The sequence below is a fragment of the Streptomyces sp. NPDC001380 genome (assembly GCF_042895785.1).
Lineage (GTDB): Bacteria > Actinomycetota > Actinomycetes > Streptomycetales > Streptomycetaceae > Peterkaempfera.
On sequence record NZ_JBIAWP010000001.1, the window covers coordinates 391,785 to 448,744 of the forward strand.

The window sequence follows — 56,960 nt, forward strand, 5'->3', positions numbered from 1 at the left end:
TCCCCGTTGCGCAGCGGGCGCACCGCGTTGCCCTCGGTGGCCGCGATACCGATGAGCCGCTCCAGCCGGCGGCGCAGCAGCTGCTTCCGGTCGGCGGCCGGGCCGGGGCCGGGCACGCCGGGTGCGGGGCGGGCGGGCAGCGGCAGGGTCACGGGGTCACCTCGCGTGCGTCTGGCCGGGCCGTGGGGCGGCCCGGGCGTTGTCGCAACCCGTCTGCCCCGACACGCCGGATCGCATGCCTGCCCCGTTCCCGGCCGCCCGGCCCCGTTCCCGGCCGCCCGCCGGGTCCGGGGCCCGGCGGGCGGAGGCGGCCCGGGGGCTCAGGCGCTCCGGGGGGCGGCGGCGAAGGACAGGGCGTCGCCCTCGACCTCGACGCGGACGTGGTCCCCGGAGGTGAGCCGTCCGTCCAGGAGCAGCCGGGAGAGGTGGTTGTCGACCTCGCGCTGGATGGTGCGGCGCAGCGGCCGGGCGCCGTACTCGGGCTGGTGGCCGCGGCGGGCGAGCCAGTCGACGGCGGCCGGGGAGAAGTCGACGGTGACGTCCTGGGCGCGCAGCCGGCGGCGGGTCTCCTCCAGCAGCAGGTCGGTGATCTGCCGCAGCTGGTCGTCGGCGAGGCGGCGGAAGATGACGATCTCGTCGATGCGGTTGAGGAACTCGGGCCGGAAGTGGTCGCGCAGCGGCCGCAGGACCCGCTCGCGGCGCGCCTCCTCGTCGGTCCCGGCCTCGGCGCTGCCGAAGCCGAGCACCGAGCCGCGTCCGCCGAGGGCCTCGGAGCCGAGGTTGCTCGTCATGACGATGACGGTGTTCTTGAAGTCCACCGTGCGGCCCTGGGAGTCGGTGAGCCGCCCGTCGTCGAGGACCTGGAGGAGCACGTTGAAGACGTCGGGGTGGGCCTTCTCCACCTCGTCGAGGAGGAGCAGCGAGTACGGGTGGCGGCGCACGGCCTCGGTGAGCTGCCCGGCCTCCTCGTGGCCGACGTAGCCGGGGGGCGCGCCGACCAGGCGGCTGACGGTGTGCTTCTCCTGGAACTCGCTCATGTCGAGCCGGATCATGCGGTCCTCGCTGCCGAACAGCGCCTCGGCGAGCGCCCGGGCCAGCTCGGTCTTGCCGACGCCGGTGGGGCCGAGGAAGAGGAAGCTGCCGATCGGCCGGCCGGGGTCGGCGAGGCCGGCCCGGGAGCGCAGCACCGCCTCCGAGACGGCGGTGACGGCCTCGTCCTGCCCGATGACCCGCTTGTGGAGGTGGGCCTCCAGGCCGAGCAGGCGGTCCTTCTCCTCCTGGGTGAGGCTGCTGACGGGGATGCCGGTGCGCCGGGAGACGATGTCGGCGACGTCCTCGGCGGTGACCTTGGCGACGCGGTCGTGGACCTGGCTGTCGCAGGGCCGGTCACGGACGTCCGCGATGCGGCGCTGGAGGTCGGCGATCCGGTCGCGCAGCTCGGTGGCGCGCTCGTACTGCTCGTCGGCGACGGCCTGGTCCTTGTCCCGGGTGAGCTGCTCGGCCTCGCGCTCCATGGCCCGCACGTCGGTGGTCTTGGTGACGCAGCGCAGCCGGACGCGGGCGCCCGCCTGGTCCATGAGGTCGATGGCCTTGTCGGGCAGGAACCGGTCGGTCATGTACCGGTCGGAGAGCTCGACGGCGGCCAGCAGTGCCTCCTTGGTGTACCGGACCTGGTGGTGGGCCTCGTAGCGGTCGCACAGGCCGCGCAGGATCTGCAGGGCGTCCTCGGGGCTGGGCTCGGGGACGAGGACGGGCTGGAAGCGGCGGGCGAGGGCCGCGTCCTTCTCGATGTAGCGACGGTACTCCTCCAGCGTGGTGGCGCCGATGACGTGGAGCTCGCCGCGGGCCAGGGCGGGCTTGAGCATGTTGCCGGCGTCCATGCCGCCGCCCTCGGCGCCGCTGCCGGCGCCGACGACGGTGTGCAGCTCGTCGATGAAGACGACGAGCTCGTCGGAGTGGGCGCGGATCTCGTCGATGACTCCGGTGAGCCGCTCCTCGAAGTCGCCTCGGAAGCGGGTGCCGGCGACCATGCCGGGGATGTCGAGCTGGACGACGCGCCGCCCGAGCAGGGTGCCGGGGACGTCGCCGTCGGCGATGCGCTGGGCGAGCCCCTCCACGATGGCGGTCTTGCCGACGCCCGCGTCGCCGATGAGCACCGGGTTGTTCTTGCCGCGGCGGGAGAGCACCTCGACGGTCTGCTCGATCTCCTGGTCGCGGCCGATCACGGGGTCGATGCGGTCCTCGCGGGCGAGCTCGGTGAGGTCGCGGCCGAACTTGTCGAGGTTGGGCGTGCCGTGCCGGTCGGGGGCGCGGTGGTCGGCGCCGGAGGGGGCGGGCGGGCGCGGCTGCCCTCCGCCCGGGGAGACGGCTCCCGGGTCGAAGTGGGCGGCGCTGAGGATGTGGCCGGCGGCGGAGTCGCTGTTGGCGGCGAGGGCGGCCAGCACGTGCTCGGGGCCGATGTAGGAGGCGCCGGTGGCGCGGGCCAGCTCGTGGGCGTCCAGCAGGGCCCGCTTGACGGCGGGGGTGACGGCCAGCGAGGTCAGCGGGGGCCGTTCGGCGTCCTGGACGACCGGCTCGCCGGCCTGCTGGTCGATCTGCGCGGCCAGCGCGTCGGGGTCGGCGCCCGCCTGGCTGAGCATGTTGCGGGTCGGTTCGACGGTGAGGGCGGCGCGCAGCAGGTGCTCGGTGTCGAGGTCGGTGCTGCCGTGCTCGGCCGCGTACTCGGCGGCGCCGGCGACCAGGTTGCGGGTGGGCTCGCTCATCAGGCGGCCGATGTCGATCCGCCGGGGGCCCGGCTGCGGCGCGCCGGGGCCGGCGCCGAAGAAGCGTGCGAGGAACTCGGTGAACGGGTCCGGGCCGTAGCCCTCCGGACCCATGAACCCGCTGCTCATAGCCGTCCGTTCCGGCGTCCCGGCGGACCGGGACACGCTGTGCTGGTAGGCGTGCTCGTACCTGGGCGCGGGTGCCCGACCCGGGTGTGGATACACCTGTGTCGGCCCCTTGAGGACCCTTTGTGGTGAAACTACCCGATATGCCGGTGGGGCGCCGTTCCGGACGGGGCGGGACGGGGCGGGAGGGGCTGGTGGGGCGGGGGTGCGGGGCGGGGCCCGGGGCGGCCGGGCGCGGCGGCGTCCGGGTGACGGGCGGCCGCCGGACCGCGTGGAGTGCGGCCGGGCGCGGGGGCGGGCTGCGAGGGTGGTCGGCGGCCTCCGGAGCGGGTCCGGCGGCCGGCGCGCGGGAGGCGGCGGTGGAGACGTGGACCGGGGCGCCCGGGCACGCCGGTACGGGCGGCCGGGCGGGGGCGGACGGCCGCGCGGGGGTCGGCGGGTGCGACGGGCCGGGCGGCCGCACGGCCGTGGACGGCGTCGTGGCGCGGCTGCGGGAGCTGGACGCGCTGCTGCCCGCCCGTGACGGCGTGGCGGTCTTCAACCGCGTGTACCTGGCGGTCACCGAGGAGGTGCGCGACCGCCTGGCCGGACCGTGCTTCGGCGACCCGGCGGCGGTGGCGGAGCTGGACGCGGTCTTCGCCGCCCGCTACCTGGCGGCGGTCGCCGACGACCTCGCCGGGCGGCTGCCCCCGGCCTGCTGGCGGCCGCTGTTCGCGCTGCGGGCGCACCCCGGCCTCCACCCGGTGCAGTTCGCGCTCGCCGGGATCGCCGCCCACATCGGGCACGACCTGCCGCTGGCCGTGGTGGAGACCTGCCGTCGCCGCGGCTGCTCACCGCAGGACGTGGCCGCCGACTACGACCGGGTGGACGGCGTCCTCGCCGGGCTGGAGGAGCGGGTCCGGGAGATGCTGCTGCCGGGCCCGGACCTGCTCGACGCCACCGGCCCGCTGGCCCACCTGGCGGGCGCCTGGGGCGTCGGCCGGGCCCGCGACGCGGCCTGGGCGGGCGCGCGGGCGCTGTGGGCGGTGCGCGCCCTGCCTCCGGCGTACGCGGCGCTGGCCGCCGGCCTGGACGAGGCGGTCGGCCGGGTCGGCGGGCGGCTGCTGGTGCCGCTGGGCGCCGCGGTGCCCGGCCGCTGAGGGCCGGGCGCCGCGGCGCGGACGGGTCAGGCCCAGCTGGAGTGCAGCGGCTTGCCCTCGGCGTAGCCGGCGGCGCTCTGGATGCCCACGATGGCCTTCTCGTGGAACTCCTCCAGCGAGGCGGCGCCCGCGTAGGTGCAGGAGGAGCGGACGCCCGCGACGATCGAGTCGATCAGGTCCTCGACGCCGGGGCGCGCCGGGTCGACGAACATCCGCGAGGTGGAGATGCCCTCCTCGAAGAGCGCCTTGCGGGCCCGGTCGTAGGCGGACTCCTCCGCGGTGCGGTTGCGCACGGCGCGGGCGGAGGCCATGCCGAAGCTCTCCTTGTACTGGCGGCCGTCGGCGGCGGTCTGCATGTCGCCGGGCGACTCGTGGGTGCCCGCGAACCAGGAGCCGATCATGACGTTGGAGGCGCCGGCGGCCAGCGCCATGGCGACGTCGCGGGGGTGCCGCACGCCGCCGTCGGCCCAGACGTGCCTCCCGAGGCGGCGGGCCTCGGCGGCGCACTCCAGCACGGCGGAGAACTGCGGCCGGCCGACGCCGGTCATCATGCGGGTGGTGCACATGGCGCCCGGTCCGACGCCGACCTTGAGGATGTCGGCGCCCGCCTCGACCAGGTCGCGCACGCCCGCCGCGGAGACGACGTTGCCCGCGACGACGGGGACCTGCGGGTCCAGGCCGCGGACGGCGCGCAGCGCGCTGATCATCGACTCCTGGTGGCCGTGGGCGGTGTCGACCACCAGGACGTCGGCGCCCGCCTCCAGCAGCGCCTTGGCCCGGCCGGCGACGTCGCCGTTGATGCCGACGGTGGCGGCGATCCGCAGGCGGCCGGCCGCGTCCACGGCGGGCGTGTAGAGGGTGGCGCGCAGGGCGTTCCTGCGGGTGAGGACGCCGACCAGGCGGCCGTCGGCGCCGACCACGGGGGCCAGCTTGCGGTGGGCGTCGTTGAGCCGCTCGAAGGCGGCGCGCGGGTCGACGTCCTCCTCCAGCAGCAGCAGGTCGCGGGACATGACCTCGGAGAGCTGGGTGAAGCGGTCCACGCCCTGGCAGTCGACGTCGGCGACCACGCCGACCGGTCGGCCGTCCTGGACGACGACGAGGGCGCCGTGGGAGCGCTTGGGCAGCAGCGACAGCGCCTCGGCGACGGTGGCGGTCGGCGGGAGGGTGAGCGCGGTGTCGTGCACGAGGTGGCGGGCCTTGACCCACGAGACGACCTCGGAGACGACCTCGATCGGGATGTCCTGCGGGATGGCGACGAGGCCGCCGCGGCGGGCGACGGTCTCGGCCATCCGGCGGCCGGCGACCGCGGTCATGTTGGCGACGACCAGCGGGATGGTGGTGCCGGTGCCGTCGTGGCTGGAGAGGTCCACGCCCTGCCGGGATCCCACCGCGGAGCGGCTGGGGACCATGAACACGTCGTCGTACGTGAGGTCGTAGGCCGGCTTGATGTCGTTCAGGAAGCGCATGGAAACGGGGCTCTCCGGCTGGAAGGGGATACAGCTGGGGCGCGGTCGGGCCTGCGGCCGGGCGCACTCGGGCGCCCCGCACCCGAACGTCCATCATCCGGTACCGCACCGGACGGCGCCAATCCCCGTGCGATGTCCGGAGGAAGCACACAAGCGGCCGCCCGTGCGCCGGGCGGCCGCTCGTACGATCCTCCAAACGGCGGCGGCCGCCCTACGGCCGCCGCCGTCCGACCGCCGCCGTCCGGCCGGGGCCGGGGCGGCGGCCCGGGCGCGTCAGTGGCGGCAGGCCTCCGACGCCTGCTTGCGCAGGCCGCGGACGGCCTCGGCCGGGTCGGCCGCGCCGTAGACGGCGGACCCCGCCACGAAGACGTCCGCGCCGGCCTCCGCGCACCGCTCGATGGTGGCGGCCGAGACGCCGCCGTCGACCTGGAGCCACATCTGCAGGCCGTGCCGGTCGATGAGCTGCCGGGTGCGGCGGATCTTGGGCAGCATGACGTCCAGGAACGCCTGCCCGCCGAAGCCCGGCTCCACGGTCATGATCAGGATCATGTCGAGCTCGGGCAGCAGGTCCTCGTAGGGCTCGATCGGGGTCGCGGGCCGCAGGGCCATGGAGGCCCGGGCGCCCTTGGCGCGGATCTCGCGGGCGAGCCGCACGGGCGCGGAGGCGGCCTCCACGTGGAAGGTCACCGAGCCCGCTCCGGCCTCGACGTACTGGGGGGCCCAGCGGTCGGGGTCCTCGATCATGAGGTGGCAGTCGAGGGGCGTGTCCGTCGCCTTGCGCAGGGACTCCACCACCGGGACGCCCAGGGTGAGGTTGGGCACGAAGTGGTTGTCCATGACGTCGACGTGGAGCCAGTCGGCGCCGCGCACCGCCTCGGCCTCGTCGGCGAGGCGGGCGAAGTCGGCGGAGAGGATGCTCGGATTGATCTGCACGGCCATGGGTTCAGTATGTCGCGGCGGGCGGCGGCCGAGGAGGCCGCCCGGGTGCGGGGGGCGGCGGGCCGGGATGACGCGCCGTCAGCGCGCCTGCCGCGGCGGGAGGGTGCGGCGCGCCGGGAGGGGGCGGCCGGGGCGCGGCCGGGCCCGTACGGCGGAGCCGGCGCGGCGTCCTCTTGCGCGGAGCGGACGCGGGGGCGTTGGCTGGGCCCCATGGAGTACACGCAGCTGGGACGCACAGGACTCACGGTCAGCCGCATCGTGCTGGGGACGATGAACTTCGGACCGGAGACGGACGAACCCACCAGTCACGCGATCATGGACGCCGCCCTCGACGCGGGCCTGAACTTCTTCGACACGGCCAACGTCTACGGGTGGGGCGAGAACAAGGGCCGCACCGAGGAGATCATCGGCTCCTGGTTCGCCAAGGGCGGCGACCGCCGGGACCGCACGGTCCTGGCGACGAAGGTCTACGGGAACATGGGCCCGGACGGGGAGGGGTGGCCCAACCACGACCGCCTGTCGGCGCTGAACATCCGCCGCGCCGTGGAGGCGTCGCTGAAGCGGCTCGGCACGGACCACATCGATGTCTACCAGTTCCACCACGTCGACCGCCGGACCCCGTTCGAGGAGATCTGGCAGGCGGTCGACGTGCTGATCCGGCAGGGCAAGATCCTGTACGCCGGGTCGTCGAACTTCCCCGGCTACAAGATCGCGCAGGCCAACGAGACCGCCGCCCGGCAGGGCATGGTCGGGCTGGTCTCCGAGCAGTGCCTCTACAACCTCGCCGAGCGCCGCGCCGAGATGGAGGTGATCCCGGCCGCCCAGGAGTACGGCCTCGGGGTGATCCCGTGGTCGCCGCTGCACGGCGGACTGCTCGGCGGCGTGATCAGGAAGCAGGCCGAGGGCGGGCGGCGGGCGAGCAGCCGCACCGTCGACGCCCTCGCCGACACCGCCATGCGCGACCGGGTCCAGGCCTACGAGGACCTGCTGGACAAGCACGGGCTGGAGCCGGGCGAGACGGCGCTCGCCTGGCTGCTCACCCGGCCCGGCGTGACCGGGCCGATCGTCGGGCCGCGCACGCCGGAACAGCTCCGGGGCGCGCTGCGCGCGGTGGAGCTGGAGCTGGACGACGAGCTGCTGGCCGCACTGGACGAGGTCTTCCCCGGTCCGGGGCCGTCGCCCGAGGCGTTCGCCTGGTGAGGCCCGCCGGGTGACCGCGGCCCCCGGTCCTCCCCGCGGTGCGGGGAGGACCGGGGGCCGCGGGGCCGGACCGGGTCAGGACAGCCCGACCGACTTCAGCCACTCGGTGGCGACGTCCATCGGGTCCTTCTTCTCCGTCTGGACCTTCGTGTCCAGGGAGAGCAGGGTGGCGGTGTCGAGCTTCGCCGAGACCGCGTCGAGCGCGGCCGCGCCCTCCTTCGGCAGGTCGGCGGAGCGGACCAGCGGCACCACGTTCTGGAAGCCGAAGAGGTTCTTCGGGTCCTTCAGGGTGACGAACTTCTCCTTGGCGATGGTGGGGTCGGTGGTGAACAGGTCGGCGACCTGCACGTCGTCGTTCTTCAGCGCCGCCTCGGAGAGCTGGCCGCCCGCGTCGAGCGCCTTGAAGGACTTGAAGTTCAGCCCGTAGACGGACTTCAGGCCCTTGAGGCCCTGCTGGCGGGTCTGGAACTCCGGGGAGCCGCCGATCACGAGGCCCGGGGCGGCCTTCGCCAGGTCGCCGATGGAGGAGTCGCCGGTCAGCCCGAGCTTCGCGGCGGTCTTCGCGTTGAGGACCAGGGCGTCCTTGTCCTCGGCGGCCGCGTGCCGCAGCAGCTCGAGCCCGGGGGCGAGCTTCGCGGCGGCGGCGGAGTCGGTCGCGTCCGCCGACGTCGGCGCGGCCTTGGCGTCGAGGTAGGCGAGGAGCGCGCCGTTGTACTCGGGCAGCACGGTGAGCGTGCCGTTCTTGACGAAGCCGTAGGTGGTCTCCCGGCTGCCGATGTTGGGCCGGTAGGAGACCTTCAGGCCCTTGGCCTTCAGGGCCTCGCCGTAGATGTCGGCGAGCAGGATGCTCTCGGCGAAGTTGTTGGATCCGACGACGATCTGGCCGGACGCCGCCTTGCCGGGCCCCAGCGGGTTGTCGCCCCCGCCCGAGGAGCCGCAGCCCGCGAGCAGCGCGGCGGTGGCGGTGGCGGTGGCGATGACGGCGGTCGCGCGGAGGCGGCCCTGGATTCTGCTGTCGGTCACGGTGTCCTTTTCCGGGTGCGTTCGGTGGTCCCCGAGCTCTGTCTCGGGTCGATCCTGCGGGGTGGTGCCGGTGCGGCGACAGGTCCTGCCGCCGCTTGTCACGAAGTCTTGACATGCCGTCCGGACGGACCGGGCGGACGGTCCGCCCGGCGCCGGGCCCGGTGGGGCGCGGTCAGCTCCTGCGCACCCCCGGTGAGACGGCGAACCTGGCGGCCAGTCGGAACAGGCCGAGGGTGGCGAGGGCGAGCGCCGCCACGAGGACGGCGCCGCCCACGACCTTCGTGTAGTCCCGCTGGTACAGGCCGTCGATGATGTACCGGCCCAGTCCGCCGAAGCTGACGTAGGCGGCGATGGTGGCGGTGGAGACGATCTGGACGGCCGCCGACCGCAGGCCGCTGAGGATGAGCGGCAGCGCGACCGGGAACTCGACCTGGAACAGGACCCGCGCGGGGCCCATGCCCATCCCGCGTGCGGCGTCCACGGGCGCACGGTCCACGCTGCGGACCGCCTCGTAGGTGGTGACCAGGATCGGCGGGACGGCCAGCACGACGAGCGGGATCATCACGGGCGCCAGGCCGAGGCCCATGACCGTGAAGAGCAGCACCAGCAGGCCGAAGCTGGGCAGCGCGCGCCCGGCGGTGGCCAGCATGGCCAGCGCGTTGCCGCCGCGCCCGGTGTGCCCGGTGACCAGGCCGACCGGGAGGGCGACGGCCGCGGCGAGCAGGAGGGCCAGCAGCGAGTACTCCAGGTGCTCCGCCAGGCGCTGCGGGATGCCGTCGTAGCCGTGCCACTGGCCGCTGCGGCCGAAGAAGTCGGTGACGAAGTGGAGGAGGTTCACCGGGCCTCCTCCACGGCCGGGGCGGCGGGCACGGCCGCGGGCCGCGGCGCCGCCGTCCGCCTGCGGCGGTCCGGCGACCAGGGGGTGAGCAGGCGGCGGCAGAGCACCAGGAGGGCGTCGGCGGCGACGGCCAGCAGCGCGGTGGTGGCCACCGAGGTGACCGCGAGCTCCGGGCGGTGGTAGGACATCGCGTCCGCGAGCAGGTTGCCGAGCGCGCCCTGGTTGCCGATGAGGGCGCCGATGCTGACCAGGCTGATGCTGGAGACGGTGGCGACCCGGAGGCCGGCGAAGACCGCGGGCACGGCGATCGGCAGCTCGACCTGGAGGTAGCGGCGGATCGGGCCGAAGCCCATCGCGGTGGCGGCGGCGTGGGTCTCCTCCGGCACCGAGCGGACGCCGTCGACGATCGCGGGCACCAGGACCACCAGGCTGTAGAGGGCGAGCGGGATCATCACGGTGACCTCGCTCTGGCCGGTCCAGTCGATGAGCAGGACGAAGAAGGCCAGGGACGGGACCGCGTACAGCACCGTGGTCGTCCAGAGCACCGGCGGGTACAGCCGGGGGAACCGGACGCAGAGCTGGGCGAGGGGCAGGGACAGCAGCAGTCCGGCGAGGACCGGGACCAGCGCCTCCTCCAGGTGCCACCCGACGAGGCCGAGGTAGCTGTGCTGGAGGTCGCTGGGCATGCGGAAGAACTCGTCCATCACGCGACCCCGGCGGGCTCGGTGCCCTCGGGCGCGCCCCCGTCGCGCGCGTCCGCGTCGGCGGCGCCCTCGGCCTCCGGGTACCGTCCGGCGGCGTGCGCCGCGCGGATGGCGGCGGCGACGGCCTCCTGGGAGGCCACGCCGACCACCCGGCCGTCGCCGTCGACGCCGACGGCCCAGCCGGTCGGCGAGAGGACGGCGCTGTCCAGGGCGGAGCGCAGCGAGCCGCGGCCCGCCTCGAAGGTGCGGCCGTACGGGAGCAGCTCCCGGTCGCCGGCGGCGCGGCGGGCCGGGTCGGCCCAGCCGAGGGGACGGCCCTCGGCGTCGGTGACCAGCAGGTACGGCGCACCGCTGCGGTCGGCCGCCGCTCCGGCCGGGTCCCCGGCGGGGGCGTCGTCGCGGACGACGGGGGCGGTGGTGAGCTCCAGGCCGGAGGCGGCGAAGAAGGAGAGCCGCCGGATGCCGCGGTCGGCGCCGAGGAAGTCCTCGACGAAGGCGTCGGCGGGGGCGGAGAGCAGCCGGTCGGGCGGTGCGAACTGGGCGAGGCGCCCGCCGGTGCGCAGCACCGCGACCATGTCGCCGAGGCGGATCGCCTCGTCGATGTCGTGGGTGACGAAGACGATGGTCTTGCCCAGCTCCGCCTGGATCCGCAGCAGCTCCTCCTGGAGGCCCTTGCGGACGACGGGGTCCACCGCCGAGAAGGGCTCGTCCATGAGCAGGACCGGCGGGTCGGCGGCGAGGGCCCGGGCCACGCCCACGCGCTGCTGCTGGCCGCCGGAGAGCTGGTACGGGTAGCGGCCGGCCATGGCGGTGTCCAGGCCCACCCGCTCCATCAGCTCCAGGGAGCGGGCACGGGCGCGGCGCCGGTCCCAGCCGAGCAGGCGGGGGACGGTGGCGATGTTGTCGGCGACGGTGCGGTGCGGGAAGAGCCCGGCGTGCTGGATGACGTAGCCCATGGAGCGGCGCAGGCCGTGGACCGGCTGCTCCCGCAGGTCGGCGCCGTCCAGCAGGATGCGGCCGCCGGTGGGCTCGATCATGCGGTTGACCATGCGCAGCGAGGTGGTCTTGCCGCAGCCGGACGGGCCGACCAGGACCGTGATCGACCGGTCGGGCATCTCCAGGGAGAGCCCGTCGACCGCGACCGTGCCGTCCGGGTAGCGCTTCGTGACGGATTCAAAACGTATCAAAGCGGCGGTCGTCCTTCGGATAGGTCGGTCGGGCACGGCGGCGGCCGCTCCTCCCCCGCCGCGGCGCGCCGGGGGAAGTGGCCGAGTGTAGACCTGCCCACTGACGGCGGGCCGGAACACCGCGCCGTGGTGACGACCGTCTCAGTGCAGGTCACAGCGGATTGCGGGACGTCGCGGCAGAGGGGTGGCGCGTCACGCGGCGGGACGCGGCGTCACGCGGGGGACCCGTCGGAAGGGGACCGAAGGCGGCGTCACGCGGGGGGCGCGGCGGAAGGGGCCGGGAGACGGCGGAGGGCACCCGACCCCGCCGGCGGGCGCCGGCGGGGTCGGGTGGCGGGGTCCCGGTCGCGGGAAGGGCGGCGGGGCCTGTCAGGACGTGCGGCGCAGCAGCGCCAGGTACATCGCGTCGGTGCCGTGCAGGTGCGGCCAGAGCTGGACGTCCGGGCCGTCGCCGAGGCCGGGGAGGCCGGGCAGCAGCGGGCGGGCGTCGATCCACTCGGTGTCGGTACGGCCGCGCAGCACGTCGTCGACGACGGAGCGGGTCTCGGCCAGATGCGGGGAGCAGGTGGCGTACCCGACGACGCCGCCGGGCCGGGCCGCGTCCAGGGCGGAGCGCAGCAGGCCGCGCTGGAGCGGGCCGAAGGCGGCCAGGTCGTCGGGGCGGCGGCGCCAGCGGGCCTCGGGACGGCGGCGCAGCGCGCCGAGGCCGGAGCAGGGCACGTCGACCAGGACCCGGTCGAAGGTGCCGGGCCGCCATGCCGGGCGGGTGCCGTCGGCGGTGACGACGGCGTACGGGCCGGGGTTGCCGTCCAGGGCGCGGGCGACCAGACGGGCGCGGTGCGGCTGCTTCTCGGAGGCGACCAGGGCGGCGCCGCGGCCGGCGGCGAGGGCGGCGAGCAGGGCGGCCTTGCCGCCGGGGCCAGCACAGCCGTCCAGCCAGAGCCGGTCGGGGCCGTCCAGGGACGCGGCGGCCAGGGCGGCGGCGACGAGCTGGCTGCCCTCGTCCTGGACGCTGGCCCGGTTCTCGCGGACGGCGTCGACGGCCGCCGGGTCGCCGCCCTCGGCGAGGCGGACCGCGTACGGGGACCAGCGGCCGGGCGCGGTCGTCTCCTCGGGCAGGGAGGCGCGGATCTCGTCGGCGGTGGAGCGGCCGGGGCGGGCGACCAGGGTGACCTCGGGCCGGGCGTTGTCGGCCTCGAGCAGGTCCTCGATGCCGGCGCGGCCGGAGGCGTCGGGCTGCCAGCGGCCGAGGGAGTCCCAGAGGGCGGAGACCACCCAGCGGGGGTGGGAGTGGACGACGGCGAGGTGGTCCTCGGCGTCCTTCTCGTAGGGCGGGGCGACCTCGGCCAGCCAGCCGTCGAGGTCGCGGGCGGCGATGCGGCGCAGCACGGCGTTGACGAACTTGGCGCGGCCGTCGCCGAGCACCACCCGGGCCAGCTCCACGGTGGCGGAGACGGCGGCGTGCGGGGGGATGCGGGTGCCGAGCAGCTGGTGGGCGCCGAGGACGAGGACGTCCAGGACCGGCGGGTCGACCTCGCGCAGCGGCCGGTCGACGCAGGCCGCGACGACGGCGTCGTAGGTGCCCTGGCGGCGCAGCGCGCCGTAGACCAGCTCGGTGGCCAGGGCGGCGTCGCGGCGGTCGAGGCCGCTCCTGCGCTCGGCCTCGCGGAGCAGGGAGGGCAGGATCAGGTTGGCGTAGGCGTCGCGCTCGTCGACGGCGCGCAGCGCCTCGAAGGCGACCATGCGCGCCGGGTCCTTCTTGGGGCGGCGGTACGGGCGCGGGGCGCGGCGGCCGCGGGCGGGGGGCGGGGTGGTCATGCGGGGCCTCGCGGGAAGGTGCGTCGGATCACGGATCGGTGCGGCGGTGCGGGTTCGGTGCGGCGGTGCGGGCAGGCGGGGACAGGGGAGGGGTGCGGGTCCGGTGGGGCGGGGCGGGCGCCCCGGTCAGGCGCCCAGGAACTCGCCGGACCCGATGCGGACGCCCCTCGCCCAGTCTCCCGCGCCCATCCGCTTCTTGCCCTGCGGCTGGACGTCGCCCAGCTCGACCTCGTGGCTGCCGGTGCCGACCCGCACGCTGTTCCTGGCGACGGCCAGTTCGCCGGGGGCCAGCTCCGCGCGGTCGGTGAGCAGCCGGACGGGCCCGGCGAGCTTGAGGCGCTCGCCCCGGAAGACGGTCCAGGCGCCGGGAGCGGGGGCGCAGCCGCGCACGACGCGGTCGATCCGCAGGGCGGGGGCCCTCCAGTCGACGCGCGCGTCCTCGACGGTGATCTTCGGGGCGAGGGTGACGCCGTCGGCGGGCTGCGGGACGGCGTGCAGGGAGCCGTCCTCGATGCCGTCCATGGTGGCGGCCAGCAGCCGGGCGCCCGAGCGGGAGAGGCGGTCGAGGAGTTCGCCGCTGGTGTCGGTGGGGCGGATCTCCTCGGTGAGGACGCCGTAGACCGGCCCGGAGTCCAGGCCCTCCTCGATGAGGAAGGTGGAGGCGCCGGTGACCTCGTCGCCGGCCATCACCGCGTGCTGCACCGGGGCGGCGCCGCGCCAGGCGGGCAGCAGCGAGAAGTGCAGGTTGACCCAGCCCAGCCGCGGGACGTCGAGGGCGGCCCGGGGCAGCAGCGCCCCGTACGCGACCACCGGGCAGCAGTCCGGGGCGATGGCGGCCAGCCGCTCCAGGAAGTCCGGGTCGCGGGGACGGGCGGGCTTGAGGACCTCGACGCCCGCCTCCTCGGCCCGCTGGGCGACCGGGCTCGCCACCAGGCGGCGGCCGCGTCCGGCGGGCGCGTCGGGCCGGGTGACGACCGCTGCGACCTGGTGCCGGTCGGAGGCGAGCAGGGCCTCCAGCGCGGGGACGGCGACCTCGGGGGTGCCGGCGAAGACGAGCCTCATGCGGGGGTGGGGCCTTCCTGGGGCGGAGCGGGCTGGGTCGGAGCGGGCGGGACGGGCGCGGGGCCGGCCGGCGGGACGGGGCTAGCGGGCGCCGCCGAACGTGCTGTGCGGGGAGACCTTCACCTGCGGGGCCGGACCGCCGGACCACTCGGCCTCGCGGATGGCCCGCAGCGCCGCCTTGCGCTGCTCGCGGTCGAGGCGGTCGATGAAGATGATGCCGTCGAGGTGGTCCGTCTCGTGCTGGATGCAGCGGGCCAGCAGCTGCGTGCCCTCGACGGTCACCGGGTCGCCGTGCATGTTGAGGCCGCGGGCGACCACGCCGTACGCGCGGCGGGTGTCGAACGTCAGGCCGGGCAGGGAGAGGCAGCCCTCGGGACCCTCCTGCTCCTCGTCGGTGAGCGACAGGTCGGGGTTGACCAGGTGGCCGATCTCGCCGTCGACGACGTAGGTGAAGACCCGCAGCGAGACGCCGAGCTGGGGGGCGGCCAGGCCCGCGCCGGGCGCGTCCAGCATGGTGTCCGTGAGGTCCTTGACCAGGGTGCGCAGCTCCTTGTCGAAGGTGGTCACCGGCCGGGCCGGGGTGCGCAGGACCGGGTCGCCGAAGATGCGGATCGGCTGTATCGCCACCGGAGGGTGCTCCCGTCGGGTCGAGGCAGGGACGGCGTACCAGTCTACGGGGGCGGGGCCGCCGTTCCGCACGGGCGGCGGCCGGGCGGGCCGGGGCCGGGCGGCGGGCGGCCGGGCAGGCGGGTGGCGGGCGGCCGGGCGGGCGCGGGTGCGGGAGGGCGGGACCGGGGGCGGCTCCCGTACCGGTTCCGCCGAAAGCGTGACCAGGGGGGCGGGTCGGGCGTTGGTCAAGGCGAGATTGACCGCGCGGACGGATCCGGCCGTGGCAGCAGCGCCCCGGCCGCTCCCCGCCGTCCTGGAGGCTCCGGTTCTATGGCCGACCACACGACACACGACGCCCGGGCTCGGGCCAGCCTGCACCTGCTCGTCCGCGACATCGAGAGAGTGCGCCGCCAGGTGGACGCGCTGCGGACGCTCACCGCCCAGCTGGGCAACGTCTACCGGCCGCGCAGGGCCGGCGGCTCCACCGGCTTCGTGGTGTACGGACGGGCGCCCGCGCCGACCGTACGGCTGGCGCAGGAGCTGCGGGACAGCATCGAGTCGCTGGTGGGCGCGGCGGTGGAGTTCGACCGCTCGCTGGGGTTCTCGTGGGACTCGGTGGGTTCGGCCCTGGGCGTGACCAAGCAGGCGGTGCACCGCCGCTACGGCATGCGCCGCACACCGGTGGGCCAGGCGGCGGGGGGCCCGGGGGGCCCGGTGCCCGCCGGGCCTGCGGACGGCCCGCCGGCGGTGCCGTCCGTGCCGCACCAGCCGACGGCGCCCCAGCCGGTGGCGGCCGCCGCCCGGTCCGCCGTGATCCCGGCGGCCCGGCAGGCCGGCTCCGTCCGGCCGCTGCAGCGGCCGGTGCACTGACGGGGCTCCCCGGGGCGCGGGCCGGGACGGTCCGGCCCGCGCCGGGCGCGGCGGCCGACGTCCGGACGCGGGCCGTCCGCAGGCCGGACGCGGCGGCCCGCGCCCGGCTCCCGCGCCGCCGCGGACGCGGCCGCCGTCAGCCGATGTCCGGCGGGTCGATGCGGATCCGCACGGGCTCGGGCTGCTTGCGGGCGAGCCGGGCCACCCGGGCGGCCTTGAGGGCGGCGGCGAGCGCACCGCCCTGCCCCGGGGGGACGCGGACCAGCGCCCGCTGCTGCGGCTCCCCCCCGGCCTCGGGCGGCCCGGGGACGGGCACCGGCCCGAGGACGTCCGCGCCCTCGGGCAGCCGGGTGAGGGCGAGCAGGTCGGCGACGGCGGCCGGCGAGCCGGTGACCGCGGCCATCCGGGAGACCGGCGGGAAGCCGAGCTGCTCCCGCTCCTGGAGCTCGGTGGCGGCGTGTCCGGCCGGGTCCCACCGCACCAGGGCCTGGACGGGCCGCAGCGTCGGCTCGGCGACGACCACCACCGTCCCGCCCTCGGCGTGCGGCCGCACCAGGGCGGCGGCGCCCAGCCAGCGGCGCAGCGCCTCCTCCCCCGCCCGCAGGTCGGGCCGGTTCAGCAGGGCCCACCCGTCGAGCAGCAGGGCGGCGGCGTAGCCGCCGTCGGCGACGGGTTCGGCGCCGGGGGTGGCCACGACGAGGGCCGGTTCGCCGGACACCGCGGCGAGGACGGCGTCCCGCCCGGAGGTCCGCACCGGAACGGCGGGGAAGGCGCGCCCGAGCTCGTCCGCGGTGCGGCGGGCGCCGACCACCTGGGCCCGCAGCCGGAAGGAGCCGCACTCGGGGCAGTGCCAGTCGGCCTCGGGACGCCCGCACCAGACGCAGTGCAGCAGCCCGTCGACGCCGCGGGCCTCCAGCGGGCCGGCGCAGTGGGCGCAGCGGGCCTGCTCGCGGCAGCGGGCGCAGGCGAGCCGGGGCACGTAGCCGCGGCGCGGCACCTGGACCAGGACCGGGCCGCGGGCGAGGGCGTCGCGGGCGGTCCGCCAGGCGAGGGTGGGCAGGCGGGCGGCCCGGGCGGCACCGTCGCGGTCCAGGTCGCGGTCGTCGACGGTGCGGACCAGGGGCGCGGCGCGGCGGAGCCCGTCCCGGTCGGGGACCAGCGGCCGGGCCCACCGGGTGGCGACGAGCCGGGCGGCCTCCACGGTCACGGCGAAGCCGCCGATCAGCACGCCGGCGCCCTCCTCGGCGGCACGCATCAGGGCGACGTCGCGGGCGTGCGGATGGGGGGCGTGCAGGTCGGAGTGGCTGGAGTCGCCGTCGTCCCAGACGACGAGCAGGCCGAGGTCGCGGACGGGCGCGAACATCGCGGCGCGGGTGCCGGCGACAGCGCGCACGGAGCCGCGGCTGACGGCGAGCCAGCGGCGGTAGCGCTCCTCCTGGCCGAGCTCGGCGGTGAGGGCGGTGTGGCGGCCGGGGCCGAGGACGGCGGTGAGGGCGGCGTCGACGCGGGCGGTGGCGCGGCCGTCGGGCAGCACGACGAGGACGCCGCGTCCGGAGGCGAGGGTGGCGGCGGCCGCGCGGGCGACCTCCTCGGGCCACCGGGGGCCGGGCAGGGCGGTCCACACGGCGCGCGGGGACCGCCCGGCGGCGAGGGCGTCGAGGAAGGCCGGACCGGCGGGGTAGCGGGCCCAGCCGCCCGGCGCGGGCGCGGGCGGGGCGGGCAGCGGGTCCGGCGAGGGGTCGGCCTCGGCCCGGGCGTGGCGGGGCGGTACGGCGAGGCTGAGCACGTCGGCGAGGGTGCCTGCGTACCGGTCGGCGACGGCCCGGCACAGGCGGAGCAGGGCGGGCGTGAGGACGGGCTCGGGCGAGAGCACCTGGGAGAGCGGGGCGAGCGGGCCGGGGTAGTCGGAGGCGGCGCGGCGCTCGACGACGTACCCGTCGACGAGGCCGCCGCCGGCCCGGCGGCCGTCCACGACGCGGGCGCCGAACCGCACCCGGACGCGGACGCCGGGCTGGGCGGCCCCGGCCATCTTCGCGGGCACGGCGTAGTCGTAGTACTGGTCCAGGTGGGCGAGACCCTTGTCCACCAGCACCCGGGCGACGGGCAGCTCGTCGGCGAGCGGCTGCGGCCCGCGGGCGCGCGGCCGCGCCCGGCGGACGGACGCGCGGAGCAGGGCCAGCTGCTCGGGCGGTCCGGCCTCCGGGGCGGTCACCGGGGCTGCCTCCGCGCCGGGCCCGGGCCCGGTCACGGGCCCGGCCCCTGAGCCGGTCACGGTGCCGGGCTGCTGCGGGTCGGTGGTGCTCATCGCTCCCAGTGGTACCAGACGGGACGGACAGGCCGGGACGGCGGCGCCGGCCGGCGGCGGGGGCGGGCCGGGCGGCCCCCGGGGTCCCGTCCGGCGGCGGACGGCGGGGGCGCGCGCCGGACGCGGCGGTGGCCCCGCGACGTCGTCGCGGGGCCACCGTGGCGTTCCGTGCGGGAGCGTCCGCCCCGCGGGGGCGTCAGGCCTCGACGGCCTTGCGCAGCTCCTCGGCGCGGTCGGTCCGCTCCCAGGTGAAGTCCGGCAGGTCGCGGCCGAAGTGGCCGTACGCCGCCGTCTGGGCGTAGATCGGGCGCAGCAGGTCGAGGTCGCGGATGATCGCGGCCGGCCGCAGGTCGAAGACCTGGGCCACGGCGGCCTGGATCCTCTCGACCGGGGCGGTCTCGGTGCCGAAGGTCTCCACGAAGAGGCCCACCGGCTCGGCCTTGCCGATGGCGTAGGCGACCTGGACCTCGGCGCGGCGGGCCAGGCCCGCGGCGACGATGTTCTTGGCGACCCAGCGCATCGCGTACGCGGCCGAGCGGTCCACCTTGGACGGGTCCTTGCCGGAGAAGGCGCCGCCGCCGTGGCGGGCCATGCCGCCGTAGGTGTCGATGATGATCTTGCGGCCGGTCAGGCCGGCGTCGCCCATCGGGCCGCCGATCTCGAAGCGGCCGGTCGGGTTGACCAGCAGCCGGTAGCCCTCGGTGGCCAGCGTGATGCCGTCCTCCGCCAGGCGGGCCAGCTCCGGCTCCACCACGAACTCGCGGATGTCGGGGGCGAGCAGCGAGTCCAGGTCGATGTCGCTGGCGTGCTGGCTGGAGACGACCACGGTGTCCAGGCGGACCGGGCGGTCGCCGTCGTACTCGATGGTGACCTGGGTCTTGCCGTCCGGGCGCAGGTAGGGGATGGTCCCGTTCTTGCGCACCTCGGAGAGGCGGCGGGCCAGGCGGTGGGCCAGCGTGATCGGCAGCGGCATCAGCTCGGGGGTGTCGTCGCACGCGTAGCCGAACATCAGGCCCTGGTCGCCGGCGCCCTGGCGGTCCAGCTCGTCGTCGTCGCCCTCCACGCGGTTCTCGTACGCCGCGTCCACACCCTGGGCGATGTCGGGCGACTGCGCGCCGATGGAGACCGAGACGCCGCAGGAGGCTCCGTCGAAGCCCTTCTTGGAGCTGTCGTAGCCGATCTCCAGGATCCTGTCCCGGACGAGCGTCGCGATCGGCGCGTACGCCTTGGTGGTGACCTCGCCGGCCACGTGCACCTGGCCGGTGGTGATCAGCGTCTCGACGGCGACCCGGGAGGAGGGGTCGTCCTTGAGGAGCGCGTCGAGGATGGTGTCGCTGATCTGGTCAGCGATCTTGTCGGGGTGGCCCTCGGTGACGGACTCCGAGGTGAACAGGCGGCGAGACACAGCGCTCCCTGGGGTTGCAGCGGCTGCTGACTGAACGCCCCCGGCGGGCCGGGGGCGTCCGGAAAGACTTCTGAGGGCGAGTCTAACCGTGATGACCTGGGAAAGGACATGCGGTCTCGGGTGGTGGATGGCACATCCGGACCGAACGGTCACCTGACGTGTACGTTTGGGCCATCCGTACACCCGTTCGGCCGCCGCCCGTGCGGGCGCCCTCCCCACCGGGCCGGCCGGGTCAGGCCAGCCGGGCCGCCACCAGGTCCCAGACCCGCTCCGCCAGGGCGTCCTTCGGCCCGTACGGGACCGGCGTCTCGGTGCCGTCGGCGGCGAGGACCACCGCCTCGTTGGTGTCGCCGCCGAAGACCTTGTGCTCGCCCACCTCGTTGACGACGAGCAGGTCGCAGCCCTTGCGCGCCAGCTTGGCGCGGCCGTTGGCCAGCACGTCGTCCGTCTCGGCGGCGAAGCCGACGACGACCTGGCCGGGGCGGGCGCGGTCGGCGGAGAGCTCGGCGAGGATGTCGGGATTGCGCTCCAGGGCGACCGGCGCGGGCTCCCGCCCCTCCACCTTCTTGATCTTCCCGGCGGCGTAGTGCGCCGGCCGGAAGTCGGCGACGGCGGCCGCCATCACCACGGCGTCCGCGTCGGCGGCGGCCTTGAGCGCGGCCTCCCGCAGCTGGAGGGCGGTCGACACCCGGACCACGTCCACCCCGGCGGGGTCCGGCAGGGCGGTGTTGGCGGCCAGCAGGGTGACCCGGGCGCCGCGGGCGGCGGCCGCGGCGGCCAGGGCGTAGCCCTGCTTGCCGGAGGAGCGGTTGCCGAGGAAGCGGACCGGGTCCAGCGGCTCGCGGGTGCCGCCCGCGGAGACCACCACGTGCCGGCCGGCGAGGTCGGCGGCCGGGGCGCCGCCGCGGGCGAGCACCCGGCGGCAGGCGTCGAAGATGGCGGCGGGGTCCGGGAGGCGCCCCTTGCCGGTGTCCGCGCCAGTGAGCCGGCCGACCGCCGGGTCGAGGACGACCGCGCCGCGGCGGCGCAGGGTCGCGACGTTCTCCTGCGTGGCCGGGTGCTCCCACATCTCGGTGTGCATGGCCGGGGCGAAGACCACCGGGCAGCGGGCCGTCAGCAGGGTGTTGGTGAGCAGGTCGTCGGCGAGGCCGTGGGCGGCCCTCGCGAGCATGTCGGCGGTGGCGGGGGCGACGACCACCAGGTCGGCCTGCTGGCCGATCCGCACGTGCGGGACCTCGTGGACGCTCTCCCACACCTCGGTCGCCACCCGGTTGCCGGAGAGCGCGGCCCAGGTCGCCTCGCCGACGAAGTGCAGCGCGGAGGCGGTGGGGACCACCGTCACCGCGTGGCCGGACTCGGTGAGGCGGCGCAGCAGCTCGCACGCCTTGTAGGCGGCGATGCCGCCGCAGACGCCGAGGACGACGCGCGGCTGGGCGGCGGACTCCGCCGCCGCGCTCGGCTCGGGTTCGGGGCGCCCGTTCATGCTGATCGGCTCCGGCTCGTGGGGGTGGCTCCTGGGATCAGCCCACACTGTACGGGCGGCGCCGCGGCCGCCGCGACGGGGCCGGGGCGGGCGCGGCGGCGGGGGTGCGGCGCCGGGCCGGGCGCGGACATGCGGACGCCGCGGGTCCGCCGGTGCACGGCGGGACCCGCGGCGGACGTCCGCGGAGGAAGGCGCGACCCTACGGAGCGGTCTCGATGGCCTCGGCGGTCAGCATGCCGGCGTTGATCTCGCGGAGCGCGATCGACAGCGGCTTCTCGTGCACGTGGGTGTCGACCAGCGGCCCGACGTACTCCAGCAGGCCCTCGCCCAGCTGCGAGTAGTAGGCGTTGATCTGCCGCGCACGCTTCGCCGCGTAGATCACCAGGCTGTACTTCGAGTCCGTGGCCTCGAGCAGCTCGTCGATCGGCGGGTTGATGATGCCCTCGGGCGCGGTCATGGAAGAGGACACGCGAGAAACCTTCCGAAAGGGTGGAAAAGATCAGACAACGTTCATCAAGGCTAGCAGTTCGGCCGCTACCTGCTCGACGGAGGTGTTGACAAGCGTCACGTCGAACTCCGACTCCGCCGCCAGCTCCACCCGGGCCGCGGCCAGCCGCTCCTCGATGACCTCCTGCGGCTCGGTGCCGCGGCCGGTGAGCCGGCGCACCAGTTCGTCCCAGGAGGGCGGGGCGAGGAAGACCAGCTGGGCGTCGGGCATCGACTCGCGGACCTGGCGGGCGCCCTGGAGGTCGATCTCCAGCAGCACGGGCTCGCCGCGCTCCAGCCGCTCCAGGACCGGTCCGCGCGGGGTGCCGTAGCGATTGCCCGCGAAGACGGCCCACTCCAGCAGCTCGCCGTTGGCGACCAGCTTGCCGAACTCGTCCTCGCCGGTGAACCAGTACTGGACGCCGTGCCGCTCCCCCGGCCGGGGCCTGCGGGTGGTCGCCGACACGGAGAGCCAGACCTCGGGGTGTGCCTTGCGCATATGGGCGACGACCGTGCTCTTGCCGACACCGGAGGGGCCGGAGAGCACGGTCAGCCGCGGACGTTCACTCATGCACCGATTATCCCGGACGCGGGGCGTGCCGGGACACCGGTGCGGCTGCGGGGCCTCAGGAGGCGGTCGCGCCGCCGAACTCGCGCTCCAGCGAGGCGATCTGATTGGAGCCGAGACCGCGGACGCGGCGGGACTCGGAGATGCCGAGGCGCTCCATGATCTGCTTGGCGCGGACCTTGCCGACGCCGGGGAGGGACTCGAGCAGGGCGGAGACCTTCATCTTGCCGATGACGTCGTTCTCCTGGCCCTGCTTGATGACCTCGCTCAGCGAAGCACCGCTGTGCTTCAGCCTGTTCTTCACCTCGGCGCGCTCCCGGCGAGCCTCAGCGGCCTTGGCGAGCGCAGCAGCGCGCTGTTCAGGGGTCAGGGGCGGAAGTGCCACGCCGTTCACCTCAGGGTTCGAACGAATGGGATGTCCAACTAGCGATCGCAGAGGAACCTAGCTGCTCTGACCTGCAGGAGCAACGACAAACGCGCTCCACTTGCGACCTACCGCCGGAGACTACCCCCCCTGGGGGCCCACGTCAGGAGAAGGGACGGAAAAGTCCTGGTCAGCGCAGATCGACCAGGACATTTCCGCGCATACATCCCCGCGGCGGGCCCCGGTGTGACGGCCCTCACGCCCCGGCCCGCCGGCCGGGACTCAGGCCCTGAGGGCGGCGGCGAGCGCGGCGGCCGCCGCGCCCGGGTCCGCCGCGGCGGTGACCGGACGGCCGACGACCAGCAGGTCGGCGCCGTCGGCGAGGGCCTGCTCGGGGGTGGCGACCCGGGCCTGGTCGCCCAGCGCCGCGCCCGCCGGACGCACGCCGGGGGTCACCAGGTGGACGTCCGGGCCCACCTCGGCCCGCACCGCGGCGACCTCGCGCGGCGAGCAGACCAGGGCGCGGGCGCCCGCGCCGACGGCGAGCACGGCGAGGCGGCGCACCGCGTCGAGGGCCGGGCCGGCGAGGCCGACCGCGTCCAGGTCCTCCTCGGACATCGAGGTGAGGACGGTGACGGCGGTGATCCGGGTCTGCGGCAGCGCCTCGGCGGCGGCGCGGACCATGGCGGCGCCGCCGGAGGCGTGCACCGTGAGGTAGGCGGGGGCGAGGTCGGCGACCGAGCGGGCGGCCCCGGCGACGGTGTTGGGGATGTCGTGGAGCTTGAGGTCGAGGAAGAGGTCGCGGCCGCCGCTGGCCCCGCGCACCCGGCGGACGGCGTCGTGGCCGTGGGCGAGGTACAGCTCCAGGCCCACCTTGACGGTGGAGACGTGCGGGCCGACGGCCTCGGCCCAGCCGGTGGCGGTGGCGAGGTCGGGGGCGTCGAGGGCGACGGCGATCGGGGCGGGCGCGGGGGCCTTGCGGGTGGCGGTCACGGGGGTCCTCACTGCTCGTCGCGGGCGGGGTCGTTCGGGGAGGCGCCGTCCGGGGAGGGCACGGGGGCCGCACCGGCGCCGACGGCGTCGGCGAGGGTCGCGTACCCGCTCGCCCGCAGGCGGGCGGCGAGGCCGCGGTGGACCCGCCGGGTCCAGAAGGGGCCCTGGTAGATGAAGGCGCTGTAGCCCTGGACCAGGGTGGCCCCGGCCAGGATGCGCTCCCAGGCGTCGTCGGCGGTCTCGATCCCGCCGACCCCGACGAGGGTGAGGCGGCCCCCGGTGCGGGCGTGCAGGCGGCGCAGCACCTCCAGCGAGCGCTCCTTCAGCGGCGCGCCGGACAGGCCGCCGGCGCCGGCCGCCGCCACGGTGGCCGCGTCGGTGCGCAGACCCTCGCGGCCGATGGTGGTGTTGGTGGCGATGACGCCGTCGAGGCCCAGCTCCAGGGCGAGGTCGGCGACGGCGTCGACGTCGGCGTCGGCCAGGTCGGGGGCGATCTTCACCAGCAGCGGGACCCGGCGGTCGGCGGAGCGGTCGGCGGCCTCGCGGACGGCGGTGAGCAGCGGGCGGAGCTGGTCGACGGCCTGGAGGTTCCGCAGCCCGGGGGTGTTGGGCGAGCTGACGTTGACGACGAGGTAGTCGGCGTGGCGGGCCAGGCGCTCGGTGCTGGTGACGTAGTCGGCGACGGCCTCCGCCTCCGGGACGGCCTTGGTCTTGCCGATGTTGACGCCGACGACGGTGGAGGTGCGGGGCCGGGCCGCGAGGCGGGCGGCGACGGCGGCGGAGCCGTCGTTGTTGAAGCCCATCCGGTTGACCAGGGCGCGGTCCTCGACGAGGCGGAAGAGGCGCGGGGCGGGGTTGCCGGGCTGGGGCTGCCCGGTGACGGTGCCGATCTCCACGTGGTCGAAGCCGGCCATGGCGAGGCCGTCGATGCCGACGGCGTTCTTGTCGAAGCCCGCGGCCAGGCCGAAGGGGCCGGGCATGTCCAGGCCGAGCGCGGTCACCCGCAGCGCGGGGTCGCGGGGGGCGAGCACCCGGCGGACCAGGGTGCGCAGGCCGGGGACGGCGGAGGCGGTGCGGATCCAGCCGAAGGCCAGGTGATGGGCCTTCTCGGGGTCCATGCGGCGGAAGAGGAGGTCGAAGAGGAGGCGGTACACGGGGCGGTGCCTTCCGGTGGGCCGGGCGGAGGGGGCCGGCGGAGGGGGCCGGTCGGGCCGGCCGGGGTGCGGGGGCCGGGCGGTGGGGTCCGGGCGGGAGGCCCGGGGTGCGGGGCGGGCGGGGCCGGGCAGGACTGTGGGGGGCACCCCGTCGGTACGGCGTGCCCCCCACGGGTCGCGCTACTGCTTCTGCCGGGCCGCGTTCAGCAGCGCCGCGTGCTCCTGCAGCGACATGACGCCGACGTCGCCGCGGATCAGTGCGTCGATGCCCTGGACGGCCGCGCCCATGGCCTGGACCGTGGTCAGGCAGGGCACGCCGCGGGCGACGGAGGCGGTGCGGATCTCGTAGCCGTCGAGGCGGCCGCCGGTCCCGAACGGGGTGTTGATGATCAGGTCGACCCCGCCGTCGTGGATGAGCTGCACGATGGTCTTCTCGCCGTTCGGGCCCTCGCCCTCGCTGTGCTTGCGCACCACGGTGGAGGGGATGCCGTTGCGCTGCAGCACCTCGGCGGTGCCGGAGGTGGCGAGCAGCTCGAAGCCGAGCTCGACCAGGGCGCGGGCGGGGAAGACCAGGCTGCGCTTGTCGCGGTTGGCGACCGAGACGAAGACGCGGCCCTTGAGCGGCAGCGCGCCGTAGGCGCCGGCCTGGGACTTGGCGTACGCGGTGCCGAAGACCGAGTCCAGGCCCATGACCTCGCCGGTGGAGCGCATCTCCGGGCCGAGGACGGTGTCCACGCCGCGGCCGGAGGCGTCGCGGAAGCGGCTCCACGGCATCACGGCCTCCTTGACCGCGACCGGGCACTCCAGCGGCAGGGTGCCGCCGTCGCCCTCGGCCGGGAGCATGCCCTCGGCGCGCAGCTGGGCGATGGTGGCGCCGAGCGAGACGCGGGCGGCGGCCTTGGCCAGCGGCACGGCGGTGGCCTTGGAGGTGAACGGCACGGTGCGCGAGGCGCGGGGGTTGGCCTCCAGCACGTAGAGGATGTCCCCGGCCATGGCGAACTGGATGTTGATCAGTCCGCGGACCCCGACGCCCCTGGCGATGGCCTCGGTGGAGGCCCGAAGCCGCTTGATGTCGTGGCCGCCGAGGGTGATCGGGGGCAGCGCGCAGGCGGAGTCGCCGGAGTGGATGCCGGCCTCCTCGATGTGCTCCATGACGCCGCCGAGGTAGAGCTCGGTGCCGTCGTAGAGCGCGTCGACGTCGATCTCCACGGCGTCGTCGAGGAAGCGGTCCACCAGAACCGGGTGCTCGGAGATCAGGCCGGCGTGGCGCTCCAGGTACGCGGCCAGCGACGGCTCGTCGTAGACGATCTCCATGCCGCGGCCGCCGAGCACGTAGGACGGGCGGACCAGGACCGGGTAGCCGATCTCGTCGGCGATGGCCTTGGCCTCCTCGAAGGAGAAGGCGGTGCCGTGCTTGGGGGCGGGCAGGCCCGCGTCGCGCAGCACGCGGCCGAAGGCGCCGCGCTCCTCGGCGAGGTGGATGGCCTCCGGGGAGGTGCCGACGATCGGCACGCCGTTGTCCTTGAGCGCCTGGGCGAGGCCGAGCGGGGTCTGGCCGCCGAGCTGGACGATGACGCCGGCGAGCGGGCCGGCCTGCTGCTCGGCGTGGACGACCTCCAGGACGTCCTCCAGGGTGAGCGGCTCGAAGTAGAGCCGGTCGGAGGTGTCGTAGTCCGTGGAGACGGTCTCCGGGTTGCAGTTGACCATCACGGTCTCGTAGCCGGCCTCGGCGAGCGCGAAGGAGGCGTGGACGCAGGAGTAGTCGAACTCGATGCCCTGGCCGATGCGGTTGGGCCCGGAGCCGAGGATGACCACGGCGGGCTTCTCGCGCGGCGCGACCTCGGTCTCCTCGTCGTAGGAGGAGTAGAAGTACGGCGTGCGGGCGGCGAACTCGGCGGCGCAGGTGTCGACGGTCTTGTACACCGGGCGGATGCCGAGGGCGTGCCGGACCTCGCGGACCACGTCGGCGCTCAGGCCGCGGATCCCGCCGATCTGCCGGTCGGAGAAGCCGTGCCGCTTGGCGTGGCGCAGCAGCCCGGGGGTGAGCTCGGGGGCCTCGGCGAGCTCGGCGGCGATCTCGTCGAGGAGGAAGAGCTGGTCGACGAACCACGGGTCGATCCGGGTGGCCTCGAAGACCTCCTCGGGGGTGGCCCCGGCCCGGATGGCCTCCATGACGGTGTTGATGCGGCCGTCGGTGGGGGTCCGCGCCGTGGCGAGCAGCTCGTCCTTGTCGCCGGGCTCGCCCGTCCAGGTGAACTCGGAGTCCTTCTTCTCCAGGGAGCGCAGCGCCTTGTTGAGCGCCTCGGGGAAGTTGCGGCCCAGGGCCATGGCCTCGCCCACCGACTTCATGGTGGTGGTGAGGGAGGCGTCGGCGGAGGGGAACTTCTCGAAGGCGAACCGCGGCACCTTCACCACGACGTAGTCGAGGGTGGGCTCGAAGGAGGCCGGGGTCTGCTCGGTGATGTCGTTGGGGATCTCGTCGAGGGTGTAGCCGACGGCGAGCTTGGCGGCGATCTTGGCGATCGGGAAGCCGGTGGCCTTGGAAGCGAGCGCGGAGGAGCGGGAGACGCGGGGGTTCATCTCGATGACGATGACCCGGCCGTCCTCGGGGTCGACCGCGAACTGGATGTTGCAGCCGCCGGTGTCGACGCCGACCTCGCGGATGACGGCGATGCCGACGTCGCGCAGCACCTGGTACTCGCGGTCGGTCAGCGTCATCGCGGGGGCGACGGTGATGGAGTCGCCGGTGTGGACGCCCATCGGGTCGAAGTTCTCGATGGAGCAGACGACCACGACGTTGTCATTGCGGTCGCGCATCAGCTCCAGCTCGTACTCCTTCCAGCCGAGGATGGACTCCTCCAGGAGCACCTCGGTGGTCGGCGAGAGGGCGAGGCCCTGGCCGGCGATGCGGCGCAGGTCCTCCTCGTCGTGGGCGAAGCCGGAGCCGGCGCCGCCCATGGTGAAGGAGGGGCGGACGACGACGGGGTAGCCGCCGAGGGTCTCGACGCCCGCCAGGACCTCGTCCATGGTGTGGCAGATGACCGAGCGGGCGGACTCGCCGTGGCCGGTCTTCGCCTTCACGGCCTCGACGACGGCCTTGAAGCGGTCGCGGTCCTCGCCCTTCTCGATGGCCTCGATGTTGGCGCCGATCAGCTCGACGCCGTACTTCTCCAGGACGCCGTTCTTGGCCAGCGCCACGGCGGCGTTGAGCGCGGTCTGGCCGCCGAGGGTGGGGAGCAGCGCGTCGGGCCGCTCCTTGGCGATGATCTTCTCGACGAACTCCGGGGTGATCGGCTCGACGTAGGTGGCGTCGGCGATCTCCGGGTCGGTCATGATCGTCGCCGGGTTGGAGTTGACCAGGACGACCCGCAGGCCCTCGGCCTTGAGGACGCGGCAGGCCTGGGTGCCGGAGTAGTCGAACTCGGCGGCCTGGCCGATGACGATCGGGCCGGAGCCGATGACCAGGACGGACTGGATATCGGTGCGCTTAGGCACGCTGGCCCTCCATGAGCTTCACGAAGCGGTCGAACAGGTAGGCGGCGTCGTGCGGGCCGGCGGCCGCTTCGGGGTGGTACTGGACGCTGAAGGCGGGGGTGTCGAGCAGGCGCAGGCCCTCGACCACGTCGTCGTTGAGGCAGACGTGGGAGACCTCGACCCGGCCGTAGGGGGTGTCGGTGACCCGGTCGAGGGGCGCGTCCACGGCGAAGCCGTGGTTGTGCGCGGTGACCTCCACCGTGCCGGTGGCGCGGTCCTGCACGGGCTGGTTGATGCCGCGGTGGCCGTACTTCAGCTTGTAGGTGCCGAAGCCGACGGCGCGGCCGAGGAGCTGGTTGCCGAAGCAGATGCCGAAGAGCGGGGTCCTCCGCTCCAGCACGCCGCGGACCACGGTGAGGTCGGCGGTGGCGGGGTCGCCGGGGCCGTTGGAGAGGAACACGCCGTCGGGTTCGACGGCGTACACCTCCTCCAGGGTGGCGGTGGCGGGCAGCACGTGCACCTCGATGCCGCGCTCGGCCATCCGCTGCGGGGTCATGGCCTTGATGCCGAGGTCGAGGGCGGCGACGGTGAACCGCGCGGTGCCCAGGGGCAGGGCCTGGCCGTCGGGCCCGAGCGCGGGCACGACGTACGGCTCGGCGGTGGCGACCTCGGCGGAGAGGTCGGCGCCCGTCATCTGCGGGGCCCGCCGGACCCGCTCCAGCAGCGCGGCGTCGTCGGCGGCCGCGGCCAGCGCCGGGCCGGAGAAGATGCCGACGCGCATGGCGCCGCGCTCGCGCAGGTGGCGGGTGAGGGCGCGGGTGTCGATGCCGCTGATGCCGACGACGCCCTGCCGCTCCAGCTCGTCGTCCAGGGAGCGCACCGAGCGCCAGTTGGAGGGCACCCGGGCGGGGTCGCGGACCACGTAGCCGGCGACCCAGATGCGGGACGACTCGGGGTCCTCGTCGTTGACGCCGGTGTTGCCGACGTGCGGGGCGGTCATCACGACCACCTGGCGGTGGTACGAGGGGTCGGTGAGGGTCTCCTGGTAGCCGGTCATGCCGGTGTTGAAGACCGCCTCGCCGAAGGTCTCGCCGACGGCGCCGTACGCCTGGCCGCGGAAGGTGCGCCCGTCCTCCAGGACGAGGACGGCCGGGACGCGCTCCCGGCGGGCGGCGCGGCGCTGCCCGGCCGACGGCCGGGCCTGCGTGGCGGGGGCGGGTGCGGTCATGACGTGCCTTCCGTGTCGTGTCGTGCGGCGGGGGCGGCGGCGGCGATGCGGTCGATCGCGGCGACCCACGCGGGGTGCTGGTCGGGGTGGTCGGCGCGGAAGCCGGAGTCGAGGCGCGTGTCGCCGAGGCGCCAGGTGACGACCAGCAGGCCGGAGGGGACGACCTTGCCGGCGATCCCGGAGTCGGTGCGGGCGCCGGCCAGGTCCCCGGCGGGGATCCACAGGTCCCCGGCGCCGGGGCGGCGGGCCAGCAGGCCGCGCTCGGTGAGGGTGAGCTCGGCGAGGCTGCGGGCCCCCAGGCCGTGGGCGACGATCCGCTCCAGCCACTCCCCCGCCCGGGTGGTGCCGTGGTAGCGGCCGGTGGCGGCGAGGAGGACCGGTCCCGGGTCCTCGGGGGGCTCGGGCAGCGGCGGCAGGTCGGACTGGAGGGTGGAGCGCCAGTTCCAGCCCTGGCGCATCAGCCAGTAGACGAGGACGACGAGGAGGACGAGCCCGGCGCTCCAGCCCAGGTACTGCTCCCAGTGCCGGACCGGTGCGGAGTGCGGGGCCTCCGCGAGGAGGGCGAGGGGTGCGCTCGGGAGGGTCACGCCGCGCCCCCGGCGACGGCCTCGGGCGCCACCGGCTCGCCGTCGACGACGGTCGGCACGCCGCGCAGGAAGGTGGCGCGGACCCGTCCGGGCAGCTCCAGGCCGCGGTAGGGGGTGTTGCGGCTGCGGGTGGCGAAGCTCTCGGGGATCACCGTTCCACGGTACGCGGGGTCGACCAGGACGAGGTTGGCCGGCTCACCCGGCGAGACGGGGCGGCCGTGGCCGGCGAGGCGGCCGATCCGGGCGGGCCGGAAGGACATGCGGTCGGCGACGCCGGCCCAGTCCAGCAGGCCGGTGTCGACCATGGCGTGCTGGACGACGGAGAGCGCGGTCTCCAGGCCGACCATGCCCATGGCGGCGACGGCCCACTCGCAGTCCTTGTCCTCCGCGGGGTGCGGGGCGTGGTCGGTGGCGACGGCGTCGATGGTGCCGTCGGCCAGGGCCTCGCGCAGGGCGGCCACGTCGGCGGCGGTGCGCAGCGGCGGGTTGACCTTGTAGACCGGGTCGTAGGAGCGGACGAGCTCGTCGGTGAGGAGCAGGTGGTGGGGGGTGACCTCGGCGGTGACGTCCCAGCCCTTGGCCTTGGCCCAGCGGATGATCTCGACGGAGCCGGCGGTGGAGACGTGGCAGACGTGCAGGCGGGAGCCGACGTGGGCGGCGAGCAGCACGTCCCGGGCGATGATCGCCTCCTCGGCGACGGCGGGCCAGCCGCCGAGGCCCAGCTCGCCGGAGACGGCGCCCTCGTTCATCTGGGCGCCCTCGGTGAGGCGGGGCTCCTGGGCGTGCTGGGCGACGACGCCGTCGAAGGCCTTCACGTACTCCAGGGCGCGGCGCATGATCACGGCGTCGTCGACGCACTTGCCGTCGTCGGAGAAGACCCGGACGCCCGCGGCGGAGTCGTGCATGGCGCCGAGCTCGGCGAGCTGCTTGCCCTCCAGGCCGACCGTGACGGCGCCGACCGGCTGCACGTCGCAGTAGCCGGAGGCGCGGCCGAGGCGCCAGACCTGCTCCACCACGCCGGCGGTGTCGGCGACGGGGAAGGTGTTGGCCATGGCGTGGACGGCGGTGTAGCCGCCGCGGGCCGCGGCGCGGGTGCCGGTGAGGACGGTCTCGGCGTCCTCGCGCCCGGGCTCGCGCAGGTGGGTGTGGAGGTCGACCAGGCCCGGGAGGAGGACCAGGCCGGTGGCGTCGGTCTCGGTGTCGGCGCCGCCGAGGCCGGTGCCGACCTCGCGGACGACCCCGTCGGCGATCAGGACGTCCTGCGGGTCCCCGCCGAGGACGCGGGCGTTGCGGATGAGGTGGGTGGTCACGGGGTGCTCTCCTCGGCGGCGGGGGCGGCGGGGGCGTCGGCGGCGGCGGCGGGGCCGGCGGGGGCGCCGTCGGCGGGGGTGGCGCCGCCGAGCAGCAGGTACAGGACGGCCATGCGGACGCTGACGCCGTTGGCGACCTGCTCGACGACGGTGCAGCGGGGCGAGTCGGCGACGTCGGCGGTGATCTCCATGCCGCGGACCATCGGGCCGGGGTGCATCACGATGGCGTGCCCCGGCAGGGCCGCCATGCGGATGCCGTCCAGGCCGTAGCGGCGGGAGTACTCGCGCTCGGTGGGGAAGAAGGCGGCGTTCATCCGCTCGCGCTGGACGCGCAGCATCATCAGGGCGTCGGTCTTGGCGAGGACGGCGTCCAGGTCGTAGGAGACCTCGCAGGGCCAGCTCTCGACGCCGATCGGCACCAGGGTCGGCGGGGCGACCAGGGTGACCTCGGCGCCCAGGGTGCTCAGCAGCAGCACGTTGGAGCGGGCGACGCGGCTGTGCAGGATGTCGCCGACGATCGTCACGCGGCGGCCCGCCAGGTCGCGGCCGGCGCCGGGGTTCAGGTGGCGGCGCATGGTGAAGGCGTCGAGCAGGGCCTGCGTGGGGTGCTCGTGGGTGCCGTCGCCGGCGTTGATGACGCTGCCGTGCAGCCAGTCGGACTGCGCGAGGCGCAGCGGGGCGCCGGAGGCGCCGTGCCGGATGACGACGGCGTCGGCGCCCATGGCCTGGAGGGTGAGGGCGGTGTCCTTGAGGGACTCGCCCTTGGAGACCGAGGAGCCCTTCGCGGAGAAGTTGACGACGTCGGCGGAGAGCCGCTTCTCGGCGATCTCGAAGGAGGTGCGGGTGCGGGTGGAGTCCTCGAAGAAGAGGTTGACGACGGTGCGGCCGCGCAGGGTCGGCAGCTTCTTGACGGCGCGGGACGAGACCTGGGCCATCTCCTCGGCGGTGTCGAGGATCAGCAGCGCGTCGTCGCGGGTGAGGTCGGCGGCGGAGACGAGGTGGCGCTTCACGCGGTTGCTACTCCGGGAGGTGCGGTGCGGACGGCTGCTCGGCGTCGGGGGCGTCCCCGCTCCCGGGGTCCCGGCCGGCGGCCAGGGCCTGGGAGGACAGGGCGGCGTAGTCGCGGTCGCCGACCAGGACGGCGTCGCGGCCGTCGGTCTCGGCGAGCTGGACCTTGACGGCCTCGCGCAGCGAGGTGGGCAGGTTCTTGCCCACGTAGTCGGCACGGATCGGCAGTTCGCGGTGGCCGCGGTCGACGAGGACGGCGAGCTGGACGGCGCGGGGCCGGCCGATGTCGCCGAGGGCGTCGAGGGCGGCGCGGACGGTGCGGCCCGAGAAGAGCACGTCGTCGACGAGGACCACGAGGCGGCCGTCGATGCCGCCGGGCGGGATCTCGGTGTGCTCCAGGGCCCGGGCGGGCTTCATCCGCAGGTCGTCCCGGTACATGGTGATGTCCAGGGTGCCGAGCGGGATCTCGCGGCCGGTGATGGCGGCGAGCCTGGCGCGGAGCCGGCGGGCGAGGTGGACGCCGCGGGTGTGGATGCCGAGGAGGACGACGTCCTCCGCGCCCTTGGCGCGTTCGACGACCTCGTGCGCGATGCGGGTGACCACCCGGGCGATGTCGGACTCGTCGAGGACCTGGTGGGGCGGGCGCGGCGTGGCGCCCGTGTCCTGGGATGCGGTCATGCCGAAGCGGACCTCCTTCCCCGCCTCACGGGACGGGTCTTAAAGGATGTCTGGAAAAGGGCTTGTCCGGCGTGCGGGCAGGCCGTGCCCCACTTTATCAGGAGCACCCGGGACGGTTTCGGCGGGAGGCCCCGGACGGGGCGAAGCAGCAGCTCAGCCCGGCGGCGGCGGGCGGCGGGGCGACCCGGGGCGGGGTATTCGCACGGCTGCACCATTCGGCTTGACGAACGCACATTACTCTGCGTAACCTCACAGTGAGTTACGGACCGGGCGTCGCAACGGGGCAGCCGCGCCGGCCGCCCACCCCTCACAGGTGCGTCCGACCGCCCCGTACAGCGCGTCCGGCCGTCCCGACACCACGTCCGCGACACCATGTCCGGCCCTCAACACCACGTCCGGGGAGACCAATGTCCAGCGACTACGCGAAACAGCTCGGGGGCAAGCTCCGCGCGATCCGCACCCAGCAGGGCCTCTCCCTGCACGGCGTCGAGGAGAAGTCCCAGGGGCGCTGGAAGGCCGTCGTGGTCGGGTCCTACGAGCGCGGCGACCGCGCCGTGACCGTCCAGCGCCTGGCCGAACTGGCCGAGTTCTACGGCGTCCCCGTGCAGGAGCTGCTCCCCGGCAGCACCCCGGGCGGCGCCGCCGAGCCCCCGCCGCGCCTGGTGCTCGACCTGGAGCGGCTGTCCCAGGTCCCGTCCGAGAAGGCCGGCCCGCTGCAGCGCTACGCGGCGACCATCCAGAGCCAGCGCGGCGACTACAACGGCAAGGTGCTCTCCATCCGGCAGGACGACCTGCGCACGCTGGCCGTGATCTACGACCAGTCGCCGTCGATCCTGACCGAGCAGCTGATCAGCTGGGGCGTGCTCAACCCCGACGCGCGCCGCGCGGTGCGCGAGGACGACTCGGTCTGACCCCCCCGGGTCCGGCCCCCGCGCCGTCCCGGTCCGGCGGACCGGGACGGGCAGGGCGGCCCGGCGCACCCGGTCCACCGGCGGCCGGGGCGGAACGCGGCACTCCGCGTCCCGCCCCGGCCGCCGTGCGTTGTCAGGCCGTGCGTCGTCCGGCCCCCGCGCATGGTCCGGCCGTGCGCCGTCCCACCGCCGTGCGTCGTCCGGCCGTGCGTTCCCGGGCCCCGCGCAGGGCGCTGCGGCGGCGCGGGGCCCGTGCGGGGCGCGGCGGTGCGGGAGAGCGCCGGGAACGGCCGAAGGCCCGCGGCGGGACCCCGTGGAGGGGTCCCGCCGCGGGCCTTCGGCAAGGGCGGCCGCGGTGCCGCGCCGGGACGGGTCCCGGCCGGCGGTCCGCCGGCGTCAGCGGCGCAGGGAGGGCTTGAGCTCCTTGAGCCGGCCGAGCAGGCCGTTGACGAACGCGGGCGACTCGTCGGTGGAGAACTCCTTGGCGATCTCCACCGCCTCGTCCAGGACGACCGCGTCCGGCACGTCGTCCTCCCAGATCAGCTCGTAGGCGCCGAGCCGGAGGATGTTGCGGTCCGCGATGGGCATGCGGTCCAGCGTCCAGCCCACGGCGTAGCCGGAGATGAGCTCGTCGATCCGGGCGGCGTGCTGCGCGTACCCCTCGACCAGCTGCATCGTGTACTCGCCCACCTGCGGGACGCCCTCGTCGGGCTTGGGCTCCCGGCCCCGGCGGATCCAGTCGGCGAGGACGCCCTGGGGGTCGACGCCGCGGTGGTCGGCCTCGAAGAGGATCTGGAACGCGCGCTTGCGCGCCTTGCTGCGTGCTGCGGACACGGTTAGCTGTTCACCCGGCCGAGGTAGCTGCCGTCGCGGGTGTCGACCTTGACCTTCTCACCGGTGGTGATGAAGAGCGGCACGGCGATCTCGTAGCCGGTCTCCAGGCGGGCGGGCTTGGTGCCGCCGGTGGAGCGGTCGCCCTGGACGCCGGGCTCGGTGTACTCGATCACGAGCTCGACGGAGGCGGGCAGCTCAACGTAGAGCGCCTGGCCCTCGTAGATGGCCACGACGGCCTCGAAGCCCTCGAGGAGGTAGTTGGCGGCGTCGCCGACGACCTCGGGGCTGATCGGCATCTGCTCGAAGGTGTCCGTGTCCATGAACACGAAGTCCGAGCCGTCCTTGTAGGAGAACTGCATGCCGCGCTTGTCGACGGTGGCGGTCTCCACCTTGGTGCCGGCGTTGAAGGTCTTGTCGACGACCTTGCCGGAGAGCACGTGCTTGAGCTTGGTGCGGACGAAGGCGCCGCCCTTGCCGGGCTTGACGTGCTGGAACTCGACGACGGACCAGAGCTGGCCGTTGTCGAGCTTGAGCACCATGCCGTTCTTGAGGTCGTTCGTGGTCGCCACGGTCGCACTAACTCCTGCATAGAGATGTCAAGGAACCAAGGGCGTGTGTCCTGCGGGCCCTCCGGGACCGCGGCCCCTTCGGGACGCCGCCCGCGCGGACCGCGGTCCGTGCGGACCGCCGCCCGTCCGGGCTCACAGGGCGAGGAGCTCCTTGGTGGTGATGGTGAGCAGCTCGGGACCGCCCTCTCCGAGGGGGCGGACGACGAGCGTGTCCTCGATCCGGACGCCGCCCCGGCCCGGGAGGTGGACCCCGGGGCCGACGGTGACCGGCACACGAGCATCCAGTTTACCCATGCCGCCGGGACCGAGTCGCGGCTCCTCCGCGATCTCCAGTCCCACGCCGTGTCCGACGGCCCGGTAGGGCTCCTCGGCGTGGCCCGCCGCCTGCAGCACCTCGCGCACCACGCGGTCCGCGTCGTGGCAGGGCGTGCCGGGCAGCAGCGCCTCCCGGCCGGCCCGCTGGGCGGCGAAGACGACCGCGTGCAGGTCGATCTGCCACTGGGCGGGCGCGGTGCCGATGACGAAGGTTCGCACCGCCGAGGCGCCGTAGCCGCGGTAGCGGGCGCCGAGCGCCACGGTGAGGAAGTCGCCCTCCTCCACGCGGCGGTCGGTGGGCGCGTGCCCCGCCAGCCCGGCGTGGGGGCCGGTGGCGATGGAGACCGGGAAGGCCGCGCGGTCGGCGCCGTGGTCGACCATGCGGCGCTCCAGCTCCATGGCCAGGTGCCGCTCGGTGCGGCCGACGAGGATCGACTCCAGCAGTTCGCCGAGGGCCTGGTCGGCGATCTCGGCGGCGATCCGCAGCGCGGCGATCTCCTCCTCGTCCTTGACCAGGCGCAGCTGCTCCACCGAACGCCCCAGGTCGACGGGGCGGCCCGGGGCGGCGGCCCCGGCGACCGCGCGGTGGCGGACGACCGTCAGGTCGTGCTCCTCGACCGCGAGGACGGCGGCCCGGTGGCGGGCGGCCTCGGCGGCGGCGGCCACGGCCGGGTCCGCGCCCGCCGGGACCGTGAGCCGCTGGACCTCGTCGGACTGCGGCCCGGGCCCCTCGGCGGCGTGCGGCGCGTCCTCCGGTACGGCGAGCACCGCCCGGTCCCGGACCAGCAGCAGGGCGGCGCACCCGGGTACGGCGCCCGCCAGGTACCGCACGTTCGCCGGGCGGGTCACCAGGACGGCGTCGGCGGCGAGGGCCCCGCACCGCTCCCTGAGGCGCTCGCGTCGTGCTGCGTGCACATCGGCCATGCAGGCAGCGTACGTGCGTTCGTGCCGCACGGCCTGCGGCGTCACCCGTGTGGCGCAGGGGGGCCGCTAGCGGACCGGGTGGCCGGCCAGGCGGGCGGCGACGACGCGGTCGAGCTCGGCGGCGGTGGCGGCCACGTCGAGGCGGCTGTTGTCGATGATGGGGAGCCCGGAGTTGTACCAGCCGGCCATCCGGCCGTGGATGCGGGCGACCTCCTCGTCGCTGAGCCTGCGGGTGCCGCTGCGCCGGGCGTTGCGGGCCAGCACCGACTCCAGGCCCGGCAGGAGCACCACCGGGACCATGCCGGGGCCGATGTGGCGCTTCCAGCCGCCGAGGCCGATGGCCGGGCGGTCGGGGAAGACGGCGTCGTCGATGATGCAGGAGATGCCGTTGGCGAGGTAGTTGCGGCAGGCGAAGCCGCAGGTGCGGCGGGCGAGGCGGTACTGCGCCTCGGAGTGCTCGTTCCAGCCGGACTGGGGGTTGGCGAAGCCGGACCGCACCCACTCGCGGACGTCGTCCAGGCTGATGTGGGCGGTGGGGACGGTGCGCAGGCCGGCCCAGTGGCGGGCGACGGTGGTCTTGCCGGCGCCGGCCGGTCCGATCAGCAGGACGGCGACCGGTCCGGCGGAGGCCTGCGGGTGCGGGCCCGGCGCGGGGGCCGGGAGCGTGGCGGGGACGCCCGGCGGCAGGGGGAAGTGCCCGGTGGCCCCGGCGGGGGCGTGCGGGGGCGCGGGCGGCTGGGCCGGGGACGGATGGCCGGCCGGGAGGTGGGGCTGCGCGGGCCGGGGGTGGACGCCCTGGGGGTGGACGCCCTGGGGGTGGGGGTGCCCCGGGTGGGGGTGCAGGGGCTGGGGGTGCGGCGCGTGCGGGGGCCGGCCGGGCGGGGACGGGACGGGGTGCCCGCCGCCCGGCGCGCCGGGCGGGAAGGACGGCACGCCCTGCTGTCCCGCGCCGTACGGGCCCGGCGGGTGGGGGGCCTGCGGCGCTCCCCCGGCATGCTGCGTCACGTGCACCTCCGGCGGGGACGATACACGGCGGCCCGGCGGCGGGCACAGTCCGCCGCCGGGCCGCCGTCCGGCTCCTGACGCCGGGTCGGCGGGCGCGGCCTCCCGGCCTCCCCGCGGCCCGGCAGCCGCCCGGCCGCCGCTCAGCCGCCGGCCAGGCCGTCCGCGAGCGCGCGCAGGGCCAGTTCGTACGAGCCGATGCCGAATCCGGCGACCGTGCCGGAGGCGACCGCGGCGACCACCGAGGTGTGCCGGAACTCCTCGCGGGCGTACGGGTTGGAGATGTGCACCTCGACCAGCGGGGCGGTGCGCTGCGCGGCGGCGTCCCGCATGCCGTACGAGTAGTGGGTGAAGGCGCCCGGGTTGAGCACGACCGGGAGGCGCCCGTCGGCGGCCTCGTGGAGCCAGCGGATCAGCTCGCCCTCGTCGTTGGTCTCCCGGACCTCCACCTCCAGGCCGAGCTCCCTGCCGAGCGCGGTGCAGCGCTCGACGAGCGCGGCGTAGGAGGTGGAGCCGTAGACGTCGGGCTCGCGGCTGCCGAGGCGGCCGAGGTTGGGCCCGTTGAGCACCAGGACACGGGTCACCCGGCGACCTCCGCGTACGCGGCGGCCAGCAGCGACGGGTCCGGGGCCTCCAGCACGGAGGGCTTGGCGAGGCCGTCGAGGACGACGAACCGCAGCATGTCGCCGCGCGACTTCTTGTCGACCTTCATGGCGTCCAGCAGCCGCGACCAGGCGTCGGCCCGGTAGGTGAGCGGCAGGCCGAGGGAGGCGAGGACGCTGCGGTGCCGGTCGGCGGTGGCGTCGTCCAGGCGCCCGGCGAGGCGGCCCAGTTCGGCGGCGAACACCATGCCGACGGAGACCGCCGCGCCGTGGCGCCACTTGTAGCGCTCGTTGCGCTCGATGGCGTGGCCGAGGGTGTGGCCGTAGTTGAGGACCTCGCGGCGCCCGGCCTCGCGCAGGTCGCCGGAGACCACCTCGGCCTTGACCCGCACGGCCCGCTCGATGAGCTCCAGGGTGTGCGGCCCGGAGGGGCGGGTGGCGCCCTCGGGGTCGGCCTCCACGAGGTCGAGGATGGCCGGGTCGGCGATGAAGCCCGCCTTGACGACCTCGGCGAGGCCGCCGATGTAGTCGTTGCGCGGCACGGTCTCCAGCGTCGCCAGGTCGGCGAGGACCCCGGCGGGCGGGTGGAAGGCGCCGACGAGGTTCTTGCCCTCGGCGATGTTGATGCCGGTCTTGCCGCCGACCGCCGCGTCCACCATGCCCAGCAGGGTGGTGGGCATGGCGATCCAGCGGACCCCGCGCAGCCAGGTGGCCGCGACGAAGCCGGCCAGGTCGGTGGTGGCGCCGCCGCCGACGCCGACCACCACGTCGCTGCGGGTGAAGCCGGTCTGGCCGAGCACGGACCAGCAGTAGGCGGCGACCTCGGCGCTCTTCGCGTCCTCCGCGTTGGGCACCTGGAGGGCGATGGCCTCGTAGCCCTGCGCGGCCAGGTCCTCGCGGATGGCGTCGCCGGTGGCGGCCAGCGCCTCGGGGTGGACGACGGCGACCCGGCGGGCGCGGGTGCCGACCAGTCCGGCCAGCTCGTCCAGCAGGTGGCGGCCGACCAGCACCTCGTACGGGGCGTCGCCGCCGACCGGGATGCGGACGGGGGTGCCGGCGCTCCCGGGGGTGCCGGCGGCTCCGGGGGTGTCGGGGCTCTCGGTGGTCATGCGGTCTTCAGCTCCAGGGCTTCGAGGACGGCGTCGGCGACCTCGTCGGGGGTGCGGCCGTCGGTGGCCACCACGGCGCGGGCCACCTCCAGGTACAGCGGGCGGCGGGCCTCCATCAGCTCGCGCCAGCGGGCCCGCGGATTGACCGCCAGCAGCGGGCGGGGGGCGTCCAGCCCGACCCGGCGGACGCCGTCGTGCACGCCGACGTCCAGGAAGGCGACGGGGCGGGCGGCGAGCAGCGCGCGGGTCGCCGGGTCGAGGACGGCGCCGCCGCCGAGGGCCAGGACGCCCGGGTGGGCGTCCAGGGCGGCGCGGACGGCGGCGGCCTCCAGGGCGCGGAAGTGCTCCTCGCCCTCGTCGACGAAGATGTCGGGGACGGGCTTGCCGGCGGCCTCGGCGATGTCCTCGTCGGTGTCCCGGAAGGGCAGGCCGAGGCGGTCGGCCAGCAGGCGGCCGACGGTGGTCTTGCCGGCCCCCATGGGGCCGACGAGGACCACCTGCGGGGTGGCGGCGGGCGGCACGGGGTTCTCGGTCACGGTGGCGGCGCCCTTCAGCGGATGACCAGGTCGTCCAGGTAGCCCCGGACGTTGCGGCGGGTCTCGGGGACGGAGTCGCCGCCGAACTTCTCCGCCACCGCGTCGGCCAGGACGAGGGCGACCATGGCCTCGGCGACGATGCCGGCCGCGGGGACTGCGCAGACGTCGGAGCGCTGGTGGTGGGCCCTGGCGGGCTCGCCGGTGCGCACGTCCAGGGTCGCCAGGGCGCGGGGCACGGTGGCGATGGGCTTCATCGCGGCGCGGACCCGCAGCACCTCGCCCGTGGACAGGCCGCCCTCGGTGCCGCCGGAGCGGCCGGAGCGGCGGCGCACGCCGTCCGGGGTGGGCTCGATCTCGTCGTGGGCCTGCGACCCGGGGACGCGGGCCAGCTCGAAGCCGTCGCCGACCTCCACGCCCTTGATGGCCTGGATGCCCATCAGGGCCGCGGCCAGGCGGGCGTCCAGGCGCCGGTCCCAGTGCACGTGCGAGCCGAGGCCCGGCGGCAGGCCGTAGGCGAGGACCTCGACGACGCCGCCGAGGGTGTCGCCGTCCTTGTGGGCCTGGTCGATCTCGGCGACCATCCGCGCGGAGGCGTCCGCGTCCAGGCAGCGCACGGGGTCGGCGTCGAGGCGGGCCTCGTCGGAGGGCTGCGGCACCGTGCCGGCGGGGGCCTTGGCGGCGCCCAGCTCCACGACGTGGGAGACCAGCTCGATGCCGGCGGTCTCCCGCAGGTACGAGCGGGCGACCGTGCCGAGGGCGACGCGGGCCGCGGTCTCGCGGGCGCTGGCGCGCTCCAGGATCGGCCGGGCCTCGTCGAAGTGGTACTTCTGCATGCCGGCCAGGTCGGCGTGGCCGGGGCGGGGCCGGGTCAGCGGCTCGTTGCGGGCGAGGCCCGCGAGGACGTCGGCGTCCACCGGGTCGGCGGACATCACCTGCTCCCACTTGGGCCACTCGGTGTTGCCGACCATGACCGCCACCGGGCTGCCGAGGGTCAGGCCGTGCCGGACACCGCCGAGGAAGGTCACCTCGTCGCGCTCGAACTTCATCCGGGCGCCGCGGCCGTAGCCCAGACGCCGCCGCGCCAGGGCGTCCGCCACCATGTCCGTGGTGACCGGAACGCCCGCCGGCAGTCCTTCCAGCGTCGCGACGAGTGCGGGGCCGTGCGACTCCCCCGCCGTCAGCCAGCGCAACCTGCTCAACGGTGCTCCTTCGTCCTCGGCCCGGCCGGTGCCTGGGCGCCGGGTTCGTCCCCTCGAATCCTTTCACGTCGGCGGGGTGCGGCGGAGCAGCGGTCCGCTGTACGGACGGTCGGGAGCGGCGGCACGGGCCCGGGACGGGAGCCGGCGCAGGGGGCCGGGCGCGGACCTGCTCAGCGGGCCGCGAGGGCGGCCTCGCCCGCGGCGCGCATGGCGGCCAGGGGCCCGGGGCGGACACCGGTGAAGAGCTCGCACTGCAGGACGGCCTGGTGGACCAGCAGGTCCAGGCCGCCCAGCACGGTGCCGCCGCGGGCGGCGCAGGCGGCCGCGAGCGGGGTGGGCCAGGGGTGGTAGAGCACGTCGAAGAGGACACCGGGGCGGTCCGGGACGGCGGCGGCCAGGGCGTCGGCGGCGCCCGCCGGGGTGGTGGAGACGGTGAGCGGCGAGGCCAGGGCGTCCGCGGCCCGCTCCCACGGCGCGGTGCGCACGGCCACGCCCAGGCGCTCGCCGAGGGCGCGCATCTCTGCGGCACGCTCCGGGCTGCGGACGTAGGCGGTCACCTCACCGGTGCAGACCCGGGCGAGGGCCGCGACAGCGGAGGAGGCGGTGGCGCCGCCGCCGAGGACGGCGGCGGCCTCCACCTTCTCCACGCCGCGCTCGGCGAGGGCGGCGACCAGGCCGGGGATGTCGGTGTTGTCGCCGGTCCGGCAGCCGTCGGCGGTGAACACGACGGTGTTGACGGCCTCCACGGCGAGGGCGGCGGGGCCCACCTCGTCGAGCAGCGGGATGACGGCCCGCTTCAGCGGCATGGTGAGGGAGAGCCCGGCCCAGCCCTCGCCGGGCACGTCGAGGGCGGCGAGGAAGCCCGGCAGGGCGGCTTCGTCCACCTCGTGGCGGCCGTAGCTCCAGCCGTCCAGGCCGAGGGCGGCGTAGGCGGCGGTGTGGAGCACCGGCGAGAGCGAGTGCGCGACGGGCGAGCCGAGGACCGCCGCGCGGTGGCGGACCGTCATCCGCCGCCGCCCTGGCTCTTCTCCAGCTCCTTCTTGAACAGGAGCACGTTCTTGTCGTGCTCGGCCCGGGTCGCCGCGAACCGGGTGTCGGTCGGCGTGATGGAGACGAAGTAGTACCAGGGGCCGGGGGCCGGGTTGAGGGCCGCCTGGAGCGCCTCCTCGCCGGGGTTGCTGATCGGCTGCGAGGGGAGGCCCTTGGTGTAGTAAGTGTTGATGGGGCTCGCGTAGGCGTGCATCTCGGTCGCACTGACGTGGAGCGTCCGGTTGCCCCGGGCGTAGTTGTAGGTGGAGTCGAACTGCAGGAAGCCGTTGGTCTCCGTGTTGCCGGGCTTGAGCCGGTTGTACACGACGCGGGAGATCTTGACGAAGTCCTGGGAGTTGAGCCCCTCCGCCTGCACGAGGCTGGCGACGGTCAGCAGCTCGTACGGCGACTTCAGGCCGTCCTTCCGGTAGCCGTCGGTGAAGCCCAGTTTGGTGAACTCGTCGTTGGCGCGGGCGACCATCTGCTTGAGCAGGGCCAGCGGCCTGGTCGTGTCGCCGATGGGGTAGCGCGCCGGGAAGAGGAAGCCCTCCGGGTTGCCGTGCGCCCAGGAGGGCAGGCCCAGCGACCTCAGGTTGGCCTTGGCGGTCTTCGCCGTGGTGCCCTTGTCCAGCTTCAGCTTGGCGTCGATCATCGCGTAGATCTCGGAGGCGCGGCGGCCCTCGGGGACGGCGAGCACGTTGCCGCCCGCCGACTCGATCAGGTACTTCACCGCCTCGGCGGAGGACATCTGCAGGCGCATGGTGAAGATGCCGGCCTGGATGGTGCTGGACTTCCCGTTGCCGTTGTAGGCCTTGACGAAGGCGTCGACGCTCTTGACCACGCCGGCCTTCTTGAGGGCGATGCCCATCTGGGTGCCGGTGGAGCCCTCGGGGATGTCCACCTGGACCGCACCGGTGCCCTGGCCGGTGTAGTCCGGCGGCGGCCCGAAGTGGTCCTGGTAGAAGGTGTAGCCGTAGTAGCCGCCGCCGCCGAGGACGCCGACCAGCACGAGGGAGACGACCAGGCAGGCGCCGCCGTTGCGGCGGCCGGACTTCCTGCCCTGCTGCTTGCGGCGGCGCTCGGCGCCGCGGCTGTCGTCCTGCGGGCCGAAGAAGGACCCCTCCTCGGCCTCCTCCGGCTCGTCGGCGTGCTCCTCGCCGTCCTGCCAGGACTCGTCGTCCGCCCAGGGGGCGTCGTGGCCGGGGGCGTCGTGGCCGGGGGCGTCGTGGCCGGGGGCGGCTCCCGGCGGGGCCTCCCAGCCGTGGCCGCCCTGCTCCGGACCCTGCTGCTGCGGGACGGGGTGCGGGTGCTGCGGCTGCCCGTACGGGCCGGGGTACTGCTGGTACCCGCCCGTGTCGTGCTGCCGGGGGTCGTGCTGCTGCGGGTACCCCTGGCCGGGGTGGTGCGGCTGCTGCGGGTACCCGGGCTGCTGGGGCTGCCCGTACGGGTCGGCGGGCCAGCCGCCCTGCCCGCCGTACTGCTGCCCCTGCTGCCCCTGGTGCCCCTGGTGCCCGGGGCCGCCGTACGAACGCCCGTGGCCGCCGTCGGGCCCGCCGGGCAGGTCGCCGTACAGCGGGTCCCCCGCGCTCCACGGCTGGGAGCCGTACCCCCGCCCCAGGTCAGTCATGGATCCCCTTTTGCCGACGGACAGCTCGAACCGGCGTGCTACCCGGAGCAGCCGTGCTCGGAGACGTTACCGTACCGCAACAGGGTGCCCGGCCCGCCTCCGGCGGCCCCCGCGGGGGTCAGCGGCCCTGCACCCCCGGTGAGCTGCCGTGCTGCTGCCGGTAGCGGTTGAAGTCCGCGACGTTCCGCTGCTGCTCGGCGTAACTGTCCGTGAACCGTGTGTCGCCGGGCTTGACGGTGACGAAGTAGAGCCACCTCCCCGGGGCCGGGTGCAGGGCCGCCCGGACCGCGTCGTGGCCGGGGTTGCAGACCGGGGTCGGGGGCAGGCCGGTGTGGAGGTAGGTGTTGTACGGGTTCTCGATCCTCACGTCCTCGTGGGTGGTGTCCAGGGTGGTCCGGCCCAGGCCGTAGTTGAGGGCGGAGTCGAGCTGGAGGGGCATGCCGCGGTCCAGGCGGTTGCGGATGACGCGGGCGACCTTCGCGAAGTCGGCGGGCTCCTGCGCCTCGGCCTGCACGAGGCTGGCGACGATGAGCGTGCGGTACGCGGCGCCGCCGGTGCCGATGCCGTCGGCGGCGTACTCGGTCCGGGCCTGGGCGACCATGCGGCGCAGCACGGTCAGCGCGTCGTGGACCCCGGCGACGCCGTACCGGGCGGGGAAGAGGAACCCCTCGACGCGGCCGCCCGCGTAGGGCGGCAGCCCGAGGGCGGCGGTGCGGGTCCGGGCCGCGTGCTCGGCGGTGCCGGGCGGCAGGCCGAGGCGGGCGTCGAGCGCGGCGTAGACCTGGCGGGCGCGGCGGCCCTCGGGGACGACCAGGCCGCCCGCGTTGGCCGGGTCGGTGAGGACCGCCAGGGCGGCGAGGGCGGACATGTGGCGGCGCAGGCCGTAGTCGCCGGGCTGGATGGAGACCGCGCGGGGGTCGCCGACGGCGGCGCGGGTGAAGGCCTCGACGCTGGCGACCACTCCCCCGTCGTGCAGCAGGTGCCCGATCCGGGTGAGGTCGGCGCCCTGGGGCACCTCGACGCGGACGGCCCCGGTGCCGGTGCCGGCCCAGTCGGCGGGGGCCGGGGACTGCCGGCCGTCCCACCAGCCGAGGGCGAGCAGGAGCCCGATGACGGCCAGGGAGGCGAGCAGCAGGGCGGAGACGGCGCAGGCCAGCCCGTTGCGGCGGCGCCGGTCGGGGTCGGGGGCCGGGTCGGGGACGGCGTGCTCCGCCAGTGCGTCGATGGGGCCGGGGGCTGCCCCCGCGGTCGCGTCCTGGTCGGTCATGGGCCCCTCACGGCGGTCCCGGGCGCGACGGCCCGCGGCGGATGTCCGGGGCCTGCCCGGCGGTCCCCGGCGGAGGGGCGGCCGGACAGGCCAGGGGGCCCGCCGGTCGCCGGACGCGTGGTCCGGGCGGTCGGCGGGCCCCCTTGCGGTGAGGGTAGGCGGGGCCGCGGTCAGGCGGGCCCGACACTCTCGCCGGGCGGGCTGCCGCTCACCCGTTCGGCCTCCAGGGCCGACTGGAGGATGACGACGGCAGCGGCCTGGTCGACCACCGAGCGGCCCTTCCGCGACCGCACGCCGGAGGCGCGCAGCCCCTGGGTGGCGGTGACGGTGGACATCCGCTCGTCGACGAGCCGGACCGGCACGGGCGCGACCCGGGCGGCGAGGCCGGCCGCGAAGGCGCGGACCTTCGCGGCGGCCGGGCCCTCCCGCCCGCTGAGCGAGCGGGGCAGGCCGACGACGACCTCGACCGCCTCGTACTCCTCGGCGATGGCCGCGATCCGGGCCTGGGCCCGGGGCCGGTCGGCCCCGGGGACGGTCTCCACCGGGGTGGCGAGGAGCCCGTCGGGGTCGCAGGAGGCGACCCCGATGCGGGCGTCCCCGACGTCGACGGAGATCCGCCGGCCGCGGCGCATCAGGCGGTGCGCTCGGCGACCAGGCGGCGGACCGCGTCGATCGCCTCGTCGACGGCGGCCGGGTTGCTGCCGCCGCCCTGGGCGACGTCGTCCTTGCCGCCGCCGCCGCCGCCGAGGGCCTTGGCGGCGGTGCGGACCAGATCGCCGGCCTTGACGCCGCGCTCGCGGGCGGCCTCGCTGGTGGCGATGACGGTCAGCGGGCGGCGGTTGGCGACGGTGAAGGCGGCGACCACGGACGGGCGCGAGCCGAGGCGGCCGCGGACGTCGAGGACCAGCTTGCGCAGGTCGTCGGCGCCGGTGCCGTCCGGGACGCGGGCGGCGACCACGGAGACGCCGTGCACGTCCTGGGCGGAGTCGGCGAGGCCGGCCGCGGCGGCGAGGACCTTCTCGGCGCGGAAGCGCTCGATCTCCTTCTCGGCGTCCTTGAGCTTGGCGAGCATGCCGGAGATCTTCTCCGGCAGCTCCTCCGGGCGGCCCTTGACCAGCTCGGTGAGCTGGGAGACCACGGTGTGCTCGCGGGCGAGGAACCGGTAGGCGTCCACGCCGACCAGGGCCTCGACGCGGCGCACGCCGGCGCCGATGGAGGACTCGCCGAGCAGCTTCACCAGGCCGAGCTGGGCGGTGTTGGCGACGTGGGTGCCGCCGCACAGCTCCTTGGAGAAGTCGCCGATGGTGACGACCCGGACGGCGTCGCCGTACTTCTCGCCGAACATGGCGATGGCGCCCTGCTTGCGGGCCTCGTCCATGGTCATCACCTCGGCGGTGACGTCCAGCTCGCGGGCCAGCACCTCGTTGATCTTCTGCTCGACGTCGGTGAGCACCGTGCCGGGGACGGCGGCCGGCGAGCCGAAGTCGAAGCGGAAGCGGCCGGGGGCGTTCTCGGACCCGGCCTGGGCGGCGGTGGGGCCGAGGGCGTCGCGCAGCGCCTGGTGGGTGAGGTGGGTCGCGGAGTGGGCGCGGGAGACCGCGCGGCGGCGGTCCACGTCGATCCGGGCCTCGGCGGAGGCGCCGAGGGTGACCTCGCCGACCAGGACCGAGCCCTTGTGGACGGTGACGCCCGGCACCGGCTGCTGGACGTCGCGGACCTCCACGACGGCGCCGGAGTCGAAGCGGATCCGGCCGTGGTCGGCGAGCTGGCCGCCGCCCTCGGCGTAGAAGGGGGTGCGGTCCAGGACGACCTCGACGTCGTCGCCCTCGGTGGCGGCCGGGGAGGGGGCGCCGTCCACGAGCAGGCCGACGACGGTGGACTCGCCGGCGGTGTCGGTGTAGCCGGTGAAGACGGTGGCGCCGGCGCGGTCGGCGACCTCGCGGTAGGCGGAGACGTCGACGTGGCCGTGCTTCTTGGCCTTGGCGTCGGCCTTGGCCCGGTCCCGCTGCTCCTTCATCAGGCGGCGGAAGCCGTCCTCGTCCACCGAGACGCCCTGCTCGGCGGCCATCTCCAGGGTGAGGTCGATGGGGAAGCCGTAGGTGTCGTGGAGCTGGAAGGCCTTGTCGCCGGCCAGGACCGCGCTGCCGGAGGTCTTCGCCTCGGCGACGGCGGTGTCCAGGATGGTGGTGCCGGTGCGCAGCGTCTGGAGGAAGGAGGCCTCCTCGGCGACGGCGACGGCCTCGATGCGCGTGCGGTCCTCGAAGAGCTCGGGATACTGCGGGCCCATCGCCTCGATGGTGACGTCGACGAGCTGGCGGGCGACCGGCTCGGTGGCGCCGAGCAGGCGCATGTTGCGGATGGCGCGGCGGAAGATGCGGCGCAGCACGTAGCCGCGGCCCTCGTTGCCGGGGGTGACGCCGTCGCCGATGAGCATGACGGCGGTGCGGATGTGGTCGGCGATGACGCGCAGCGACACGTCGGACTTCTCGCCGGCGCCGTAGCGGTGGCCGGTGAGCTCGCCCGCGCGGCCGAGGATCATGCGGGTGGTGTCGATCTCGAAGAGGTTGTCGACGCCCTGCAGGACGCAGGCGAGGCGCTCCAGGCCGAGGCCGGTGTCGATGTTGCGGCTGGGCAGGTCGCCGAGGATCTCGAAGCTGTCCTTGCCGTCGCCGGCGCCGCGCTCGTACTGCATGAAGACCAGGTTCCAGATCTCCAGGTAGCGCTCGCCGTTGACGGCCGGTCCGCCCTCCTCGCCGTAGGCGGGGCCGCGGTCGTAGTTGATCTCCGAGCAGGGGCCGCAGGGGCCGGGGACGCCCATCGACCAGAAGTTGTCCTTCATGCCGAGGCGCTGGATGCGTTCGGCCGGGACGCCCACGACGTCGCGCCAGATCTTCTCGGCCTCGTCGTCGTCCTGGTAGACGGTGATCCAGAGCTTCTCCGGCTCCAGGCCGTAGCCGCCGTCCTCGGTGGGCGTGGTGAGCAGCTCCCACGCGTACCGGATGGCGCCTTCCTTGAAGTAGTCGCCGAAGGAGAAGTTGCCGCACATCTGGAAGAAGGTGCCGTGGCGGGTGGTCTTGCCCACCTCCTCGATGTCCGGGGTGCGGACGCACTTCTGCACGCTGGTGGCGCGGGAGAAGGGCGGCTTGACCTCGCCGAGGAAGTACGGCTTGAACGGCACCATGCCCGCGGGCACCAGCAGCAGGGTGGGGTCGTCGGCGACCAGGGAGGCCGACGGAACGACGGTGTGGCCGCGCTCCTCGAAGAAGCGCAGCCAGCGGCGGCGGATCTCAGCCGACTCCATCAGTGGTCCTTCCGGTTGTGGGTGCTGCCCCTGCGCGGGCGTCGGCCGCGCAGTCCTGCCTCGTGCGGATCGGGGGTCGTCTCGAGGGCGCGTGGGGTCTGTCGGTTCTGGGGGTCGAGGCGGCGGCGGACCGGGCCGGCTCCGGGCAGGCCCGGGGCCGGCGCGATAGCTCGGTACTCGTCCGCCGGGTGGCGGGGTGCCCCGAGGGCCCGCCGGGGCGGCGGGGGCGGGAGCACGGCGGTGCCGTCCAGGCCCAGGTCGGCGCGGAGCTCCAGCTCGCGCTCGGCCATGCCGGCCCGCACCTCGCCCGCGAAGGACCGGACGGCGTCGCCGAGGTCCAGGGCGCCGCGGGCGGCGGTGCCGGCCACGCTGGCCGGGGTGAGGCGGCGGGCGGCCTCGTTCGCCTTGTTCATGGCCCAGACGGTGGCGCCGGCGCCGACCGCCATCCAGAAGATGCGTCGCACGGTGTGGTTCAGCCCCTCACGGCTCGCCGGATGCGCGCGGCCAGCCCGCGGCGGCGCGGGGCGGTGGCGGCGCGGACCTCGGCACGGACGATGGCGGCGATGGCGTCCCGGCCGCCCGGCGTGTGCGGACCGGGGACGGCCGCCCCGGAACCGCCCTGCCGGGCGACGGCGCGGCGCACGCCGTAGCTGAAGGCGGCGACCTTCACCAGCGGGCCGCCGAGGGTGGCGGCGACGGTGGAGGAGAGCGCGTTGGCGTTGGCGGCGGCGTCCTGGACGTTGGCGGTGATCTCGTCGACCCGGTCCAGCTGCTGCCGGGCGCCGGCCAGGGCGGCGGAGGCGTCCTCCAGCAGCGGCACGGCCTGCTCGGAGACGGAGTGCACCAGCGCGGAGGTCTCGCGCAGCACCGTGGAGAGCCGCACCAGGACGACGGCGAGCAGGGTCACGAGGACGGCCCAGAAGACGGCCACGATCAGGCCGGCCATCTCTCCCACGGACACCTTGAGCGCTCCCTCGTGTGCTGCCTCGGCTGCCGGGCTCGTCGGGCCGGGCCCGCGTCGGGGCGGGGCCGGCGGTGCGCGGTGCGTTCGGGTGCGCACGTCAAGCCGCAGGGTAGAACCCTATCGCGCCGCCGCCCGCTTTCCCGACCGCATGTCTCCGCGCTGCCCTGCTGCCCCGCGGGGCGGGGACGTAACCTGCCCGCCGGACGCGTCGTTGGGGGTTGGCCGGGGCGTTGCGGTCCCCGGCCGGAAGCGGCGTCGGTGGGGGTACGAGGGTGTCTGCGGGGTCGGCCTCGGCCGGTACGGGAGCAGCTGACGGCACGGGAGCGGCGGACGGCACCGGCGCGGCGGACGGCACCGGTGCGGGGGCGCGGGACCGGGACCGGGACCGGGACCGGACGGCGGGGGTGCGGGCGGGCCGGGGGGCCGGGGCGGGGGCGGACGGGCCGGCCCCGGTGCGGTGTGCGGGGAACCTGCCCGCGGAGACCACCAGCTTCGTCGGGCGCCGCCGCGAGCTGGGCGAGGCGGCACGGCTGCTGGGGGTCTCCCGGCTGGTGACGGTGACCGGTCCGGGCGGGGTCGGCAAGAGCAGGCTGGCGCTGCGGGCGGCCGCGGCCGTGCGGGGGCTCTTCCCCGACGGGGCGTGGCTGGTGGAGGCCTCCGGGGTGCAGGACCCCTCCCTGCTCGGGCACGCGGTGCTGGAGGCGCTGCTGCTGGCGGACTCCACGGCCCGGCCGGCGGCGGAGGTACTGGTGGAGCGGCTCCGCGACCGGGAGGTGCTGCTCGTGCTGGACGGCTGCGAGCACCTGGTGGACGCCTGCGCGGAGCTGGTGGACGTGCTGCTGCGCGGGGTGCCGGGCCTGCGGGTGCTGGCCACCAGCCGCCAGGAGCTGCGGACCGGGGGCGAGCACCTGCTGGACCTGCCGCCGCTGCCGGTGCGCCCGTCCCCGGCGGGCGGCGCGGCGGGGGGACCGCCGGGGGGCGGGGCCGCGGGCGGCGGGACGGGCCGCCGGGACGGCGACGCGGTCGCGCTCTTCGCCGACCGGGCCGCGGCGGTGGCGGGCGGCTTCCGCCTGACCCCGGAGAACGAGGCCGCCGTGGCGGCGGTCTGCCGCCGTGTGGACGGCATCCCGCTGGCGGTGGAGCTGGCCGCCGGGCGGCTGCGCACCCTCTCGCTGGAGCAGGTGGCCGAGCGGCTGGACGACCGCTTCCGCCTGCTCACCGGCGGGGCCCGCACCGCGCTGCCGCGCCACCGCACCCTGCGGACGGCCGTCGGCTGGAGCCACGAGCTGTGCACCCCGCAGGAACGGTTGCTCTGGGCCCGCCTCGCCGTCTTCGCCGACGGCTTCGACCTGGACGCCGCCGAGTACGTCTGCCCCGGCGGCGGCATCGCGGCGGAGGACGTCCTGGAGCTGCTGGGCGAGCTGGTCGCCAAGTCGGTGGTGGTCCGGGAGGCGTCCGACGGCGTCGCGGGCGGGGCCCGCTACCGGATGCTGGACACGCTGCGCGAGTACGGCGCCGGATGGCTGCGGTCGCTGGGCGAGGAGGGCGTGATCCGCCGCCGGCACCGCGACTGGTACCTGGGGCTGGCGACCTGGGGCGAGGTGGAGTGGTTCTCCGCCCGGCAGGCCGAGACCGGTGAGCGCACCCGGCTGGCCCACCCCAACCTCCGGGCGGCGCTGGACTTCTGCCTCACCCAGCCGGGCGAGGAGCAGGTCGCGCTGCACCTGGCCGCGACCCTCTGGTTCTACTGGGTGGGCTGCGGGCACCTGGGCGAGGGCCGGGTGTGGCTGGACCGGGCGCTGGCGACGGCTCCCGGGGCGACGGCGGCCCGCGCCAAGGCGCTCTGGGTGACCGGCTACACGGCGACCCTCCAGGGCGACCTGGAGCGGGCCCGGCCGATGCTGGAGGAGTGCCGGCGGCAGGCGGTGGACACGGGGGACGACCTGTCGCTCGCCTACGCGGTGCACCGGCAGGGCTGTGCGGCGCTCGTCGGCGACGACCCGGCCCGCGCCGCCGAGCTCTTCGAGGAGGCGCTGTGGCACTACGAGAAGCTCGGCGAACTCAACAGCAACGTGCTGATGGCGATGTTCGAGCTGGGGATGGCCGCCCTCTTCCTGGGCGAGACGGACACCGCCGGGCACTGGCTGGGGCGGCTGCGGGAGGTGTGCGAGGAGTTCGGGGAGCAGTGGGCCTACGCCTACTGCCTCTACGGGACGGCGTACGCGGCGTGGCTGGCCGGCGACGTGCGCACGGCGCGGCGGGAGGCGCGGGAGTGCGTGCGCCTCAACCACCTCTTCCGTGACCTGGTCGGCACGGTGCTCGGCCTGGAGCTGCTGGCGCTGCTGGCGACGGAGCCGGGCGCCGGCGGGTCCCCCGGCGACCTGCGGGAGGCGAGGGTGCTGCAGGGGGCGGCGCACCGGATCTGGCAGGCGGTGGGCATCCCGCTGTTCGGCTCGCACCACTTCCGGGCGCCGCACGACGAGTGCGCGGCCCGCGCACGGGCGGGCCTGTCCGGGCCGGTGTCGGCGGAGGCCTTCCGGGAGGGCACCGGGCTGGACCTGGACGCGGCCGTCGCCCGGGCCCTGGACGGGCCCGGCCCCCGCGGCGCAGTGCGCCGCGGGGGCCGGGGTCCGCGTACACCGGGCGGCCTGCCCGCGCGTGGGCGCGGGTAGGGCCCGCGGGTCAGCGGGAGTAGTACTCGACAACCAGCTGCTCGTCGCAGATCACGGGGATCTCCTTGCGCTGCGGGTCGCGGTCCAGGCGGAAGGCCAGGGCCTTGAGGTTGACCTCGAGGTACTTCGGGGTCTGGCCCTCGCCGGCGTAGCCGCCCTCACGGGCCACCTGGAAGGGGTGCTTCTCCTTGCTGCGGTCACGCACGGTGACGACGTAGCCCGGCTTCATCTGGAACGAGGGCTTGTTGACCTTGCGGCCGTTGACCTCGATGTGGCCGTGGACGACCATCTGACGGGCCTGGTAGATCGTCCGGGCGATGCCGGAGCGCAGCACCAGGGCGTCCAGACGGCGCTCGAGCTCGATGATCAGCGCCTCACCGGTCTTGCCGCCGGCCTTGCGGGCGCGGTCGAAGGCACGGGAGAGCTGGGTCTCGCTGAGGTCGTACTGGGCGCGGAGGCGCTGCTTCTCGAGCAGGCGGACCTTGTAGTCGCTGCTCTGCTTGCGCCCACGGCCGTGCTGACCCGGCGGGTAGGGGCGGGCCTCGAAGTACTTGACGGACTTCGGGGTCAGCGGGATACCCAGCGCGCGGGACAGACGCACCTTGGGACGGGACTGGTTCACTGTGAACCGAACCTCTCTGTTGTGTGCATGGCTCACCACTGTTGAAGGAGGTCGCCTGCCGCGGTCCGGGAAAACCCGTCCCCGCCGTGGCGGAGGGGGCCAGCCGCTTCCCGGTCCGGAGCCCGCACCGGTGCGCACGAGAGGCCCACCGCCGGAAGGCGGTGGGCTGCCCGCGGCACGGTACGTGCGCGACGCTCCTGGAGGAGCCGCACCGGGGTGCGGCACTCCGACCGACGCTCCGCTGGTGATGCCGGCCGGCGGTCCGGTCTCCCGGATGACGGCCGTGCACGGGGCGTGGTGCTTCCGGCCATTGTACGGGGTCCCGGCGGGTGCCCGTCCCACCGGCGGACCGGAGCGGGGCCCGCCGCGGGGACGGGGCCGGGGGATGCGCTTCGTCCACTGACCGTCTCCCATGGTCGGCATGTACACTCCAGATCTGCCGGAGTGTGCGACGGGGGTACGAGGCATGTCCGAAGAGGTGAGCCGGTCCACCGCAGTCCGCAGCCGCGAGCCCGCCGTCCGGGACGCCGCGGCTGTGCGCCGCCGCGACTTCCGCCTGCTGTGGGGCGGCGAGGCCGTCAGCGGCCTGGGCACCGGGATCAGCGGGGTCGCGATCGCCCTCACCGCCGTCACCGCCCTGCACGCCTCGACCTTCATGGTCGCCCTGATCAGGGCGGCGAGCTGGCTCCCCTGGCTGCTGATCGGGCTCCCCGCCGGCGTGTGGATCGACCGGCTGCAACGGCGCCGGGTGATGCTGGCCTGCGACGCCGCCTCCCTGCTGCTGCTCGCCAGCGTGCCCGTGGCGGCCGTCTCCGGGGTGCTGGGCGTCCCGCAGCTGGTGGCGGTGGCGCTCGGCGTCGGCGCGTCCTCCGTCTTCTTCACCGCCGCGTACCAGGCGTACCTGCCGACCCTGGTCGCCAAGGAGGACCTGGGCGGCGCCAACGCGAAGCTGCAGACCACCCAGCAGGTGACCGGGGTGGCCGGCCCCGGCACCGGAGGCCTGATCGCGCAGGCGGCCGGGGCGGTGGCCGGCGTCCTCGCGGACGCGGCCACCTTCGCGGTGTCGGCGGCATGCCTGCTGCGGATCCGGACCGCCGAGCCGCAGCCCACGGGGGAGCGCTCCCGGCGGGACCTGCGGGCCGAGGTCGCCGAGGGTGTCCGCTTCGTGGTCCACGACCCCTACCTGCGGGTGCTCACGGTGGCGGGCGCACTGGACAACCTCACCTGGACCTCCTCGGCCGCCCTGTACGTGGTCTACCTCGTCCGCGACCTGCACGCCCCGCCGAGCGCGGTGGGCTTCATGACTGCCGCGGACAGCGTCGGCGGCGTCGTCGGCGGACTGCTGGCCGTCCGGGTCGCCCGCCGCTTCGGGACCGCGCGCGGCATGCTGCTGGCGGCCCTGGGGACCGCGCCGTTCACGCTGCTCATCCCGCTGGCGGGGCCCGGCCCCCGGCTGCTGCTCTTCGCCCTGGGGCTCATGGTGGCGGGGGCCGGACTGACCGTCTGCAACATCCTCTCCGGGGGCTTCCGCCAGGCGTACGTCCCGCAGCGGATCCTCGGACGGGTCTACGCCAGCTCCCGGGTCCTGCAGTTCGGGGTCATCCCCGTGGCGGCGCTGCTCGGCGGCGCCCTCGGCACCGTGCTGGGCGTCCGGGAGGCCCTGTGGATCACCCTGGGCGCCGGGGTGCTCCTCAAGGGCGTGCGGCTGCTCGGGCCCGTCCGCACGCACCGCGACCTGCCGACCGCGCCGCCCGCAGCCACCGTGCGGGCGGCGCAGGCGGCGGCGGGCGCCTGACGGCACGGCGGACCGGTCCGGCCGGGGGCCGCCGCGGGGCCCGGGGCGCCGGCCGCCGGGGCGTCACTCCCCGGACAGCTTGCCCCGCACCCGCTCCGCGACCTCCGCGTAGCGCGCCTCCGCGCCGTAGCGGGTGGGCCGGTAGTAGCGGCGGCCGTGCACCGCGTCCGGCGCGTACTGCTGGGCCGCGATCCCGCCCGGCAGGTCGTGCGGGTACCGGTACCCCTGGCCGTGGCCGAGCGTGCGGGCCCCCGCGTAGTGGGCGTCGCGCAGGTGCGGCGGGACGGGCCCGGCGAGCCCCTTGCGGACGTCCTCCAGCGCGGCGTCGATCGCCAGGTAGGCCGCGTTGGACTTGGGCGCCAGGGCCAGGGCGATCACGGCCTGGGAGAGGGTGATCCGGGCCTCGGGGAATCCGATCAGCTGCACCGCCTGGGCGGCGGCCACCGCCGTCTGCAGCGCGGTGGGGTCGGCGAGGCCGATGTCCTCGCTGGCGGAGATCATCAGGCGCCGGGCGATGAACCGGGGGTCCTCCCCCGCCTCGACCATCCGCGCCAGGTAGTGCAGCGCCGCGTCCACGTCGCTGCCGCGGATGGACTTGATGAGGGCGCTGGCCACGTCGTAGTGCTGGTCGCCGGCCTTGTCGTAGCGGACCGCCGCCCGGTTCACCGCGGCCTCGGTGACGGCCAGGGTGATCTCGTCCTCCTCGCGGGCCAGGGCCGCTCCGGCCGCCGCCTCCAGCGTGGTGAGCGCCCGGCGGGCGTCGCCGCCCGCCAGCCGCACCAGGTGCTGCTCGGCATCCTCCGCGAGGGTCAGGGCGCCGCCCAGGCCCCGCTCGTCGGCGACGGCCCGGCGCAGCAGCGCGCGGACGTCGTCCTCGGTGAGCGACTCCAGGGTGAGCAGCAGCGAGCGGGAGAGCAGCGGGGAGATCACCGAGAAGGAGGGGTTCTCGGTGGTGGCGGCGACGAGGGTGACCCAGCGGTTCTCCACCGCCGGGAGCAGGGAGTCCTGCTGGGCCTTGGAGAAGCGGTGGATCTCGTCGAGGAAGAGCACCGTCTCCCGGCCCGAGGCGCCGACCTCGCGGCGGGCGCCGTCGATCACGGCGCGGACCTCCTTCACCCCCGCGGTGATCGCGGACAGCTCCACGAAGCGGCGCTCGGTGGCCCGGCTGATCACGTGGGCGAGGGTGGTCTTGCCGGTGCCGGGCGGCCCCCACAGGATGACCGAGGAGGTGGCGGCGGGGCCGCGGGCGGAGGCGACCAGGCGCCGCAGCGGGGACCCGTCGCCGAGCAGGTGGCGCTGACCGGCGACCTCGTCCAGGGTGCGCGGGCGCATCCGGACGGCCAGCGGCTCGCGGCCGGGCTCCCGGGCCCGGCGTTCCTCGGCGGCGGCGGTGAAGAGGTCGGCTTCCACCCGTGCAGCGTATGCCAGGGCGCGGACACCCCGGGCGCCCCGGACCCGCGGCGCCCCGGCGGCGCGGGGTGCGCCGGGAGCGGGGAGCGGGGTGGACCGGGGAGCGGGGAGCCGGGAGCGGGGCGGGCCCGGGCGGCGGGGCCGCGACGCACCGGGGCGGCGCACGGACCCTTCCTGTCCGTGCGCCGCCCTCCCCTTCCCCGCACCGGCGGGCCGCTGCCAGGCGCCGCCGGTTCCCCTGCGGGTCTACTTGGCCAGCTTGCCCTGGGGCGTGACGGCGAACCAGGTGCCGCCGACGCCCTGGCCGGAGGCCTGGCCGGGCTTGGTGTCCTTGCTGTAGGTGTAGACGGGCCAGCAGTTGATGGCGAGCTGCCAGGTGCCGTCGGGCCGGTGGATGTTGGTGATCAGCTTCCGGTCGATGCCGAGCGCCTTGGCGGCCTCCTCCTGCTGCTGCAGGTTGAGGGGCCTGGCCGGCGGCCAGACCTTGGCGCACTGGCCGACGCAGGAGATCTTCATGGGCCAGGCGACGTCCTTGGTGAAGCGGTAGAGCACCATGCCCTTGCCGTCGACCAGGATCTTGCCGAGCTGCGGGTCCTCGACGCTGGAGAGCGCCGGCCACGCGGTGCTGCTGCCCGAGTCGCCGTACGCGCCGCCGCCCGCCGGTGCGGCGCCGCCTGCCTGGCCGGCCTTCTTGCCGTTCGGCTGGACGGCCCACCAGACCTGGTTGACGCCCTGTCCGTTGGTCTGGCCGGCCGCCGAGTCGGCCGCATAGAGGTACATCGGCCAGCCGGCCACGGTCAGCTGCTTGGAGCCGTCGGCGCGGGTCACCTCGCCCAGCTGGCTCGGGTCGGAGACCTTGGCGCCGTCCTTGGCGGACGCCGGGACCGGGGGCCACGCCTGGGCGCAGGCGTCGTTGCAGTTGGACTTCGCCGGGTTGGCGGTGTCCTTGTCGAAGCGGTACATGGTCCGGCCCTGGCCGTCGACCAGGATCTCGCCGAGCTTCGCGTCCTTGGCGGTGCCGATGCCCCCCGCGGCTCCGGCGGCGGCCGGGGCGGCCTGGGGCGCGGACGAGGAGCCGCCGTAGGCCGGGGAGTTCCCGTAGGCGTCGCCGGCGGCCGCCGCGGGCTGCACGGTGGTGGTGCCGGCAGACTGCTGGGAAGATCCGCAGGCGCCTGCAAGCAGGACCACGGCCGCAGCCCCCACAGCGGCTCCCGCCCTTGTCGCCTTCTTCATCTGCGCACTCCTCGGTCCGGTCTGCTGTGGCGCGGTAGCGCCGCCGTCGAGGAGGATTACGGGACCGGGCGGTGGACGGTTCAAACCTGCGGGAAGAAAATCCCGGGGCCGCCGGAGGGCGGCCGCACCGGGCCCCGGGGCCGGGGGGGGGGGGGGCGCGCGCCCGGGGGGGGGCGCCCCCCCCCCCCCCCCCCCGCCCCGCGGGGCGGCCCCCGGCCCCGCGCCGCCGGCCGCGCGGCGCGCCCCCCCCCGG

At 75.7% G+C, this 56,960-nt stretch carries 49 protein-coding genes (1 of these 49 only partly in view); 6 read left to right on the top strand and 43 right to left on the bottom strand.

What is annotated here, in order from left to right; translation table 11 throughout:
* Positions 1–146 carry the beginning of a phosphatidylserine/phosphatidylglycerophosphate/cardiolipin synthase family protein gene (locus tag ACFY07_RS01775; protein ID WP_390867056.1) on the bottom strand. 1,063 nt of this gene lie to the left of the window's left edge, so the window shows 146 of its 1,209 coding nt (coding positions 1–146); its start codon is at positions 144–146; its stop codon lies off the left edge, out of view.
* Between the two features lie 174 nt (positions 147–320).
* Positions 321–2,891 (bottom strand): ATP-dependent Clp protease ATP-binding subunit, encoded by a 2,571-nt coding sequence (locus ACFY07_RS01780; protein WP_390866897.1) that lies wholly within the window; start codon positions 2,889–2,891, stop codon positions 321–323.
* Positions 2,892–3,355: 464 nt separating this feature from the next.
* Between ACFY07_RS01780 and ACFY07_RS01785 the strand changes: the two genes are divergently transcribed.
* Positions 3,356–4,027, top strand: coding sequence for a DUF5995 family protein (locus tag ACFY07_RS01785; RefSeq protein ID WP_390867057.1), 672 nt, complete (start codon positions 3,356–3,358; stop codon positions 4,025–4,027).
* A gap of 26 nt (positions 4,028–4,053) precedes the next feature.
* Here ACFY07_RS01785 and ACFY07_RS01790 read toward each other — a convergent pair whose 3' ends face one another.
* A complete protein-coding gene (locus ACFY07_RS01790) occupies positions 4,054–5,493 on the bottom strand; it encodes a GuaB1 family IMP dehydrogenase-related protein (RefSeq protein ID WP_390866898.1) in 1,440 nt (479 codons plus the stop codon).
* A 273-nt stretch (positions 5,494–5,766) separates the two neighbouring features.
* The gene (rpe, locus tag ACFY07_RS01795) at positions 5,767–6,432 is read right to left on the bottom strand and encodes a ribulose-phosphate 3-epimerase (protein ID WP_390866899.1); all 666 of its coding nucleotides are present in this window, start codon (positions 6,430–6,432) and stop codon (positions 5,767–5,769) included.
* 210 nt (positions 6,433–6,642) lie between these two features.
* On the opposite strand from rpe, the gene ACFY07_RS01800 reads away from it, so the two are divergent.
* A complete protein-coding gene (locus ACFY07_RS01800) occupies positions 6,643–7,632 on the top strand; it encodes an aldo/keto reductase (RefSeq protein ID WP_390866900.1) in 990 nt (329 codons plus the stop codon).
* Between the two features lie 75 nt (positions 7,633–7,707).
* Here the strand turns inward: ACFY07_RS01800 and ACFY07_RS01805 are convergent, their stop codons facing one another.
* The 7 genes from ACFY07_RS01805 to def form a co-directional block, all read right to left on the bottom strand.
* Positions 7,708–8,655 (bottom strand): ABC transporter substrate-binding protein, encoded by a 948-nt coding sequence (locus ACFY07_RS01805; RefSeq protein WP_390866901.1) that lies wholly within the window; start codon positions 8,653–8,655, stop codon positions 7,708–7,710.
* 172 nt (positions 8,656–8,827) lie between these two features.
* A complete protein-coding gene (locus tag ACFY07_RS01810) occupies positions 8,828–9,493 on the bottom strand; it encodes an ABC transporter permease (protein WP_390866902.1) in 666 nt (221 codons plus the stop codon).
* Entirely contained in the window at positions 9,490–10,197 is a 708-nt protein-coding gene (locus ACFY07_RS01815) for an ABC transporter permease (protein WP_390866903.1), read from the bottom strand. Before ACFY07_RS01815 ends, ACFY07_RS01810 begins: the two co-directional genes overlap by 4 nt.
* Positions 10,197–11,384: an ABC transporter ATP-binding protein gene (locus tag ACFY07_RS01820; RefSeq protein WP_390866904.1), complete on the bottom strand. Its 1,188-nt coding sequence runs from the start codon at positions 11,382–11,384 to the stop codon at positions 10,197–10,199. Before ACFY07_RS01820 ends, ACFY07_RS01815 begins: the two co-directional genes overlap by 1 nt.
* Before the next feature lie 369 nt (positions 11,385–11,753).
* On the bottom strand, positions 11,754–13,202 hold the full coding sequence (locus ACFY07_RS01825) for an RsmB/NOP family class I SAM-dependent RNA methyltransferase (protein ID WP_390866905.1): 1,449 nt from the start codon (positions 13,200–13,202) through the stop codon (positions 11,754–11,756).
* 126 nt (positions 13,203–13,328) lie between these two features.
* Positions 13,329–14,264 (bottom strand): methionyl-tRNA formyltransferase, encoded by a 936-nt coding sequence (fmt, locus tag ACFY07_RS01830; protein ID WP_390866906.1) that lies wholly within the window; start codon positions 14,262–14,264, stop codon positions 13,329–13,331.
* A gap of 81 nt (positions 14,265–14,345) precedes the next feature.
* Positions 14,346–14,891, bottom strand: a complete 546-nt coding sequence (def, locus tag ACFY07_RS01835; RefSeq protein ID WP_230647607.1) for a peptide deformylase — start codon at positions 14,889–14,891, stop codon at positions 14,346–14,348.
* A 312-nt stretch (positions 14,892–15,203) separates the two neighbouring features.
* Here def and ACFY07_RS01840 point away from each other — a divergent pair, with 312 nt between their 5' ends.
* The gene (locus tag ACFY07_RS01840; RefSeq protein ID WP_390866907.1) at positions 15,204–15,743 is read left to right on the top strand and encodes a hypothetical protein; all 540 of its coding nucleotides are present in this window, start codon (positions 15,204–15,206) and stop codon (positions 15,741–15,743) included.
* Between the two features lie 136 nt (positions 15,744–15,879).
* On the opposite strand, the gene ACFY07_RS01845 is transcribed toward ACFY07_RS01840, so the two are convergent.
* The 14 genes from ACFY07_RS01845 to pyrR form a co-directional block, all read right to left on the bottom strand.
* Positions 15,880–18,048 carry a primosomal protein N' gene (locus ACFY07_RS01845; protein ID WP_390866908.1) on the bottom strand — a complete coding sequence of 723 codons (2,169 nt, stop codon included), beginning with the start codon at positions 18,046–18,048 and terminating at the stop codon, positions 15,880–15,882.
* Between the two features lie 196 nt (positions 18,049–18,244).
* On the bottom strand, positions 18,245–19,453 hold the full coding sequence (metK, locus tag ACFY07_RS01850; protein ID WP_230647613.1) for a methionine adenosyltransferase: 1,209 nt from the start codon (positions 19,451–19,453) through the stop codon (positions 18,245–18,247).
* A 232-nt stretch (positions 19,454–19,685) separates the two neighbouring features.
* Positions 19,686–20,936 carry a bifunctional phosphopantothenoylcysteine decarboxylase/phosphopantothenate--cysteine ligase CoaBC gene (coaBC, locus tag ACFY07_RS01855; protein WP_230647615.1) on the bottom strand — a complete coding sequence of 417 codons (1,251 nt, stop codon included), beginning with the start codon at positions 20,934–20,936 and terminating at the stop codon, positions 19,686–19,688.
* Between the two features lie 199 nt (positions 20,937–21,135).
* Positions 21,136–21,405 carry a DNA-directed RNA polymerase subunit omega gene (rpoZ, locus tag ACFY07_RS01860; RefSeq protein ID WP_111492960.1) on the bottom strand — a complete coding sequence of 90 codons (270 nt, stop codon included), beginning with the start codon at positions 21,403–21,405 and terminating at the stop codon, positions 21,136–21,138.
* A gap of 30 nt (positions 21,406–21,435) precedes the next feature.
* Positions 21,436–21,993 (bottom strand): guanylate kinase, encoded by a 558-nt coding sequence (gene gmk / locus ACFY07_RS01865; RefSeq protein WP_230647617.1) that lies wholly within the window; start codon positions 21,991–21,993, stop codon positions 21,436–21,438.
* 55 nt (positions 21,994–22,048) lie between these two features.
* A complete protein-coding gene (locus tag ACFY07_RS01870) occupies positions 22,049–22,375 on the bottom strand; it encodes an integration host factor, actinobacterial type (protein WP_230647619.1) in 327 nt (108 codons plus the stop codon).
* Between the two features lie 261 nt (positions 22,376–22,636).
* Positions 22,637–23,347, bottom strand: coding sequence for an orotidine-5'-phosphate decarboxylase (gene pyrF, locus ACFY07_RS01875; protein ID WP_390866910.1), 711 nt, complete (start codon positions 23,345–23,347; stop codon positions 22,637–22,639).
* A gap of 8 nt (positions 23,348–23,355) precedes the next feature.
* Entirely contained in the window at positions 23,356–24,501 is a 1,146-nt protein-coding gene (locus ACFY07_RS01880; protein WP_390866911.1) for a quinone-dependent dihydroorotate dehydrogenase, read from the bottom strand.
* 180 nt (positions 24,502–24,681) lie between these two features.
* A complete protein-coding gene (carB, locus tag ACFY07_RS01885; protein ID WP_390866912.1) occupies positions 24,682–27,996 on the bottom strand; it encodes a carbamoyl-phosphate synthase large subunit in 3,315 nt (1,104 codons plus the stop codon).
* Positions 27,989–29,203, bottom strand: a complete 1,215-nt coding sequence (gene carA, locus ACFY07_RS01890) for a glutamine-hydrolyzing carbamoyl-phosphate synthase small subunit (RefSeq protein WP_230647628.1) — start codon at positions 29,201–29,203, stop codon at positions 27,989–27,991. The genes carB and carA overlap by 8 nt, the downstream gene beginning before the upstream one ends.
* Positions 29,200–29,790, bottom strand: a complete 591-nt coding sequence (locus ACFY07_RS01895) for a hypothetical protein (RefSeq protein WP_390866913.1) — start codon at positions 29,788–29,790, stop codon at positions 29,200–29,202. Before ACFY07_RS01895 ends, carA begins: the two co-directional genes overlap by 4 nt.
* Positions 29,787–31,100: a dihydroorotase gene (locus ACFY07_RS01900; RefSeq protein WP_390866915.1), complete on the bottom strand. Its 1,314-nt coding sequence runs from the start codon at positions 31,098–31,100 to the stop codon at positions 29,787–29,789. Before ACFY07_RS01900 ends, ACFY07_RS01895 begins: the two co-directional genes overlap by 4 nt.
* Positions 31,097–32,110: an aspartate carbamoyltransferase catalytic subunit gene (locus tag ACFY07_RS01905; protein ID WP_390866916.1), complete on the bottom strand. Its 1,014-nt coding sequence runs from the start codon at positions 32,108–32,110 to the stop codon at positions 31,097–31,099. The genes ACFY07_RS01900 and ACFY07_RS01905 overlap by 4 nt, the downstream gene beginning before the upstream one ends.
* A 7-nt stretch (positions 32,111–32,117) precedes the next feature.
* On the bottom strand, positions 32,118–32,786 hold the full coding sequence (gene pyrR / locus ACFY07_RS01910) for a bifunctional pyr operon transcriptional regulator/uracil phosphoribosyltransferase PyrR (RefSeq protein ID WP_390866917.1): 669 nt from the start codon (positions 32,784–32,786) through the stop codon (positions 32,118–32,120).
* A gap of 407 nt (positions 32,787–33,193) precedes the next feature.
* Here pyrR and ACFY07_RS01915 point away from each other — a divergent pair, with 407 nt between their 5' ends.
* On the top strand, positions 33,194–33,697 hold the full coding sequence (locus ACFY07_RS01915; protein WP_230647638.1) for a transcriptional regulator: 504 nt from the start codon (positions 33,194–33,196) through the stop codon (positions 33,695–33,697).
* 396 nt (positions 33,698–34,093) lie between these two features.
* On the opposite strand, the gene nusB is transcribed toward ACFY07_RS01915, so the two are convergent.
* The 15 genes from nusB to ACFY07_RS01990 all read right to left on the bottom strand — a co-directional run bounded on the left by nusB (position 34,094) and on the right by ACFY07_RS01990 (position 48,972).
* Positions 34,094–34,531, bottom strand: coding sequence for a transcription antitermination factor NusB (gene nusB / locus ACFY07_RS01920; RefSeq protein ID WP_390866918.1), 438 nt, complete (start codon positions 34,529–34,531; stop codon positions 34,094–34,096).
* A 2-nt stretch (positions 34,532–34,533) separates the two neighbouring features.
* Positions 34,534–35,100 carry an elongation factor P gene (efp, locus tag ACFY07_RS01925; RefSeq protein ID WP_230647642.1) on the bottom strand — a complete coding sequence of 189 codons (567 nt, stop codon included), beginning with the start codon at positions 35,098–35,100 and terminating at the stop codon, positions 34,534–34,536.
* A gap of 132 nt (positions 35,101–35,232) precedes the next feature.
* Entirely contained in the window at positions 35,233–36,339 is a 1,107-nt protein-coding gene (locus ACFY07_RS01930) for a M24 family metallopeptidase (RefSeq protein WP_390866919.1), read from the bottom strand.
* A gap of 66 nt (positions 36,340–36,405) precedes the next feature.
* Entirely contained in the window at positions 36,406–37,344 is a 939-nt protein-coding gene (locus ACFY07_RS01935) for an AAA family ATPase (protein ID WP_390866920.1), read from the bottom strand.
* A 140-nt stretch (positions 37,345–37,484) separates the two neighbouring features.
* Positions 37,485–37,925, bottom strand: coding sequence for a type II 3-dehydroquinate dehydratase (aroQ, locus tag ACFY07_RS01940; RefSeq protein ID WP_390866921.1), 441 nt, complete (start codon positions 37,923–37,925; stop codon positions 37,485–37,487).
* The gene (gene aroB / locus ACFY07_RS01945) at positions 37,922–39,052 is read right to left on the bottom strand and encodes a 3-dehydroquinate synthase (RefSeq protein WP_390866922.1); all 1,131 of its coding nucleotides are present in this window, start codon (positions 39,050–39,052) and stop codon (positions 37,922–37,924) included. Before aroB ends, aroQ begins: the two co-directional genes overlap by 4 nt.
* Positions 39,049–39,531 (bottom strand): shikimate kinase, encoded by a 483-nt coding sequence (locus ACFY07_RS01950; protein ID WP_390867058.1) that lies wholly within the window; start codon positions 39,529–39,531, stop codon positions 39,049–39,051. The genes aroB and ACFY07_RS01950 overlap by 4 nt, the downstream gene beginning before the upstream one ends.
* Positions 39,532–39,602: 71 nt before the next feature.
* Positions 39,603–40,787 (bottom strand): chorismate synthase, encoded by a 1,185-nt coding sequence (aroC, locus tag ACFY07_RS01955; RefSeq protein ID WP_230647653.1) that lies wholly within the window; start codon positions 40,785–40,787, stop codon positions 39,603–39,605.
* A gap of 170 nt (positions 40,788–40,957) precedes the next feature.
* On the bottom strand, positions 40,958–41,794 hold the full coding sequence (locus ACFY07_RS01960; RefSeq protein WP_390866923.1) for a shikimate dehydrogenase: 837 nt from the start codon (positions 41,792–41,794) through the stop codon (positions 40,958–40,960).
* Positions 41,791–43,443, bottom strand: coding sequence for an endolytic transglycosylase MltG (gene mltG, locus ACFY07_RS01965; RefSeq protein WP_390866924.1), 1,653 nt, complete (start codon positions 43,441–43,443; stop codon positions 41,791–41,793). Before mltG (ACFY07_RS01965) ends, ACFY07_RS01960 begins: the two co-directional genes overlap by 4 nt.
* Positions 43,444–43,561: 118 nt before the next feature.
* A complete protein-coding gene (mltG, locus tag ACFY07_RS01970; protein WP_390866925.1) occupies positions 43,562–44,710 on the bottom strand; it encodes an endolytic transglycosylase MltG in 1,149 nt (382 codons plus the stop codon).
* 170 nt (positions 44,711–44,880) lie between these two features.
* Positions 44,881–45,342 (bottom strand): Holliday junction resolvase RuvX, encoded by a 462-nt coding sequence (gene ruvX / locus ACFY07_RS01975; RefSeq protein WP_230647669.1) that lies wholly within the window; start codon positions 45,340–45,342, stop codon positions 44,881–44,883.
* The gene (gene alaS, locus ACFY07_RS01980; protein ID WP_390866926.1) at positions 45,342–48,011 is read right to left on the bottom strand and encodes an alanine--tRNA ligase; all 2,670 of its coding nucleotides are present in this window, start codon (positions 48,009–48,011) and stop codon (positions 45,342–45,344) included. The genes ruvX and alaS overlap by 1 nt, the downstream gene beginning before the upstream one ends.
* The gene (locus ACFY07_RS01985) at positions 48,011–48,475 is read right to left on the bottom strand and encodes a DUF6167 family protein (RefSeq protein ID WP_390866927.1); all 465 of its coding nucleotides are present in this window, start codon (positions 48,473–48,475) and stop codon (positions 48,011–48,013) included. The genes alaS and ACFY07_RS01985 overlap by 1 nt, the downstream gene beginning before the upstream one ends.
* An 8-nt stretch (positions 48,476–48,483) precedes the next feature.
* On the bottom strand, positions 48,484–48,972 hold the full coding sequence (locus ACFY07_RS01990; protein ID WP_390866928.1) for a DUF948 domain-containing protein: 489 nt from the start codon (positions 48,970–48,972) through the stop codon (positions 48,484–48,486).
* A 455-nt stretch (positions 48,973–49,427) separates the two neighbouring features.
* Here ACFY07_RS01990 and ACFY07_RS01995 point away from each other — a divergent pair, with 455 nt between their 5' ends.
* A complete protein-coding gene (locus ACFY07_RS01995; RefSeq protein WP_390866929.1) occupies positions 49,428–51,647 on the top strand; it encodes an ATP-binding protein in 2,220 nt (739 codons plus the stop codon).
* A gap of 10 nt (positions 51,648–51,657) precedes the next feature.
* On the opposite strand, the gene rpsD is transcribed toward ACFY07_RS01995, so the two are convergent.
* Positions 51,658–52,269, bottom strand: a complete 612-nt coding sequence (gene rpsD, locus ACFY07_RS02000) for a 30S ribosomal protein S4 (RefSeq protein ID WP_230647678.1) — start codon at positions 52,267–52,269, stop codon at positions 51,658–51,660.
* Positions 52,270–52,735: 466 nt separating this feature from the next.
* Here rpsD and ACFY07_RS02005 point away from each other — a divergent pair, with 466 nt between their 5' ends.
* Positions 52,736–54,064: an MFS transporter gene (locus ACFY07_RS02005; RefSeq protein WP_390866930.1), complete on the top strand. Its 1,329-nt coding sequence runs from the start codon at positions 52,736–52,738 to the stop codon at positions 54,062–54,064.
* A 63-nt stretch (positions 54,065–54,127) separates the two neighbouring features.
* Here ACFY07_RS02005 and ACFY07_RS02010 read toward each other — a convergent pair whose 3' ends face one another.
* Both ACFY07_RS02010 and ACFY07_RS02015 read right to left on the bottom strand, forming a co-directional pair.
* A complete protein-coding gene (locus ACFY07_RS02010; protein ID WP_230647682.1) occupies positions 54,128–55,474 on the bottom strand; it encodes a replication-associated recombination protein A in 1,347 nt (448 codons plus the stop codon).
* A gap of 246 nt (positions 55,475–55,720) precedes the next feature.
* Positions 55,721–56,707: an SCO0930 family lipoprotein gene (locus tag ACFY07_RS02015; protein WP_390866931.1), complete on the bottom strand. Its 987-nt coding sequence runs from the start codon at positions 56,705–56,707 to the stop codon at positions 55,721–55,723.
* Between the last annotated feature and the right edge of the window lie 253 nt (positions 56,708–56,960).

Coding starts and splice junctions, on each gene's coding strand:
- ACFY07_RS01780 (WP_390866897.1), bottom strand. CDS start 2,891: ATGAGCAGCGGGTTCATGGGTCCGGAGGGCTACGGCCCGGACCCGTTC.
- ACFY07_RS01790 (WP_390866898.1), bottom strand. CDS start 5,493: ATGCGCTTCCTGAACGACATCAAGCCGGCCTACGACCTCACGTACGAC.
- rpe (WP_390866899.1), bottom strand. CDS start 6,432: ATGGCCGTGCAGATCAATCCGAGCATCCTCTCCGCCGACTTCGCCCGC.
- ACFY07_RS01800 (WP_390866900.1), top strand. CDS start 6,643: ATGGAGTACACGCAGCTGGGACGCACAGGACTCACGGTCAGCCGCATC.
- ACFY07_RS01815 (WP_390866903.1), bottom strand. CDS start 10,197: ATGGACGAGTTCTTCCGCATGCCCAGCGACCTCCAGCACAGCTACCTC.
- ACFY07_RS01825 (WP_390866905.1), bottom strand. CDS start 13,202: ATGACCACCCCGCCCCCCGCCCGCGGCCGCCGCGCCCCGCGCCCGTAC.
- fmt (WP_390866906.1), bottom strand. CDS start 14,264: ATGAGGCTCGTCTTCGCCGGCACCCCCGAGGTCGCCGTCCCCGCGCTG.
- ACFY07_RS01840 (WP_390866907.1), top strand. CDS start 15,204: ATGGCCGACCACACGACACACGACGCCCGGGCTCGGGCCAGCCTGCAC.
- ACFY07_RS01845 (WP_390866908.1), bottom strand. CDS start 18,048: ATGAGCACCACCGACCCGCAGCAGCCCGGCACCGTGACCGGCTCAGGG.
- coaBC (WP_230647615.1), bottom strand. CDS start 20,936: ATGAACGGGCGCCCCGAACCCGAGCCGAGCGCGGCGGCGGAGTCCGCC.
- gmk (WP_230647617.1), bottom strand. CDS start 21,993: ATGAGTGAACGTCCGCGGCTGACCGTGCTCTCCGGCCCCTCCGGTGTC.
- carA (WP_230647628.1), bottom strand. CDS start 29,203: ATGACCGCACCCGCCCCCGCCACGCAGGCCCGGCCGTCGGCCGGGCAG.
- pyrR (WP_390866917.1), bottom strand. CDS start 32,786: ATGACCGCATCCCAGGACACGGGCGCCACGCCGCGCCCGCCCCACCAG.
- ACFY07_RS01915 (WP_230647638.1), top strand. CDS start 33,194: ATGTCCAGCGACTACGCGAAACAGCTCGGGGGCAAGCTCCGCGCGATC.
- ACFY07_RS01930 (WP_390866919.1), bottom strand. CDS start 36,339: ATGGCCGATGTGCACGCAGCACGACGCGAGCGCCTCAGGGAGCGGTGC.
- aroB (WP_390866922.1), bottom strand. CDS start 39,052: ATGACCACCGAGAGCCCCGACACCCCCGGAGCCGCCGGCACCCCCGGG.
- ACFY07_RS01950 (WP_390867058.1), bottom strand. CDS start 39,531: ATGGGGGCCGGCAAGACCACCGTCGGCCGCCTGCTGGCCGACCGCCTC.
- ACFY07_RS01960 (WP_390866923.1), bottom strand. CDS start 41,794: ATGACGGTCCGCCACCGCGCGGCGGTCCTCGGCTCGCCCGTCGCGCAC.
- mltG (WP_390866924.1), bottom strand. CDS start 43,443: ATGACTGACCTGGGGCGGGGGTACGGCTCCCAGCCGTGGAGCGCGGGG.
- mltG (WP_390866925.1), bottom strand. CDS start 44,710: ATGACCGACCAGGACGCGACCGCGGGGGCAGCCCCCGGCCCCATCGAC.
- ruvX (WP_230647669.1), bottom strand. CDS start 45,342: ATGCGCCGCGGCCGGCGGATCTCCGTCGACGTCGGGGACGCCCGCATC.
- alaS (WP_390866926.1), bottom strand. CDS start 48,011: ATGGAGTCGGCTGAGATCCGCCGCCGCTGGCTGCGCTTCTTCGAGGAG.
- ACFY07_RS02005 (WP_390866930.1), top strand. CDS start 52,736: ATGTCCGAAGAGGTGAGCCGGTCCACCGCAGTCCGCAGCCGCGAGCCC.
- ACFY07_RS02015 (WP_390866931.1), bottom strand. CDS start 56,707: ATGAAGAAGGCGACAAGGGCGGGAGCCGCTGTGGGGGCTGCGGCCGTG.